General features: G+C 59.9%; 46 protein-coding genes and 1 tRNA gene (1 of these 47 only partly in view). 24 read left to right on the top strand and 23 right to left on the bottom strand.

Going from position 1 to position 46,295, the window contains the following annotated elements; translation table 11 throughout:
- Nucleotides 1–226: 226 nt before the first annotated feature.
- The 9 genes from EII23_RS00740 to cobT all read right to left on the bottom strand — a co-directional run bounded on the left by EII23_RS00740 (nt 227) and on the right by cobT (nt 9,286).
- On the bottom strand, nt 227–565 hold the full coding sequence (locus tag EII23_RS00740; RefSeq protein WP_124791155.1) for a protein MobC: 339 nt from the start codon (nt 563–565) through the stop codon (nt 227–229).
- 163 nt (nt 566–728) lie between these two features.
- Nucleotides 729–1,949, bottom strand: coding sequence for a MobV family relaxase (gene mobV, locus EII23_RS00735; protein ID WP_124791154.1), 1,221 nt, complete (start codon nt 1,947–1,949; stop codon nt 729–731).
- A gap of 196 nt (nt 1,950–2,145) precedes the next feature.
- Nucleotides 2,146–3,954 (bottom strand): AAA family ATPase, encoded by a 1,809-nt coding sequence (locus tag EII23_RS00730; RefSeq protein WP_185702254.1) that lies wholly within the window; start codon nt 3,952–3,954, stop codon nt 2,146–2,148.
- A complete protein-coding gene (locus EII23_RS00725; protein WP_124791153.1) occupies nt 3,947–4,162 on the bottom strand; it encodes an AlpA family transcriptional regulator in 216 nt (71 codons plus the stop codon). The genes EII23_RS00730 and EII23_RS00725 overlap by 8 nt, the downstream gene beginning before the upstream one ends.
- Nucleotides 4,163–4,282: 120 nt before the next feature.
- Nucleotides 4,283–5,227, bottom strand: a complete 945-nt coding sequence (locus tag EII23_RS00720; RefSeq protein ID WP_185702253.1) for a hypothetical protein — start codon at nt 5,225–5,227, stop codon at nt 4,283–4,285.
- Between the two features lie 361 nt (nt 5,228–5,588).
- A complete protein-coding gene (locus EII23_RS00710; RefSeq protein WP_311768144.1) occupies nt 5,589–6,989 on the bottom strand; it encodes a phage integrase central domain-containing protein in 1,401 nt (466 codons plus the stop codon).
- Between the two features lie 39 nt (nt 6,990–7,028).
- Nucleotides 7,029–7,105, bottom strand: a tRNA-Met gene (locus EII23_RS00705).
- 109 nt (nt 7,106–7,214) lie between these two features.
- On the bottom strand, nt 7,215–8,183 hold the full coding sequence (locus tag EII23_RS00700) for an ABC transporter ATP-binding protein (protein WP_124791150.1): 969 nt from the start codon (nt 8,181–8,183) through the stop codon (nt 7,215–7,217).
- A complete protein-coding gene (gene cobT, locus EII23_RS00695) occupies nt 8,177–9,286 on the bottom strand; it encodes a nicotinate-nucleotide--dimethylbenzimidazole phosphoribosyltransferase (protein ID WP_124791149.1) in 1,110 nt (369 codons plus the stop codon). Before cobT ends, EII23_RS00700 begins: the two co-directional genes overlap by 7 nt.
- A gap of 223 nt (nt 9,287–9,509) precedes the next feature.
- Between cobT and EII23_RS00690 the strand changes: the two genes are divergently transcribed.
- The 5 genes from EII23_RS00690 to EII23_RS00670 all read left to right on the top strand — a co-directional run bounded on the left by EII23_RS00690 (nt 9,510) and on the right by EII23_RS00670 (nt 13,151).
- Entirely contained in the window at nt 9,510–10,889 is a 1,380-nt protein-coding gene (locus EII23_RS00690; RefSeq protein ID WP_124791148.1) for a trypsin-like peptidase domain-containing protein, read from the top strand.
- A 205-nt stretch (nt 10,890–11,094) separates the two neighbouring features.
- A complete protein-coding gene (locus EII23_RS00685; protein ID WP_124791147.1) occupies nt 11,095–11,283 on the top strand; it encodes a ferredoxin in 189 nt (62 codons plus the stop codon).
- A 154-nt stretch (nt 11,284–11,437) separates the two neighbouring features.
- Entirely contained in the window at nt 11,438–12,109 is a 672-nt protein-coding gene (locus EII23_RS00680; RefSeq protein WP_124791146.1) for a YkgJ family cysteine cluster protein, read from the top strand.
- 29 nt (nt 12,110–12,138) lie between these two features.
- A complete protein-coding gene (locus EII23_RS00675; RefSeq protein WP_124791145.1) occupies nt 12,139–12,531 on the top strand; it encodes a hypothetical protein in 393 nt (130 codons plus the stop codon).
- Nucleotides 12,528–13,151: a lipopolysaccharide assembly protein LapB gene (locus tag EII23_RS00670; RefSeq protein WP_124791144.1), complete on the top strand. Its 624-nt coding sequence runs from the start codon at nt 12,528–12,530 to the stop codon at nt 13,149–13,151. The genes EII23_RS00675 and EII23_RS00670 overlap by 4 nt, the downstream gene beginning before the upstream one ends.
- A gap of 56 nt (nt 13,152–13,207) precedes the next feature.
- Here the strand turns inward: EII23_RS00670 and EII23_RS00665 are convergent, their stop codons facing one another.
- The 3 genes from EII23_RS00665 to EII23_RS00655 all read right to left on the bottom strand — a co-directional run bounded on the left by EII23_RS00665 (nt 13,208) and on the right by EII23_RS00655 (nt 16,560).
- Entirely contained in the window at nt 13,208–13,840 is a 633-nt protein-coding gene (locus EII23_RS00665) for a YigZ family protein (RefSeq protein ID WP_124791143.1), read from the bottom strand.
- Nucleotides 13,841–13,933: 93 nt separating this feature from the next.
- On the bottom strand, nt 13,934–14,929 hold the full coding sequence (locus tag EII23_RS00660; RefSeq protein WP_124791142.1) for a glycosyltransferase family 2 protein: 996 nt from the start codon (nt 14,927–14,929) through the stop codon (nt 13,934–13,936).
- Nucleotides 14,930–14,967: 38 nt separating this feature from the next.
- A complete protein-coding gene (locus tag EII23_RS00655) occupies nt 14,968–16,560 on the bottom strand; it encodes a DUF6056 family protein (protein ID WP_260424531.1) in 1,593 nt (530 codons plus the stop codon).
- A 433-nt stretch (nt 16,561–16,993) separates the two neighbouring features.
- Here EII23_RS00655 and EII23_RS00650 point away from each other — a divergent pair, with 433 nt between their 5' ends.
- The 4 genes from EII23_RS00650 to proC all read left to right on the top strand — a co-directional run bounded on the left by EII23_RS00650 (nt 16,994) and on the right by proC (nt 20,362).
- Complete coding sequence (locus EII23_RS00650) at nt 16,994–17,497, top strand: rubrerythrin family protein (RefSeq protein ID WP_124791140.1); 504 nt, start codon at nt 16,994–16,996, stop codon at nt 17,495–17,497.
- Nucleotides 17,498–17,772: 275 nt separating this feature from the next.
- A complete protein-coding gene (locus EII23_RS00645; protein WP_124791139.1) occupies nt 17,773–19,089 on the top strand; it encodes a S41 family peptidase in 1,317 nt (438 codons plus the stop codon).
- A gap of 58 nt (nt 19,090–19,147) precedes the next feature.
- Nucleotides 19,148–19,561 carry a nucleoside-diphosphate kinase gene (ndk, locus tag EII23_RS00640; RefSeq protein WP_124791138.1) on the top strand — a complete coding sequence of 138 codons (414 nt, stop codon included), beginning with the start codon at nt 19,148–19,150 and terminating at the stop codon, nt 19,559–19,561.
- A 3-nt stretch (nt 19,562–19,564) separates the two neighbouring features.
- Nucleotides 19,565–20,362: a pyrroline-5-carboxylate reductase gene (gene proC, locus EII23_RS00635; RefSeq protein ID WP_124791137.1), complete on the top strand. Its 798-nt coding sequence runs from the start codon at nt 19,565–19,567 to the stop codon at nt 20,360–20,362.
- A 111-nt stretch (nt 20,363–20,473) separates the two neighbouring features.
- On the opposite strand, the gene EII23_RS00630 is transcribed toward proC, so the two are convergent.
- Nucleotides 20,474–21,178 carry an AMIN domain-containing protein gene (locus EII23_RS00630; protein ID WP_124791136.1) on the bottom strand — a complete coding sequence of 235 codons (705 nt, stop codon included), beginning with the start codon at nt 21,176–21,178 and terminating at the stop codon, nt 20,474–20,476.
- A 35-nt stretch (nt 21,179–21,213) separates the two neighbouring features.
- The gene (locus EII23_RS00625) at nt 21,214–22,119 is read right to left on the bottom strand and encodes a tetratricopeptide repeat protein (RefSeq protein ID WP_124791135.1); all 906 of its coding nucleotides are present in this window, start codon (nt 22,117–22,119) and stop codon (nt 21,214–21,216) included.
- Between the two features lie 196 nt (nt 22,120–22,315).
- Between EII23_RS00625 and hypA the strand changes: the two genes are divergently transcribed.
- A complete protein-coding gene (gene hypA / locus EII23_RS00620) occupies nt 22,316–22,669 on the top strand; it encodes a hydrogenase maturation nickel metallochaperone HypA (protein WP_124791134.1) in 354 nt (117 codons plus the stop codon).
- A 30-nt stretch (nt 22,670–22,699) separates the two neighbouring features.
- Nucleotides 22,700–23,386: a hydrogenase nickel incorporation protein HypB gene (gene hypB, locus EII23_RS00615; protein ID WP_124791133.1), complete on the top strand. Its 687-nt coding sequence runs from the start codon at nt 22,700–22,702 to the stop codon at nt 23,384–23,386.
- Nucleotides 23,387–23,415: 29 nt separating this feature from the next.
- Here hypB and EII23_RS00610 read toward each other — a convergent pair whose 3' ends face one another.
- Nucleotides 23,416–24,423, bottom strand: coding sequence for a peptidoglycan glycosyltransferase (locus tag EII23_RS00610; protein ID WP_124791132.1), 1,008 nt, complete (start codon nt 24,421–24,423; stop codon nt 23,416–23,418).
- A 191-nt stretch (nt 24,424–24,614) separates the two neighbouring features.
- Between EII23_RS00610 and EII23_RS00605 the strand changes: the two genes are divergently transcribed.
- The 9 genes from EII23_RS00605 to EII23_RS00565 all read left to right on the top strand — a co-directional run bounded on the left by EII23_RS00605 (nt 24,615) and on the right by EII23_RS00565 (nt 33,261).
- Nucleotides 24,615–25,298: an SPOR domain-containing protein gene (locus EII23_RS00605; protein WP_124791131.1), complete on the top strand. Its 684-nt coding sequence runs from the start codon at nt 24,615–24,617 to the stop codon at nt 25,296–25,298.
- A gap of 7 nt (nt 25,299–25,305) precedes the next feature.
- Nucleotides 25,306–26,436, top strand: coding sequence for a metallophosphoesterase (locus EII23_RS00600; protein WP_124791130.1), 1,131 nt, complete (start codon nt 25,306–25,308; stop codon nt 26,434–26,436).
- A gap of 145 nt (nt 26,437–26,581) precedes the next feature.
- Nucleotides 26,582–29,824 (top strand): carbamoyl-phosphate synthase large subunit, encoded by a 3,243-nt coding sequence (carB, locus tag EII23_RS00595; protein ID WP_124791129.1) that lies wholly within the window; start codon nt 26,582–26,584, stop codon nt 29,822–29,824.
- A gap of 5 nt (nt 29,825–29,829) precedes the next feature.
- A complete protein-coding gene (carA, locus tag EII23_RS00590) occupies nt 29,830–30,963 on the top strand; it encodes a glutamine-hydrolyzing carbamoyl-phosphate synthase small subunit (protein ID WP_124791128.1) in 1,134 nt (377 codons plus the stop codon).
- 191 nt (nt 30,964–31,154) lie between these two features.
- On the top strand, nt 31,155–31,580 hold the full coding sequence (locus EII23_RS00585; RefSeq protein WP_124791127.1) for a hypothetical protein: 426 nt from the start codon (nt 31,155–31,157) through the stop codon (nt 31,578–31,580).
- A 38-nt stretch (nt 31,581–31,618) separates the two neighbouring features.
- Complete coding sequence (locus EII23_RS00580) at nt 31,619–31,861, top strand: cell envelope biogenesis protein OmpA (protein WP_124791126.1); 243 nt, start codon at nt 31,619–31,621, stop codon at nt 31,859–31,861.
- A gap of 36 nt (nt 31,862–31,897) precedes the next feature.
- Entirely contained in the window at nt 31,898–32,143 is a 246-nt protein-coding gene (locus EII23_RS00575) for a hypothetical protein (protein WP_124791125.1), read from the top strand.
- Nucleotides 32,144–32,276: 133 nt separating this feature from the next.
- Nucleotides 32,277–32,603, top strand: coding sequence for a hypothetical protein (locus EII23_RS00570; protein WP_221620345.1), 327 nt, complete (start codon nt 32,277–32,279; stop codon nt 32,601–32,603).
- Nucleotides 32,596–33,261, top strand: coding sequence for a nucleotidyl transferase AbiEii/AbiGii toxin family protein (locus EII23_RS00565; RefSeq protein ID WP_124791124.1), 666 nt, complete (start codon nt 32,596–32,598; stop codon nt 33,259–33,261). Before EII23_RS00570 ends, EII23_RS00565 begins: the two co-directional genes overlap by 8 nt.
- 113 nt (nt 33,262–33,374) lie before the next feature.
- Here the strand turns inward: EII23_RS00565 and EII23_RS00560 are convergent, their stop codons facing one another.
- The 3 genes from EII23_RS00560 to EII23_RS00550 form a co-directional block, all read right to left on the bottom strand.
- Nucleotides 33,375–34,988, bottom strand: coding sequence for an outer membrane homotrimeric porin (locus EII23_RS00560; protein WP_124791123.1), 1,614 nt, complete (start codon nt 34,986–34,988; stop codon nt 33,375–33,377).
- A 202-nt stretch (nt 34,989–35,190) separates the two neighbouring features.
- Complete coding sequence (locus EII23_RS00555; RefSeq protein WP_124791122.1) at nt 35,191–35,580, bottom strand: squalene cyclase; 390 nt, start codon at nt 35,578–35,580, stop codon at nt 35,191–35,193.
- 146 nt (nt 35,581–35,726) lie between these two features.
- Nucleotides 35,727–36,956, bottom strand: coding sequence for a glycosyltransferase family protein (locus EII23_RS00550; protein ID WP_260424530.1), 1,230 nt, complete (start codon nt 36,954–36,956; stop codon nt 35,727–35,729).
- Between the two features lie 57 nt (nt 36,957–37,013).
- Here EII23_RS00550 and EII23_RS00545 point away from each other — a divergent pair, with 57 nt between their 5' ends.
- From EII23_RS00545 to speA, 4 genes are all read left to right on the top strand, one after another.
- Nucleotides 37,014–38,051 carry a glycosyltransferase gene (locus EII23_RS00545; RefSeq protein WP_124791121.1) on the top strand — a complete coding sequence of 346 codons (1,038 nt, stop codon included), beginning with the start codon at nt 37,014–37,016 and terminating at the stop codon, nt 38,049–38,051.
- Entirely contained in the window at nt 38,029–38,664 is a 636-nt protein-coding gene (locus EII23_RS00540) for a hypothetical protein (RefSeq protein WP_124791120.1), read from the top strand. The genes EII23_RS00545 and EII23_RS00540 overlap by 23 nt, the downstream gene beginning before the upstream one ends.
- A gap of 116 nt (nt 38,665–38,780) precedes the next feature.
- Nucleotides 38,781–39,035, top strand: a complete 255-nt coding sequence (locus EII23_RS00535; protein ID WP_124791119.1) for a hypothetical protein — start codon at nt 38,781–38,783, stop codon at nt 39,033–39,035.
- Between the two features lie 130 nt (nt 39,036–39,165).
- Nucleotides 39,166–41,082 (top strand): biosynthetic arginine decarboxylase, encoded by a 1,917-nt coding sequence (gene speA / locus EII23_RS00530; protein WP_124791118.1) that lies wholly within the window; start codon nt 39,166–39,168, stop codon nt 41,080–41,082.
- A gap of 124 nt (nt 41,083–41,206) precedes the next feature.
- Here speA and EII23_RS00525 read toward each other — a convergent pair whose 3' ends face one another.
- From EII23_RS00525 to EII23_RS00505, 5 genes are all read right to left on the bottom strand, one after another.
- Nucleotides 41,207–41,749 (bottom strand): hypothetical protein, encoded by a 543-nt coding sequence (locus EII23_RS00525; RefSeq protein ID WP_124791117.1) that lies wholly within the window; start codon nt 41,747–41,749, stop codon nt 41,207–41,209.
- Between the two features lie 166 nt (nt 41,750–41,915).
- Nucleotides 41,916–42,746: an FAD/NAD(P)-binding protein gene (locus EII23_RS00520; protein ID WP_124791162.1), complete on the bottom strand. Its 831-nt coding sequence runs from the start codon at nt 42,744–42,746 to the stop codon at nt 41,916–41,918.
- 176 nt (nt 42,747–42,922) lie between these two features.
- Complete coding sequence (locus EII23_RS00515) at nt 42,923–43,996, bottom strand: 4Fe-4S dicluster domain-containing protein (RefSeq protein WP_124791116.1); 1,074 nt, start codon at nt 43,994–43,996, stop codon at nt 42,923–42,925.
- Entirely contained in the window at nt 43,993–45,441 is a 1,449-nt protein-coding gene (locus EII23_RS00510) for a hydrogenase iron-sulfur subunit (RefSeq protein ID WP_124791115.1), read from the bottom strand. The genes EII23_RS00515 and EII23_RS00510 overlap by 4 nt, the downstream gene beginning before the upstream one ends.
- Nucleotides 45,429–46,295, bottom strand: partial view of a CoB--CoM heterodisulfide reductase iron-sulfur subunit A family protein gene (locus EII23_RS00505; RefSeq protein ID WP_124791114.1) — the end only. 1,095 nt of this gene lie beyond the right edge of the window; only the last 867 of its 1,962 coding nucleotides appear in the window; its start codon lies beyond the right edge, outside the window; its stop codon occupies nt 45,429–45,431. The genes EII23_RS00510 and EII23_RS00505 overlap by 13 nt, the downstream gene beginning before the upstream one ends.

Genomic DNA, 46,295 nt, shown 5'->3' with positions numbered 1-46,295 from the left:
GTCACAAATATCGTGTCGTCGATGTGCGCGCATAGCTTCTCCTGTCATGCAGGAAGAGGTGTTATCATACTATTCATAGTTTGACGACACTATCTAAAGAAGGCCGCACATTTTTCCTGGTTTCAAAAAAGCTCCTGGTATATAAATTTCCCCGAAGTTTAGCGGGCATCTATGGCAAAAGCAATAGCATGTACAGGTTTGCGCTGCATCGGCCGGGATTCGATATTTATGCGCTGCCCTGTGCGGTTCGGTTTCTGGTCTGCGGCGGGGGTGTGTCTGTTTTGCCCTCTGCCTTCTTTCCCTTTCCGCGTCTGAACTCATTCAGGTATTTGGCCAAGGTCGGAGCCTTCACGGGAATGCCTTTTTCGTGCAGCTTCTCCACCAGTTCGGTGATGTTGAAGCCGCGCTTCTTCATGCGTTCCAGCGTCGGGGCCAGGGCAAAGACGGCCTCTTTCACGGTCATGGCGCGGTTGCCGTTGAGGGTCACTTTCTGGGGCTTCAGCGTGGCGAAGGCGGTCTTGATGTCCTTGACTTGGCTTGCAGTGATGGAATGAGTGGCGGTCATGATTTTTGCTCCTTGAATTTTGGCCGGGCGTAACGCACGGCGGATTTGGGTTTACCCGGTCAAGCGGGACGCTTGCCCACGTTTCACGAAGTGAAGCATAGTGGGCTATGCTTTGGCCTTTCGTCCCGACGCTGCAAAGACTCACGGCGGACGCAGCACGTTCTCAGCGGCCCATGCGCATCCCACGAGCGGCGGACGGTTGTTGTGGCTGACTGGCATGCTCGCGCTCCTGTGCCTGCTGACGCTCCAATGCCTCGCGCTGTGCCTGGGCTTCACGCTCTCGTTGCTCTTGCTCGGCCTTCAGGTCGACGCAATAACGGTTGTACACAAAGGCGACGCTCGGCTGTTCCAGAAATTGCCGCATGTTAGCCACCTGTTGTTGCAGAGCATGGACTTGCGCTTGCATGGCCTTGGTATTTTCCGAAGCCTGCTGCTGCCGCGAGCTACTTTCCGCCTCCAACGCCTTGACCTTGGCCCGCAGTTCCGTGACTTCGCTCTCCATCCGTCGGGCGCGCTCTGCAAGTATCTTTTTTGTGGCCAGTGCCTGCTTTTGCAGGGCAATAACCTGCTGGGCCTTTTCCAGCGCGGGCTTGAAGCTGAACATGGACGCTTCGGGAATGTCGGCATCCTCACGCAGGATTTTTTCCGCCTCATGGGCTTGTGTTTCATACGATTGCAAACGCTCTTCCAGTTCAGCCTCTTTTTTACGGCGAATCCCCATTTCGCCGATCAGGGTCAGCACTTCTTTTACCAGCCGTCTGCCCTCGTCACACACTTCGTTGAGGGCTTCCTGCTGCTGTTTGAACTCTCGCGTGTCGAGGTGCTTTTTCTTTGCTCCCGGCTCCTGCTCGACACCGCGCTGAATGTCAAAGCCCTTGCTGTGCAGATGCCTGTGGAACTCGGTTTGCAGGATTTTCAGACTTTCGCGGGTATAAATGCTGTTGGCGTTGAGGCGTCCGTCCTTGGTCACGGGAACGTGCAGAAAGTGCATGTGCGGCGTTTTTTCGTCCATATGCACCATTGCGGAAATGACATTTTCCTTGCCGACAAACTCCGTAAGAAAGGCCTTGCTTTCCTCAAAAAAGCGCCGTGTTTCCTCCGGGCCTGCCTTCCTGAAAAACTCACGGTCGGAAGACACGATGAGGCCGCACATATGCACGGCGTCACGCCGCACGGCCTTGGTCAGCAAGAGATCGTCAATGCGATTTTGTACGGCGCGGGCATAATCCGGCGATGCGCCGTCAATCAACTCGTAATTACCGGGGCTGCGGCTGTAGTCGATATCCGGGTTGGAATGGCTTTCACGCTCCCGCGTATTATGGCTCTGGATGCCCCGCACGGCTTCTTTTTTGAACTTATTCATGTGGAAGACGAGATAGGACATAGGCGGACTTCCTTATATAGCCTTGCACCCTTTGCACCTTGTCATTGCAGGCGGTACACTTTTGCATGGTATGCGGTACAAAAAGTGCGGACGTGGTTGGATGGTGCTGTACCTTATTGCATCGTAAATAGGCTGATTATTACGGGTGTACCGCTGTACCACCCATTAGGAAGCGGTACAGCGGTACACCTGAACGCTACGGGGTCATTTCTCCGTCCAGTTTGCGCTTCAGACGCTGAATGGCTCCTTTGGATTTGCCCATTTCCTCGGCGCAGTCGCGTATGCTGTACCCCTCGTTCAAAAGGCGCTTCAGTTCTTCCAGCTCTACGTCTTCCAGCTCTTTGATGAGCCATTGCAAAGAGTTGCCCTCTGTCACCAGATTGGCTTCAAACGATTTGGCGTCTTCGCCCAATATTCCCCGTGCCTTGGTCAGGTGCACTTCAAAGCGTGCGCCTTCGGCCATGCTGTATTCTCTGGGCCTGCGCAGGCTGATAACCGTGTCCATGATGTCTTCCCGTGCGCTGGCGCCGCGCTGGTCGCCGGATTTTCCGGCATGGTGGATGAGCAGCACGGTGATGCCCCGGCGGCGCAGTTCCAGCAGCCAGGCCTGCATGGTCTGCCATGATTGTGACTCGTTTTCCTTGCCGGTGCGGCACAGGGTCGAGATATTGTCCAGCACCAGCATATCCACGCCCTTCAGAAACGGTTCCAGCAGCATTTGTCCACTCATGGTGGACAAGTCCGGCATGGGGCAGGGCTGTAAATCCGGCGTGATGAGAGCCAGATTTTTCAGCGCCAGCGGCGGCACGGACATGCCGCTGACCAGCGAAGTCAAACGGTTCTGCATGGCTATGGCGGGCATTTCGCCGTCCACATACAGGGTTTTCTTGGGCATGGGTGCCCGCCAGTTGAAGACCGCCCCGCCGGACGCCACAGCCACGGCCACACTCAGGGCCGCAAAGGTTTTGCCGATGCCGCGCGGGGCGTACATGATGCCTATGCCTTGTACCGGAAGCACAGGATAGAGAAGATACCCCCGTTCAGGTATGGGCATGGAAAGAAACTCGCCCATGTCCAGCGACACCAGCGAAGGGAGGTTGCTGCCGGGGGCGTGAGCATGTTCCTGCGCTTCCAGTTGGCGGCGGACTTCGTGCAGGCCTTCGCTGTGGTGCAGGTCGTTGAAGTCTGAACCTGCCCCGGTGGTGAAGGAAGGGATGACAAGTGGCCCGTGAGCGGCCTGAGCGGCTTCCTGGGCCTTGCTGCGGCCTGCCTCGTCATTGTCTCCGCAAATGAGCAGGAGCTTATCGGGGAATTTGCGGCGCACGATGTCTGTCACCACGGACAGATTCTGTGCGGAGAACGCCACATACACCGTGCAATCGCAGGCAAGGTGGATACTGGCCCCGGTGGCGTAGCCTTCACACAGGGCAAGGGGCTTTTCCGGGTTGCCCTGGATGACAAAATGCCCACCGTGGACTTTGCCGCCCGTGAGAAAGCGCTTTTCTCCATCCGGTGCAATGCGTTGTAGGCTTTGCACCTGCCCCGCAGCATCCCTGACCGGAATAAGCAGCCTTTCCGCGTGATCCTGCCGTATGTCCGCCAGCGGGGGAACGCCTTTGCGCTGAAGGTAGAGATGCTCCGGCGAGCAGGGCGCGGCGGCATTCAACTCACTCTGGGCTTTTTGCGCCACCGCAGCCTGCCGTTGGGCAAACTCCGCGTCCCTCTGCTGGCGCATGGCCGCGTGGCGTTGGTGCAGGGCTTCTTTTTCCGCCGGGGAGAGTGTTGTCTCTTCGGCTTCGGTGAATGTGCCCTGGTCGCTGCTTTCCCAGTTGCACCACCACAGCGTTGCCGGGCTGTCCAGGTGCGCGATATACGCGCCGTTCTGCTTGTGTGGTTTTGCGGCTGTGGGGCAACGGTGCAGGGTGCCATCGGCAATAATGATTTCTGACGGTATCAGTCCTTTGTCGTGCAAAATGTGCTGAAAGGTATGCAGGGAGTTACTCATTGTGCGCCCCCGGCTTGCTGAGGCTTTCAATAAAGGCGGCGATGTCCTCGGCTCGCCATACTGTTGTGCGGGGGCCAAGTTTGACGGGTTTTGGGTAACGCCCGGTGCGGCAGCCCTCCCACCAGGAACTTCTCCCAACCGGGACGATAGCCAGTACCTGATTGATACGCAGTAGTCGCTGTGAATGAATGGGGTGTACGTCAGACATAAAAAATCTCCTTTGTAGAACGTGGGTCTACGCGGGAGACTGAATGAAGACGTTTGGCAAAAAAGTATGAAGTATGGCGCTCTGAGACTTTTTGTTCTGAGACTTTATCTCACAGGCCTTTTATTGCTCCCTCATCCTGCCGTTATGCTTGAAGTTATCTGGAACGTGCTTCCACACCTCTCGTGCTGCGTCATGGTGAGGCTTGGAGCCAAGGCGCGTTTCTACAGCACTCAGGAAAGTTTTCCAGTTGGTTTTACCATTGTCAAATATCAGGCATTGCTTCCAGTTACTTTTATCGCCTTCAAACAAGTCCTTTTCACTATGCAGCTCTTCGACTATTTTTTCACACACGCGGCGTGTCATCTTGATGCGTTCGCTATCTTTTTTGCTGCCTGTAGACCTTGGCACAGCGGGCTGTTTTTGTAATTTTGTATCTACGATCGTGTCCTGTGCTCCTTCATTCAACGAATTGAGAACATATTTCACAAAAGCATGAGAAAGACCTTTCACTTCATGAAGCAGAGGATAGTCACGCAGATGCAACACAACGGCAACTCTGTCCACAAGTATGGTGTCAAAAAAAATGTGTGAAATAAAATCATATCCCGAAGCGGGAAGACAAAGTATTTCGTCATTCATATTCTCAACATCAAACATGTCGTATTCTGGCTCGCGTTGCTCAAGCTTCTGCAATATTCTGAAGAGTTCAGCTCGCTCTTCAGAGTAAATGCCATCGAAGGTATCAAACGTTTTTACGAGAATATACTCCAAGCCCTTTTTGTGCGGGCCAGAATGAATGGTTACTGAAAGTTTCCTGAAAAACGTCATCACATCCAAGGCACAGAGGTCTGTATGGAAAATATTGCCCGGTTCCAGTATGATATCGGGTAAAGCTGGGTATTCCACCTTGTTTTTCATCGCTTCAGTTCGTACAAAATCCTGCCAGAACAGCTCATACGCTCTGCTCCATAGCTCCAGCGGGAACACGGCGTGAGGGCACAGGACCTGAATAAGGCCAGTGGCTTTATGCGGGTTGAGGCCATAGGCCCACCGCACTCTGGACATGGGGATTCTTTGCAGGTCAAACATGGATGTGAAAATACTGTAAACGATGCAGGCAGGCAATACGCAGGGGCGGCGCGGTTTTTGCGAGGGACACCACCACAGAAGTGTCGCGTTGCAAAAATCCGTGCCGCCCTGGTGGGTACCGTTGCTCACTCTGTCAGCTATACCACGCCATGACCATATCAACGCCGTCAAAGCCAGCCAGTCGCATACGCTCCTGGTCTTCCTCGCTCCAGCCGGTGTCTCTGATGGTGACTTGAGTCTCTTCTGATAAACTACCAAGGTTTGTGTAAGGTGTTCTCGTCGCGGCAGGTGGGCACTCATTTGTGGCCATATAAGTATTTGACATCTCCTTTCTCCTTCAAGCAGCATTATGTGTTATTTCAGCGCGTAATCTGTCGAGATAGTCGGCCCACTCCTGCATCATCTTGCGCCGCTCAGGCAGATACTCGGCATAGTTATACGCTGCACGCACGTCATTGCGCTCTCCGTGGGCGAGCTGGCGCTCAATCCAGTCGCGGTTGTAGCCCAGCTCGTTGAGCAGCGTGGACGCCATGGAGCGGAAGCCGTGAACGCACATTGCATCCCTGGTGTAGCCCAGGCGGCGTAAGCCAGCCAGCAGGGTTACATCGCTGATAGGGCGCGTTGCGGTTCTGACAGAAGGGAAGAGATAGCGCAGGTGGCCTGTATAGGGTTGAAGCTCACGCAGGACAGCAACAACTTGTCTGGCCAGAGGCACAATGTGCAACTCGCGCATTTTCATTCGCGCTGCCGGAATGCGCCACTCGGCATTCTCAAGATCAAACTCTGCCCATTCAGCCTGCCGCAGCTCACCGGGGCGCACAAAGACGTAAGGGGCCATGCGCAACGCACAGCATACCGGGAAATAGCCTTCATACCCATGCAGACTGCGCAGAAGCGCCCCAACGCCCCTGGTGTCGGTAATGGTCGCAAAATTTTTGCTGATTACCGGAGCAAGCGCCCCGCGCAAATCGCTGGCCGGGTCGCGTTCGGCACGTCCAGTGGCAATGGCGTAACGGAATATCTGGCTGCAATTCTGAAGGGCGCGCCGGGCGGTTTCGCCTTTGCCGCGCTCTTCGATTATTCGCAGGGCTGCAAGCAATTCCGGTGGTTTGATGTCCGTGATGGCCTTTTTGCCAACCACCGGAAAAATGTAGTTCTCCAACCGCCCCAAAATCTTTTCCGCATGGGCCGTCACCCAGCCGGACTTTTTTACATGCCACCACTCGCGTGCAATCATCTCAAAAGTATTGGCCGCGGCAGTGTGCAACGCTTCCTTGGCGGCCTTTTTCGTGCAGCCAGGGTCAATGCCCTTGGCGAGCAGCTCCTTGGCCTCATCGCGCAGTTTGCGGGCGTCTTTCAGCGCGATCTGGGGGTATGCGCCGAGAGAGAGCAGTTTTTCCGCACCCCCGAAGCGATACTTGAGCCGCCAGAGCTTTCCCCCTTTGGGGGCGATGAAGAGGAACAGACCACCGCCGTCAAAAAGCTTCTGAGCCTTGTCTGTGGCTTTTGCAGCACGGATGGCGGTATCGGTCAGGCGCATATCCTGAGGCATAAATAGCTCCTTGTCTTCCTGTGAACGCAGCGACAACAGCCTGTGTTCATGAGGAATGGCGGTTGGGGGTATCCATTTCTTTTGAGGCCAGAATACCCCAAAAAATACCCCCGCGCAAACAAGGTGTCCCTGGATTATGACGCCTTTCGCTGGACAACGAGAAAGGCCAGAACCCTTGATTTTCAAGGTATTCTGGCCTTTGCGGTCCCCTTTGGGACTAAATTCTGGTAGCAAGGGAGGGATTTGAACCCCCGACACTACGGGTATGAACCGTATGCTCTAACCAACTGAGCTACCTTGCCATTTGCTGCGCGCTACGCGGCGCGAGGCATTACATACAGAACTTCCCTGCGTCTGGCAAGCGTTTTTTGTGCAGGGAGCCTGCACGCTTTGCGCAGTGCACAGCATGCGCTATGCGTTGCAGGGCAGATGGCAGCGCACACGCCAGTCTGGAGCCATGTTCTTCCAGGGCGGGGGCTGTGTGCGGCAGACAGCATGCGCCTTGGGGCAGCGCGGATGAAAGCGGCAGCCGGGCGGAGGCGCAAGGGGGCTTGGCAGTTCGCCTTCCAGCGGCGGGGCGTTGTGGGAGCGGGTGCTGTCGCCTGCAGCGGGGCTGGCCGCCAGCAGCGCCTGACTGTAGGGATGCGCCGCATCGGCCAACAGGCGCTGCGTGGGGGCTTCTTCCACAATCTGCCCCAGATACATGACCAGTATGCGGGAGCAGAGAAAGCTCACCACTGCCAGATCGTGGGAGATGAAAAGGTAGGCCAGGCCGAATTTTTCCTGCACATCGCGCAGGAGGTTGAGTACCTGAGCCTGAACAGAGGCGTCCAGGGCAGACACCGGTTCGTCGCAGACCACCAGATCAGGGGTGGTGACAATGGCTCTGGCCACAGCAATGCGTTGGCGCTGCCCGCCCGAAAATTCGTGCGGGTAGCGGTTGCCCAGGCCTTCCAGCCCCACGGTGGTCAGCATGGCTTCCGCGCGCGCACGGCGTTGGGCAGCCGGGATCCCGGCGCGGGCAAGGGGCTCGGCCACGGATGCGCGCGCCTTGAGCCGGGGATTGAGGGAGGAGAAGGGGTCCTGAAAGATCATCTGGATGCGTCCGGCGGCCCAACTGCCCGCTCCGGCGGGAGGCAGTGGGCGTCCGTCCAGAAAAATTTCGCCCGCGGACGGGGAGAGCAGGCCGCAGGCCATGCGCCCCAGCGTGGATTTGCCGCAGCCGGATTCGCCCACCAGCCCAAGGCTTTCGCCCCGCGCAAGCTCAAGGCTCACATTGTCTGCCGCAAGGAGAACGTGCTGTCGGCCAAAAAGGCCCTGCCGCAAGGAAAATTGACGGGAAACTCCTTTCAGGCTCAGGAGGGGAGGGCTGTTCAGCATGACTTTCCCGCCACTCCGGCGGAGTCGAATGTCGCCATGCTCGTATATATGGCGGCTGCGCACCGCAGCAGGTGATAGGCCACAGCGCCGCCCGTGCCTTCGCCCAGGCGCATGTCCAGATGCAGCAGGGGGGCGTTGGCGGGCGTGCCTGCGGTCAGGCTGTGCATGGCGGGCGAGTGCCCCGGCTCGGCCGACATGTGGGCAAGCACCGCATAGTCGGCCAGAGGCGGGCAGAGGCGCAGGGCAACGGCATAGGCCGCTCCGCAGATGAAGCCGTCCACCAGAACAGGCAGCCGCTGTGAAGCCGCGCCCAGCATGATTCCGGCCATGACCGTGATTTCAAACCCTCCCAGCGCGGCCAGAATGTCCACAGGGTCGCCGGAGCGCGTCAGGGATTTGTTGATATCCAGCGCCGTGCGGACCACGCTGATCTTGTGCCGCACCATTGCCGCATCAGCCCCTGCTCCGGGGCCTGTCATGCGTTCGGGGGCCGCATCCAGCAGAGCGCAGTAGAGGGCCGCGGCAGAGGTGGAATTGGCGATGCCCATCTCGCCTGTGCCGAGGCAGCGGTAGCCCTGGCGGGCAAAATCCCGTGCCAGTTCCACGCCCGTTTGCAAGCCCTGGAGGCAGGTGGCGCGGCTCATGGCCGGGCCTTGGCTGATGTCTGCCGTGCCTTCGCCCAGCCGCCTGTCCAGCAGCATGGGATGAGGCTCATAGGGGCCTCCCGCGCAGCCCGCGTCCACCACCCGAAAATCCAGACCCGATGTCCGGCAGAGAACGTTGACCGCTGCGCCGCCGTTGAGAAAATTGTGCACCATCTGCCGCGTCACCACCTGCGGCACGGGCGAAACCCCCTGCGCGGCCACGCCATGATCGCCCGCAACGGTGAGCATGAGGGCGGGGCTGACCGCAAGCGGGGTCTGCCCCCGACTCATGGCGTACAGGCGTTGTGCCAGATCCTCCAGCCTGCCGAGGCTGCCGCGCGGTTTGGTCAGATTGTCCAGATGGGCCTGGGCTGCGTCAAGGTCTTCCCGGGCAAGGGGGTCTATGGCAAGGCCGGGAACAATGTGGTCCAGTTCGGTGGGGGAAAGGGATTGCGGCATGGAAATTCCTTGTTGTGCTGGCATGGCAGACGGCGGCCGCTGCTGGCCGCAAAAGATATGCCGAAAAAGAGGCGCGGTTTCTTGTACCGTTTCCGTGCTGCGCCCGCAAGGCCCGCAGGTTGCCCCTTTGCTTCGCTCCCGGATCATACTATCATTTTTTTGCGCTGTGGGCCTGCACATTTTTTCGGCGCGCCCGCACAATTTTGCCACAAGGATTTTGTTTATGAAAATATGCGTCTGTTCCTCCCGAAAGAACTGTTTTTCTGCATTGCGGCGGGGAGTTTGGCTGTTTCTTGCCCTGATCCTGCATGCCGGGGCCTCCTCTGCGGCGACAGCCCCGGCAGCCGACAGCCCCCGCATGACCCCTGTGGTGCGCGCCGTGCAGACATCGGCCCCCGCGGTGGTCAACATTACCAGTACCTATCAGGTGGAGAGCATGCGCTCCTCGCCTCTGGAGCTGTTTTTCGGGCCGGGGCTGCCCGGATTTGGCGCACTGGACCGCCAACCCGTCAAACAGCGGCGCACAAGCCTTGGTTCCGGCATCATTGTGGACGGCGGCAAGGGGCTGGTGCTGACCAATGCCCATGTGATTGCCGGAGGCGGAGAGATCATGGTGCGCCTGCAGGACGGGAGGGAATTCGCGGCAACGGTCAGGGGCGCAGATTCGGATTTTGACCTGGCTGTGCTGGAAATTGCGGGGGCAAAGGCGCTGCCTTCCGTGGGCATGGGAGATTCTGACGATCTCATGCCCGGCGAAACCGTCATCGCCATCGGCAACCCCTTTGGCTTCAACCATACGGTGACCACAGGCGTTGTTTCCGCCCTGGGGCGCACCATCCGCAACAAAAACGGCGCATTCACCGACCTGATCCAGACAGACGCCGCCATCAATCCCGGCAACAGCGGTGGCGCCCTGCTCAATCTCGAAGGCGTGCTCGTAGGCATCAATACGGCCGTGGACGCGCGGGCTGAGGGCATCGGCTTTGCCATCCCCGTCAACAAGGCCCGGCGGGTCATGGCGGACCTTGTGAGCCGGGGGCGTGTGGCCCCTCTCTGGCTGGGGATTGACGTGCAGAGTGTGGACGGGCGCACAGCCATGGCTCTGGGTTTGAAAGAAGCGCAGGGTGTGCTTGTGACCAGCGTTTTTCCCGGCACTCCGGCAGAGAGGGCGGGCGTGCTTGCGGGGGATATTCTGGAAAGCATCAATGCCTCGCCCGTGCGCGACCGGCGCGATTATCTGGATATTCTGCGCAACCAGGCCGGGGGCGCAGCGCTGCGCCTGACGCTTTTGCGCGACAGCGGCCTTGTGCATGTGGAGGTGGTGCCCTCTCCGTTCAGTGACGCCGATGCCCATACGCTCATGGAGCGGCTTTGGGGTTTTGGCGTGCGGCAGGGAGCGCAGGGCGTGGTCATTGCCCGCGTGCGTGGGGACGGCCCCGCCGCCTTCCTGCGCCCCGGCGACAGAATCGCCGGTGTGGGGGGCACGGAGACCCCTGAAGTGAGTGATTTTTTGCAGGCTTTCCGGCGCGAGCATGCCTCCGGTCAGGTACTCCTGCAAGTGGTGCGCAACGGGCGCGGCTACCATGCGCGTATCGTCCCGTAGCAGGGGCTGCGGGAGGCGACGTCTTTTGCCCCGCAGAAAAAATCCCGCTGGAGGCTTTTCTTGCGGCGTGACTTGACAGGTAGCATGGCTGGGGCTATCCAGAGGCAGTCGTGGGTATCGGCGTTGCGTGCGGCGCATGCCGCCGTATGCGCGGAAAAAGTACCCTTTTTGCACCGGGAACAACCAATCCAATCTGGAGGACAGTATGGGCTACAATGTGACTGTTGAAGCGGAAAAGTGTGTGGGCTGTGGCGAATGTGTGGACGTTTGCCCTGTGGAAGTCTACGAAATGAAAGAGGGCAAATCCGATCCCGTCAGCCCCGAAGAATGCCTGGGCTGTGAGTCCTGTGTGGAAGTGTGCGAAACCAGCGCCATTACCGTTGAGGAAAACTAGGCATTATAACGGCTTGAGGCACGTTGCGCCAGGCCGTTGATGCTTTTTGCCGCCGTCCGGACGCGTGCCGGACGGCGCTTTCATAGGCTGCGGACGGCAGGGCCGCGTTGCGCCGGAGCAGCGAGAGACCGCCCTTTTGCGGACAGGACACAGCATGATTCCCGACCTGACTGATCTTTTTGCCCGCTACGAAGCGTTGCGGACGGAAGTTGACTCTCTTTTTTCCCGGATACGCCAGGATTTTCCTCTCAATGTGGCCTGCAAGGAAGGATGCAGCGACTGCTGCCATGCCCTTTTTGATCTTTCCCTGATAGAGGCCATGTATCTCAACAAAACTTTTGAGGCGTCTTTCGGGCACGGCCCGCAACACTCCACCATTCTGGAACGCGCATCGGAGGCGGACCGCCGTGCCACACGCTTCAAGCGCAATCTTTTCCGGTCAGAGAAAGACGGCGAAAACCCCGATGTGCTTCTGGAGCGCGCCGCGCAGGCCAGACTGCGGTGTCCCCTGCTGGACGAAAGTGACCGCTGCCTGATGTATGACGCGCGCCCCATTACCTGCCGGGTGTACGGCGTGCCCACATCCATTGCAGGGCAGGGGCATGTTTGCGGTTTTTCGGCCTTTGAGGCGGGCAAGGCATATCCCACGGTTCATCTGGACAAGGTGCAGCAGCGCCTGGAGGCCCTGAGCAGGGAACTGGCCGAAAAGGTCAAAACCCGCTTCAGGGAGCTGCACGAGGTATATGTGCCGCTTTCCATGGCCCTGCTTACCCGTTATGATGCGGCGTACCTGGGCATCGGGCCGGCCAGGGAGGAGAAGGCCTGATTTTTTTGGGCCAGCAGCAAGGAGTCCGCATGTACGGCAATATTCCCGCCACTGTTTTTCGTGACGGCACGCCGCAGGCGCTTACCGACGAGCAGGAAGTTCTCAAGCGCGAAATTTATGAAAAAATGAATCCACGGCGGCGCAAGTTTGTGGACCGCATTGGTTATGACAACTGGGATCCATTTCAAAAACCCAATGATCCTCTTGACTTGCGCACGGATGTGAGCAAGCGCACCACGCAGCAGCTGGTCAACGAATTTCTGCGTGACATGGCCAAAAAAGGGCCATACGGCAAGGCATACAGCAAGGGCGCAATGGAGTGCGCCCTTGGAGTGGTCAACAGGGACGAAAAATACCTGGGCATTTTCGATTTTTGCCGCTGGTATCATGATCTCCTGAAAAAAGAAGGACACATCGCATGAAAGCCCGTTATGATGATATTGACGAATATATCGCGGACCTCAAGGCAGAAATCGCCCAGAACGAACAGTGCGCCAACCACTACTACAATCTGGGGCTGGCCCTGCTGACCAAGAGGGATTTTGTGGCCGCCGAGGAGGCTTTTTTGAACGCGGTGCGCAATTCGCCCCATCTGGCCGAAGCCTATGTGCAGCTGGGCGGCATCTGTCTGGAACGGGGCGACCTTGAAGGCTGCCTGCGCTATAACGAAGAAGCCGCCAACTGCCGGGCAAAATTTCCCGTGCCGTGGAGCAATATTGCCTTTGTGCACCTGCAGCGCGGCGAGCCGGACAAAGCCATCACAGCCCTGAACAAGGCCCTCAAGTGGGATCCCAAGTTTGTGCAGGCAAAAAACGCCTTGGCCACGGCCTATTACATGAAGGGCGATTTTGCCGTCAGCGAGAAAATCTGCACCGAGCTTTTGCAGGCCGAGCCGGGCTTTGCCCCTGCCTGGAACAACCTTGCCCTGGCCCGTTTTGACTTGGGCAATTACACGGGTGCCGCCGAGGCTGTGCAAAAAGCGCAGGAACTGGGCTTTGACGTGCCCCAAGGCTTTCTTGAGGAACTCAAGGCACACATCTGAGCGCGGTCACGCATGTTTTTTCCGGAAGGCGCCGCCTTCCGGAAAAAACATGCGGTTCAGTCCCTGGCGGGCATGGGGGTCGCGCGGGCACTGCCGTTGCTGGCAGCCGCCAGCGCAGCCAGAAATTCCGCAACCCGCTCCGTGGGCAGAACGATCTCCAGGTGCGCTTCTTCCTGATAGTTCTCTGCGGCGGTCGCGGCCTCGCAGGCGGGCAGCATGCGGTTCACGGCATCCAGAAAAGCATAGGACACGCTGACGCGCAGCCTGTCCTGCGGGACGCGCCGGGCCAGAGGCAGAAGCGCCAGATTTTCCCGCACACTGTCCTGATAGGCCCGCACCAGTCCGCCCGTGCCCAGCTTTACGCCGCCAAACCAGCGGCTGACCACCACGCAGATTTCCCCCACGCCGCTGTGCAGAAGAACCTGAAGCATGGGCCTGCCCGCTGTGCCGTGGGGTTCGCCGTCGTCAGACGATCCTATTCTGGCGGTGTCGCCCGGCGGTCCTGCTGCGTAGGCCCAGCAGTTGTGGGTTGCATCGGCGTGCCCACGCCGGACGGACTCCACAAATGCGCGCGCTGCGGCAGGGTCGGGAGTGTGCGCGCAGTGGGCCAGAAAGCGGCTGCGCCGGACAAGGAGTTCCGTCCGGTGCGGCTTTTGGGGAAGAGCTTCGGGAATGGGATACCGGGCCATGCTTTGTTCCTGGGCGCTTCCTTGCCGGTTTTCCTGCCAGCGGCAGTGCGGATGCCTGCGGGGCGTGCTCTCCGGGCGCGCAGCCCTGCACCCTCAATGCTCCCGGGGCGGGCTTTCGCAATTTTCGTCCGGGCGGGACAGGATTTTTTCCACAATATAGCGTGGCCTGTTTTTTACTTCACCAAAAATTTTTGCCAGATATTCGCCCAAAAGCGCGAGGCAGAGCAACTGTACCGAGCCGAGAAAGAGCACAACCAGCATCAGGGATGTCCAGCCCGGAATGGTTTCGCCCTGGGCATATTTGAACAGGGCAACCCCGCTGTAGCCCATGGCAAGAAGCATCAGGAGAAAACTCATGAGGCCCGAAAGGCGCAGCGGCGCGGCACTGCACGCGGTGATGCCCTGCCAGGCAAAGGACAGCATTTTTCGCAGGGGGTATTTGCTCTGCCCTGCCGAGCGCGAACGGCGCTCATAACAGACCTTGCCGCTCTTGAAGCCCAGCGTGGGGAAAAGGCCCCGCAAAAAAAGCCCCTGTTCGCGGATACCGTCAAGCACCTCAAGAACCGGGCGGCTCACAAGCCGATAATCCGCATGATCCGGAATGAGAGGAATCCGCAGCCAGCGCATGAAGGCATAGAACATCTGCGCGGTACGCCGCTTGAAAGGAGTGTCTGTGCTGCGGTCGTGGCGCACGCCGTACACAATCTCACATCCCTGGGCATACTGCCCAAGCATTTCCGGGATGGCGGCGATATCGTCCTGAAGGTCGGCATCCAGGCTGATAATGCAGTCCGCTCCCCCTTGGCGGGCGGTCAGCATTCCGGCCCAGACGGCATTCTGGTGCCCGGCGTTGGCCGCAAACTTGACGGCCCTGCAAAACGGATCCGCAGCATGGCGCTGTTCAAGCAGTTCCCATGTCCTGTCCGTGCTGCCGTCATCGACGTACAGGGCGTAGCTGCCTTCCTGAATAAGCCCCTGCGCCTTGCAGGCGGCCAGAACATCGGCAAGGGCGTCCATTGTGCCGGGGAGGGCCGCTTCCTCATTGCAGCAGGGAACAACCAGGGCCAGAAGGGGGGCGGGACGGGACATGGTATTGCTCCTTGCTGGGCGGTATCGCGCAGACCGACTTATCTGGGCGTCTGCAGGACAAAGCGTTGCCAGACGACGGGGCCGTCGCTTGCAATGCCCAGATACGCCACATCGTTCAGGTTTGTCATGCCCGGAATATGCAGGGCAACCCTGCCGTCCGCGGCAACGCGTGCGGATGCCTGCGCATAGCGCGCGGTCACAGCCGACGCCGGGGCAGCCTCCCGGGCGGCAAGGGGCGACAGCAGGCGCAGGGCGGCCTGTCCCGCGCTCGCAAGTGTTTGCCTGCGCGCGGCCGCAGCAACATGTACCTTGCCCTGCGGCAGGTTTTCCAGAAACAGGGTGTTGCACATGACAAGGGCGCGGAAGGGCGGCACGCCCGCAATGCTTGCGGGCAGCGCGTTTTCCCAGGGGATTTTGTGATAGTGCTTGTGAGGACGGTACGCCTTGATTTCAAAAATGTCGTGGCAGGGGAAAAAATATTTGTCTGTCTGCGGGTATGCCAGAACGCGGATGCTTTGTTCCCCCTGCGCCCGCGCCTGCATGTTGGCCGCAATGACAGGCTGCGCCCGGAGGAAAATCCGGGCTTCGGCTGTGACGCTGTACAGCAGTACGGCACAGAAAAGCATGTAGCACAGCTTTGCGCCAAAGCGGGCGGGATGCAGGGCCGCAAGAAAGGCGAAAAAGCTCAGGGCAGCATAAAAAAATGTGGCGGACATGGCCCGCTCCGGCGTGGAGGGGCTGAGCACAAAGGCGGCAAGGCTGGCCTGGGCCATGCCAAAAAGCACCAGACCCGGCAGCCAGGCTTTTGGCTTCAGCCGCCTCTGGCGGTGCAGCAGCCAGAAGCAGAAAAGGGAACCCAGAGCATAGGGCAACAGTTCCAGTTGTTGCGAACTCCAGAAAGTCAGAAACTTGTGCAGGGCCTCCCACGAAAAGACAGGGATTTTTTCCGGACCGCCTATTTTGGCCAGACGCACGGCGCTGCCGGGGGCTGTCATCATGAACAGCCATCCGGCCACAGCCCCGGCAATCCCGGCAACGGCCCATACCGGAACCCGCCTGAGCGTGACCAGGCGGTAGAGGCTTGTGCCCAGAGCCACAAGAATCGCCAGCATGCCGACATTTTCGTTGCTGCAACCGGCGATGGCCCCGGCTACAGCAAAAAGCGGACCGCCGGGGAGGTGGTAGTCCTTTTTTTCTGCCCAGAAGCGGTAGGGCACGAGAAAGGCCGTGGCAAAGGCCAGGCTGTAGCCATAGTCAGGAGTGCCGGTACGCCAGAAGTAGACCGTGCCGAACGCGGGCAGCGCAAACCACACAAGGCCCGACAAAACCACAATATGCCAGGGCCGCAGGCTCTCGCGCCAGCGTGTGCCCAGGGCCAGAAAAATTCCGGAAAAAATCAGCCCGAGAAAAACAAGAGGAGTGAGGAGGGGGTGCAGCCATGCGGGCCCGTGCAGGAGCACACGGGCCATGAAATGGCCGACAAATTTTCCGCTCCAGGTCAGATGCTCCTGCACCTGGGCCGCGAAGATGGCCGTCAGGCTTGACTCTCCGCTCCCGTAGCCAAAGTCGTCGTATGTCCACGGCGTCATGGCGCAAAAAAAGGACATGGCGCAAAAAACGAGCAGGCACACGCCGCAGATGCCGATACTTCTTGTGTCGAATTTCAGGGCATTTCTCTCCGCCTCTGTTGGCGCATGGTCTTGCGATGGGTTTGGGCTTCCGGCCTTTCGCTGCTGCCTCTGTCGGCGGCAACCGCCTGCCGGGAATACATTTATTGTTTTTGTGTCCGCACTGTCAAACAGCCCACGGCAGGTGGGAAAGCTGTGCTGTGCCCGGACATGTTGGACGGGAAAGCGCCTGGGCAAGGCAGACAATCCATCACGGTCTTTGCGTCCGTCAAAGAGGCAATGCGCGGCATGGCACTCCGCCTTCCTTGCGCAACAAGGCCGGACTGACAGCACTTGCATTCCCCAAAAAATTTTTTGAAAAAAAGCTTTACAGGCGGCACGGGATTGAGTAAATGGGAATTGTTCCTGATAATAAAACCACCAAGGAGAACGTTACATGAGCAAGACACAGGAAAATCTGATGGCCGCTTTTGCCGGTGAATCCCAGGCCAACCGCAAATACCTTGCCTTTGCCGATGTGGCTGACAAAGAAGGCCTGCCCCAGGTCGCCAAGCTGTTCCGGGCCGCCGCCGCCGCCGAAACCATCCATGCCCACGCCCACCTGAAGTATGCGGGCAAGATCGGCGACACTCTGGCCAACCTCAAGTCCGCCATTGAGGGAGAAACCTACGAGTTCACCAAGATGTACCCCGACATGATCAAGGATGCCCAGGCCGAAGGCAACACCACTGTGGCCAAATACTTCGACTTTGCCAACAAGGTGGAAGAAGTTCACGCCAATCTGTACAAAAAGGCGTTGGAAAATCCGGCTGGCCTGCCCGATACCGACTATTACGTCTGCAAGGTCTGCGGATATACCCACGAAGGCCCCTGCGACAAATGCCCCGTGTGCGGAGCCGGTGCCGCCGGATTCTTCAAGGCCGGTACCTGTTGCCAGTAGTTTTTCAGGCTTGAAGGCCGTGCGTTGCGCGCATGCGGCGGCATCCGTTTTTTTCAGGATGCTACCGCATGCGCCGCTTTTGCATTGCTTTTTTCCGAAAAAAACACCATGCTCTCGTTGCTGGCCTGTATGCGCGCATCAGGCCTTGTGTGTGGATTGTCGTGTCGTGCGGCGCACGGCACGTTTTTTCCGTCTTTCGGGAATGATCGGCAAAGCCCCCGAAAGGGTGCGTACCGTGTGCTCCAGGGCGTCTGGCCCTGCCTGGAGAATGCCTTATGCGTTTTTTTGCCCGTCTGTGCGTTTTTGCCTTGCTGGCTTCAGTGGTTCTGCCCGGAGGCGCGCTGGCCGCCGAAAAAAAGAGCCCGCCCAAGGAAGCTCCCAACAAGTTTGAGGCTCTCAAGCGTTTCAGTCAGGTTCTGGACTTGGTGGAGCGGCATTATGTGCGCGACATTTCGCAAGGGGATCTGATCAACGGCGCGGTCAAGGGGATGCTGCAGGGGCTTGATCCGCACTCCACCTTCATGAACGCTGAAGAATACAAGGAAATGCAGGAGACAACCTCCGGAGAATTCTTTGGCGTGGGCATCGAAATTTCTGTGGAAAACGGGCAGGTGACCGTGGTCACGCCCATTGAGGATACGCCTGCCTTCCGCGCCGGGCTGCAACCGGGGGACGTCATTCTGACCATCAACGGCCAGGCTGCGCAGGAACTTTCCCTGCAGGAAGTTGTTTCGCGCATCCGCGGCCCCAAGGGAAGCGAGGTGGAGCTCACCATCCTGCACAGCAATGCCAAGGCTCCGGAAACCGTGCGTATTGTCCGCGATGCCATCCCGCTGGTGAGCGTCAAGTCCAAAAAACTTGAGGACGGATACTACTGGATACGCCTGACGCGCTTTTCCGAACGCACCAATGACGAACTGAAAGAAGCCCTCAAGGCGGCAGAAAAAGAGAGCAAGGGTGGCGGCGGGCTCAAGGGCCTTGTGCTTGACCTGCGCAACAATCCCGGGGGGCTGCTGGATCAGGCCGTCAGCGTGGCCGATGATTTTCTGGACAAAGGCGTCATTGTGTCCATCAAAGGACGTCGGGAAAATACCGAGCGCGCGTACGAGGCCAGAAAACAGAGCGACGATGTGCGCGTGCCCCTTGTGGTGCTCATCAACGCCGGTTCGGCCTCTGCCTCGGAAATTGTGGCCGGAGCCCTGCGCGACCAGAAACGTGCCCTGATCCTGGGCGAGCGTTCTTTTGGCAAGGGGTCGGTGCAAAACATCATTCCCCTGCCTGACGGTTCCGGCCTCAAGCTTACCGTTGCCCTGTACTATACGCCCAACGGCAGTTCCATTCAGGCCGAGGGCATTGTGCCCGATCTGGAAGTTCCCTTTGAAGCCCCCCGCGCCGAAGACAAGGACAACCCGCGCCTCCTGCTGCGTGAGCAGGATCTCAACCGGCACCTTGAAAACGGCAAGGAAAAGAAAACATCCAGGCCCAAGCAGGGCAAAGAGGACGTGCAGGAGCAACTGGCGCGTGACAACCAGTTGCGCATGGGCCTGCAAATGGTCAAGAACCTGCCCAAAATGCAGGAAATCAAAAATTAGAACCAGAACCGCCCGGAGAATGCTTCGGGCGGTTTGTTTTTGGCACACAGGAGGACGCATGCAAACCTTTGCCATCATCAAGCCGGACGCCGTGGCCCGCAATCTGACAGGAGAAATCCTGGCTGCGATGGAAAACTCCGGCCTCAGAATCGTTGCCCTCAAACGCCTGCACCTCTCCAGAGAGCAGGCTGCCGGATTTTATGCTGTGCACCGCGAACGTCCTTTTTTTGACAGCCTCATCACCTACATGTCTTCCGGGCCTGTGGTCTGCGTTGTGCTGGCAGGAGAAAATGCGGTTCCCCGCTGGCGCGAGCTTATGGGGGCCACCGATCCCGCCCGCGCCGAACCCGGGACCTTGCGCCGCAAATACGGTCAGAGCCTTGAAGCCAACGCCGTACACGGATCCGATGCCGCAGAAACAGCAGCCTTTGAAACAGCGTATTTTTTCAGCGCGCTGGAAATCGTGGACTAGGCGATGGCTCTGCACATTGGTTGTATTGGCTGTGGCTCCATGGGCGGTGCTCTCATGGGCGGGCTGGCCCGTCAGGGTGGCTACCATCTTTCCGGCTACAACCGGACGCCCGAACGCATGCGCCCGCTGGAAGAACTGGGAGTGCGGCGTTTGCACAGCCCGTCGGCGGTGGCCGAAGTCGCCGATGTGCTGCTGATCGGGGTCAAGCCCCGGCAGGTATTGCCTCTGTTGCGCGAAGTGCGCTCTGCGCTGCGCCGGGAAACACTGCTTGTTTCCGTGGCTGCGGGCGTGAGCCGAAGACGGATCGTCCAGGCTGTGGACGCGCGCTGCCCTGTGGTTCGCTGCATGCCCAACACGCCCGCGCTGGTGGGCATGGGGGTTTTTGCCCTCTGCCTTGAGGATGATCTGCTCTCTGAAGAGGACAGGGAGGTGCTCCGGCAGATTTTTGCCAGGCTTGGCACCTGCGTAGAATTGGCGGAGAACGAGTTTCCGGCTTTTTCCGCCCTGATGGGCGCCGGCCCAGCCTATGCCTTCAGCATGATGCAGGGCCTTGTACAGGCGGGTGTGACCCTGGGCTTTGCGCACAGGGAGGCACGGCGGATGGTGGCAGCCCTTTTTTCCGGTTCTGCCATGATGGCGGAGCAGAGCGACGAGGCTCTCCAGCAGCTTCGCGACAATGTCTGTTCGCCCGGCGGGCTGACCATTGCCGGAGTCAATGTGCTGGATCGCGCGGGCCTGACGGGCATTCTGGTGGACGCTGTTGCCGCCGCCCACGCCCGCGCGCGGGAAATGGAAGACTGATCACCACATCGTGCAGCAAACGCTTTTTGGGTTCTCGCGCTGCAAGCAGCAAAACAAAAAAGGCCCTCTTTGCCAGAGGGCCGTACAGAAATCGCTGCAGACGGCAGGAACCTACTTTGTGTCCACGCGGATATCCAGCATGCGGTGATCCTTGGACAAAACATGGCGGGTACGCGCCGGTTTTCCCGCAAGGTCAATGACCACGCGCGTTTTTCCGCCCGATTTGCCGATGCGCACATTGGTCACCAGGGGATTTTTGGGTACCCCCGGAGCCTTGATCTGCCATTGGCCGTTGAGGTCGATCACCAGCCGTTCCGGGTTTTGCAGGCTTGTGTTTGTGTAGCTGATGGGGCCATTGCCCACCAGCCGCAGGGTCGCGCCCGTATCTCTGGCAAAGACCACAAAGCGGTCGATTTTTGGCTGTGCGGGAGCCTTGGCAGGTTTTTCCGGCGTTTCCGCAACAGGAGCTTTGGGTGTGCCCTGGCGTGCAGGTTCCGGGGGAGTTTTTTCCGCAGCCGGGGGATTTGCCTGCTTTTCCCCGCCCTCCGGCGGAAGCGTCAGGGCCTGGGCGGGCAGGCGGTCCGGCGTGGGCGCAGGCTGTGCAATACCCATGTCGACCGATGATGTGCCCACAGTTTCAAGGCTTGCGCCTATGGGCGGGAGGGGGGCCTGTGTTTGCGGGTGAACAGGCGCGGGGCTCTGGGGATTTTCCGTGTTGACAGGGGGGGGAGCGGTGTGCAGGCGCTCCTTGAGCATGATGAGCGTCATGCCCAGCACACAGACAGCCAGAAGAAGGCCGAGGATTGTTTTGTTCATGCCGGATGGCTCCTGCAAAATTTTGGCGGGTATGACTACCGCTTGCGCCCCGAAGGGGGCTTGCTGCTGTTGCGCAGCTTTTCCTTGCGGATGTGTACCAGCATTTTGAAGTATACGGGTTCTTCGCCCATGCTCATGGCCGTGCGCACATGGGCCGCCGCCTCATCGTGCATGCCGAGGCTGTAAAGAATCCTGGCCAGGTTGAAATGGGCATGGTCGTCTTCGGGAGAAAGCTCCACGGTCTTGCGGCTGAAGAGCAGGGCGAGATCGGGCAGGGAATTCTGCCGCAGCCGCACCCCGAAGTCGCGGAACATGTGCTTGTGGAGCGGAAGAATGTCCTCGGTGGTTTCGGCCAGTTTTTTCAGGGCAGCCAGTGCCGCTTTTCGTTCACGCGGCCGTTTGAGGCGCAGCAGCGTCTGGCGGAAGGTTTCCCGCAGGCGGGATTCTGTCACGCGGGCCTTGCGCACGGCCTCCAGGTCATAGGCCCGGCGGGGTTCCGCTGCCGGAGCCTCTGTGGCGGGGGCAGGCTCTTCTTCTGGCGCTTTTTGCGCCGCAGGAGATGCTTTGCCCAGCCGCGGCTGCTCAAAGATATTGACGCTGTCCCTGCCGTCCGGCTTGTCGGCAACACTTTGCAATGTCTGCTCGGCGGGGGGGGCTTCTTCCGGGGCGTCCGGCTCGTCAGGAGGCTGCGGGGGCTTTTCAAAGTGGGAGAGATCCGGCGTGACAATCGGCATGGCCAGAATGGAAGGCTCTTCCGTAAATGCCTGAAAAGCGGCGGCGCTGACGCGCTGTGCTTCGGATACGGCCTTGAAGGCAATACTGAGCGCCTGCACGGCAAAATCCCCGTCCGGGAGTTGCCAGACAAAATAATAGGCTTTGTTGCGCTTGCCGGAGGTTTGCGCGGTGAGGGAGTACACGCCAGAAAATTTTGAGCGACGCATGGGAAAAATGTTACACGATTTGCGCGGAATGGCAAGTTTTCCGCCTCTCTCTTTACCTGCGGGCCGCTTTGGGCTAATCTGCGCAAATGGCCTGTAGCGCGGCGTGCGCCTTTGGGGCCGGATAGTCTGCCCGGTGCGTGCAGGCGGCGCAACCATGCGCGGTCCGATGCGTTTCCCGCTTTTTTCAGGAAGAACCATGCACGAAATGTCCATTGCGCAGAGCATCTTGCAGATGGCAGAAGAACACATGGCCCGCCACGGGTGCTCCCGGCTGGAAAAGGTGAGCGTCACATACGGGGCGCTTTCCGGTATTGTTCCGGAATCATTGCAATTCTGCTTTGAGGCCATGGTTCGTGACACTGCCCACCAGGGCGCGCGGCTGGAGCTTGTGGAATTGCCTCTGCGCCTTCGTTGCCATGCCTGTGAGCATGTTTTCGGCGGCAACGGGCAGGAGGCCTTGTGGCAGGCCTGCCCGCAGTGCGGCGAGGAATTCGGGCATACGGTGGAGCAGGGCAAGGAATGTTATCTGAACAGCATCGAGGCGGGCTAGCTGCCCCTTTTGCAGACAAGGAGTTGTTGTATGGAAATTCCCGTGGTGCGCAATGTTCTGGAAGCCAATGCGAAAATGGCGGATCATGTGCGCGGGCTGCTGGGGGGACGGGGTATTTTGACCTTGAACCTCATCAGTTCTCCGGGTGCCGGAAAAACATCACTGCTGGAAAAAACCCTGACCGATCTGGGGGGGGAATTCCGCATGGCCGTTGTGGAGGGCGACCTGCAAACGGACAATGATGCGCGGCGTGTAGCCGCCACCGGAGCGCAGGCCGTGCAGATCAATACCGACGGCGGCTGCCATCTGGACAGCAATATGGTGCTCAGCGCTCTGGAAAGCCTGAAGCTTGATGACGTGGATATTCTTTTTATCGAAAATGTGGGCAATCTGGTCTGCCCGGTGGAATTTGACTGCGGCGAAGACGCCAAGGTGGCCCTGCTGAGCGTTGCCGAAGGGGACGACAAGCCGGAGAAATATCCCCTGCTTTTCAATCTCGCCAAGGTTCTTGTGCTCAACAAGACAGACCTGCTCCCCCATGTGGATTTTGACATGGGCCGGGCGCGCAGGTTTGCCACAAGGCTCAACAGGGATCTGGAAATTTTTGAGGTTTCCTGCCGCACGGGCGATGGCCTCTGCGCATGGTATGACTGGCTGCGGGGCATGCGGCGGGCCAAAAAGGAGGGGGGCAGCGCTGCGGGCTTTGCGTCAGCGTGACGGAGAGCTTCCGGCTTTTTTGCATGCCTTTATCGGCTGCCGTTGCCCTGATAGGCGGTGATGTCCACCACAAGGCCGCGTGATGCGGGCTTGAGCGTGACAGTGAACAACTGCACATCCGTTTCCGGAGAGTCCGAAAGCTCGGGCAGCACCGCTTCCGGAACCAGCATGACTGCGGCCTCTCCTTCGCCGACAGCCAGAAAATGTTCAAGCGCCCTTTGCAAAATGTCCTTCTGGCGGGCTTTGTCCTGTCCGGGCATTTCCGCGAAGTTCATGTCCAGTCCGGGAAGCTCCGCCTGCCAGGGCGCGTATCCCTGGGCGTACAGCGCGCCAAAAAGCCCTGTGAGGGTTTCGGTGTTCAGGTCGCGGCGCAGTTCCATGTGATCCAGATGTTTCGGCCCCCATGCGCCGCCGCCTTTTTCTGCGTCTTCCGTCTGACCGGGAAAGAGGCGGGCCGCCCAGACCATGCCCGCAAATCCCAGGCTGGCGATCACGGCGTCATTGTCGTCCCTGAGCAGAGAGCTTTCCAGCAGGGCGCAGACTTCGCGTATGCCCATGCCCGGCCGAAAGCGCTCCAGCGCGCAGACCGGAGTGGCCTCCGGGCCTGGCAGCAGATTTTGCACTTCGTCCGCCGTGCGGAGCGCCTCTCCCGTGGCGGTTTCCAGAAAAAGGCTGATGCCCTTGTTTCCCGCCTTGTCTTCCGCCTTGTCTGTCGCAAAGCGCAGCCCGCGTGCGGCTTTCAAAGGCACATTCCGGAAATGCCAGAAGGCCGTGCCCACATCCACACGCAGGTCCGCTGTGCCGCCGGGATTTTCCATCCGGTCCCTGCCGCCGGGCGGCATGTCCAGGCGGACGGAGTATGTCTGTTTGCCGGAGCGGATGCCGAGGCTCAGCACTTCCTGCGGGGTTTCGTTGGCAAGCTGGAGGGGCTGCGGCGAGGCTGCCCGCGCAGTGGCCGGAAAGCGGGCCGGAGGGCAAAGGGCAAACAGCAGAAAGAGCAGAAAACATATTATCCGTGTCTGCGCTGGCGCGGGCATGGCAAACCTCCTTGGCGCTGTGCAGCATAGCAGAGCAGGCAAAGCGCCTGCAAGCGGGTTCCTGTTCTTTACGTGCACGCCCGCTGCTGCTATATACAAAAACCCTCCGTGCCCGGAAGCCCGGAGCGAAAGCGCGGGGAGGGCACCGCAACGGCGGATCAGGGGCATTGCGCCCGGAAGCAGGAAAAAACATGGCAGCCGACTCCCGTTCTTCTTCTCCCCCCCAGGACAAATACTTTCGCCTGCGCCCCTCCTCCCTGCTGGCGGCCTGTTTTCTCGTCGTGGCCGCGGTGGTTCTGGCCTATCTGGGGGGGGTCATGAGCGGAAGATCACACGGAAGCTCTGTTCCCGCCTTCACAATGGGGGACGGGCAGGAGCCCGCTGCAGGTGGAAGCGGCGACAGGGCGGACAGCGAAACTCCGCCACAGAAAATCCTTGCTCCTGAAGAACTGCGTTTTGCCAGAGTCCTGCGCGGCGAAGCTCCGCCCAGTGTCCCGGCATCGCCCCCGCCAGCTTCACAGCCCGTTCCGCAGTCTGGCCCGCAGTCTGGTTCGCCTGCGGGGCAGCTTCCGCAAAATCCGCAGCCTGCGGCAGAGCAGGCCTTGGCGGCCCCGGCGGCCCCGGCTGTCCAGATGTACGACTACGAATTTCAGGTCGGGGCTTTCCGGGACGAAGAAACTGTGGACGCCCTGCGCCAGAGGCTGGAAGGCCGGGGGCTGCGCACGCGCATGCAGCGTTCGGGCAAGCTCTATGTGGTGCTGGTGCTGCTGCGTGGCGACGAAGCCCGCGCGGCGGAAGTAGTGGCCATTGCGGAGAGCATGGGGCTCGGCAAACCCATGCAGCGCGGGAAAAAGCCCGTGCTGCGGCAGCAGTGAGGCGCGCATGATCCTCATGCTCCTTTCGCTGGTGGTCTTCCTCTATATCGCGGTCAGCCTTCTTCTTTTCGCTCCCTGCGGGCCGTACCTGAAGGGTTTTTCCCTTGCGGTGCTTCTTCCTGTCAGTCTGAAATACGTCATATACGAGCAGGTGGGCGGCGCCTTTTTTGCCCCGGCGCTTCCCCGGCCTTTTCTTCTTGTGGCCGAAGCCCTGTTCGGCGCGATGATCCTCCTGTTTTTTCTGCTGCTGCTGAAAGACGTTTTTCTGCTGCTGGCATGGGGCGGCAAGCGCCTGGGGCTGCCGTGGTCTTTTCCTCTTTTTCCGGCCTGGCTCAAGGCGGGAATGGTGGTCACAGCTCTGCTGCTCGGCGTCTGGGGAACATGGCAGTCCGTTCGTGTGCCCCAGGTGCGCACTGTGGAACTGCATCTGGAAAAACTGCCTCCCGGCCTGGACGGCTTTTCCGTGGTGCAGTTGACAGACCTGCATATCGGGCCGCTCCAGAAAAAAGAATGGCTGCAACAGGTGGTGCGTGCGGTCAACGGAGAATCGCCTGATCTTGTTGTGCTTACCGGAGATTATATTGACGGCACGGCCAGTGCTCTGGAGGAAGACATTGCGCCCCTTGCCGGGCTTCGCGCGCGGCACGGCGTGTACGGCGTGACAGGCAACCACGAATACTATTGGAACGCGGCGGAGTGGAGCGCCCTTTTGCAAAGGTTGCATGTGACCATGCTGTTCAACGAGCATCGCGTACTGCATATCGGCGGGGACAAAATCGTCATTGCCGGCTTGCCTGACCATGCCGCGCGCAGCTTTGGCGGCAAAGGGCCGGACTGTGACGCGGCCCTGCGCGGCGCGCCCGATGCCCCCCGCATTCTGCTCGCGCACCAGCCCCGCGATGCCGCAAAAAACTCCCTCTGCGCAGACGTTCAGCTTTCCGGGCACACCCACGGCGGCCTGATCTTCTTTTTGCAACCCCTCATTGCCGGGTTCAACCAGGGTTTTGTGGAGGGGCTGTATGCTGTGGGTGACATGAAGCTGTATGTCAGTCCCGGCACGGGCCTTTGGAGCGCCTTTTCCTGCCGTATCGGCGTTGCCCCGGAAATCACGCGCCTTGTGTTGCGATCCGGAAAATGAGAGCAGGCGCTGTGACCGCGCTGTCTGTACGGCAAGGAATTTCTTGACTTGTCTCTGGTGTCGGGACTAAAAATATTCGTTTTATGCACGGTATCCGCATGTCTGATGCTTCTGTCAGGCAACCCAAAATCCGCAGGAATATTCCATGCCCAAACGTACGGATTTGAAGAAAATTCTTGTCATCGGCGCGGGGCCCATCATCATTGGCCAGGGCTGTGAGTTTGACTATTCCGGCTCGCAGGCGGTGAAGGCCCTCAAGGAAGAAGGTTACGAGGTGGTGCTGGTCAATTCCAACCCGGCCACCATCATGACCGATCCGCATCTTGCCGACGCCACCTATGTGGAACCCATAGAGCGGGAAACCCTGACCGCTGTCATCAAAAAAGAACGTCCTGATGCCATTTTGCCCACCCTGGGGGGGCAAACGGGGCTGAACGCTGCCCTTGACCTTGCCTCCAGCGGGGTTCTCGAGGAATACGGCGTGGAGCTTATCGGCGCGCGCGCCGATGTGATTGAAAAGGCCGAAAGCCGCGAGCTTTTTCGTGAAGCCATGGAGCGCATCGGACTCAAGATGCCTGCCAGCGGCATCGCGCGCACGCTGGAAGAAGTGCGCCACCTGGGCAATGTGCTGCCCTTTCCGCTCATTGTGCGGCCGGCCTTCACCCTGGGCGGCACCGGCGGGGGGGTGGCCTACAACCTTGCGGACCTTGAGGAGATCGCGGCCAACGGCCTTTCCGCCAGCCCCACATCCGAAGTCATGATCGAACAAAGCGTACTGGGCTGGAAAGAAATAGAAATGGAGGTCATGCGGGACAAGAACGACAACTGCGTGATCGTCTGCTCCATTGAAAATCTGGATCCCATGGGCGTGCATACCGGCGACTCCATCACCGTGGCCCCTGTGCAGACCCTTTCGGACGCCGAATACCGGCAGGTGCGCAATGCCTCCATTGCCATCATGCGCGAAATCGGCGTGGAAACCGGCGGCAGCAACGTGCAGTTCGGCATCAATCCGGAAAACGGCGACATGGTCGTTATTGAAATGAATCCGCGCGTGTCGCGTTCGTCGGCTCTGGCTTCCAAGGCCACGGGATTTCCCATTGCCAAGATTGCCGCAAAACTGGCTGTGGGCTACACGCTGGACGAACTGCGCAATGACATCACCCGCGAGACTGTGGCGAGCTTTGAACCGGCCATTGACTACTGTGTGGTCAAGATTCCGCGCTTCACCTTTGAAAAATTTCCCGGCGCCAAAGATGAACTGACCACCTCCATGAAAAGCGTGGGCGAAGCCATGAGCATCGGCCGCACGTTCAAGGAAGCCCTGCAAAAGGGGCTGCGCTCCATGGAAATCGGGGCCATTGGTCTGGGCTGTGATTTTCGCGCGGATTTGCCGGACAAAGAAAGCATCCTCGCTGCGCTGCACCAGCCCAACTCGCGGCGCATTTTCGCCCTGCGCCAGGCTGTGGCGGCGGGGCTGTCCGAAGAGGAAATTTTCGCCGCATCGTCCATTGATCCCTGGTTCACCAGACAGGTGCGGGATATTGTGGACATGGAAAACCGCATCCGCGACTTCGGGCTGGCCAACGATACGACTGCGGGCAACCCCGATCTGGTGACCATTCTGCGCGAGGCGAAGGAATACGGCTTTTCCGACCGCCAACTGGCCGAAATGTGGAAGCGCCCCGAGTCCGACATCCGGAGGCTGCGCAAGGAGGCGGGCATTCTGCCCACATACTATCTGGTGGACACCTGCGCCGCGGAATTCGAGGCGTACACGCCCTATTACTATTCCACCTACGAAACGGGCGACGAGCTTGTGGTGGAGGAAAAGCGCAAGGTCATCATTCTCGGCGGCGGCCCCAACAGGATCGGGCAGGGCATCGAGTTCGACTACTGCTGCTGCCACGCTTCCTTTGCCCTGCGGGACGCCGGGATCACGGCCATCATGGTCAACTCCAACCCCGAAACCGTTTCCACGGACTATGACACGTCCGACAGGCTGTATTTCGAGCCGCTGACCTTTGAAGATGTCATGAACATCGTGGAAAAGGAAAAGCCCGAAGGCGTCATCGTGCAGTTTGGCGGGCAGACCCCGTTGAATCTGGCGGTTCCGCTCATGCGCGCCGGAGTGCCCATCATGGGCACAAGCCCCGATGCCATTGACCGTGCCGAAGACCGGGAACGCTTCCAGGCCCTGAGCCAGAAGCTCGGCCTTCTCCAGCCGCCCAACGGAACAGCCATGAGCCTTGAGGAGGCTCTGGCCGTTGCCGAGCGCATCACCTATCCGGTGGTGGTGCGCCCCAGCTATGTGCTGGGCGGGCGCGCCATGGCTGTGGTCTATGACGCGGCGGAACTGAGCGAGTATTTTCATGCCCAGGTTCCCCAGAGGCCGGAACACCCCATCCTTGTGGACAAGTTCCTTGAGCATGCCGTGGAAGTGGATGTGGACGCCCTGTCTGACGGGACGGATGTCTATTTGGCGGGGATCATGGAGCATATCGAGGAGGCGGGCATCCATTCCGGCGATTCGGCCTGCGTTTTGCCGCCCTTTTCCCTGTCCTACGACCATGTGGCGCTCATTGCCGCCCAGGCCGAAGCTCTGGCGCGCGAACTGAAGGTCGTGGGGCTGATGAACATCCAGTTCGCCATCAAGGGGGACGATGTCTACATTCTTGAAGTGAATCCCCGCGCTTCGCGCACCGCGCCCTTTGTGTCCAAGGCCACGGGGGTTCCGCTGCCGTATCTGGCCACCCAGATCATGCTGGGGCGGACGCTGGAAGAGCTGGACCCCTGGAGCATGCGCAAGGGCGGCTTTACCTGCGTGAAAGAAGCGGTGCTGCCGTTCCAGCGCTTCCCCGGGGTGGACATTATTCTCGGGCCGGAAATGCATTCCACGGGCGAAGTGATGGGGATGGGCTCCGACTTTGGCGAGGCTTTTCTCAAAAGCCAGTTGGGCGCCGGGCAGGTGCTGCCCCAGGCCGGAAAGATTTTTCTTTCGGTGAACGACAGGGACAAGCCCTTTGTGGCCGAGGTCGCCGGCATGTTTGCCCGTCTGGGTTTTCATTTGCTGGCAACGCGCGGCACGGCCGCTGTTTTGCGCGAGCAGGGGCTGGAGGTGGAAGAGGTGCGCAAGGTCTATGAGGGGCGTCCCAATATTGTGGACCTGCTCATCAACCATGAGGTGGCTCTGGTCATCAATACCGCCTCGGGCAAGCATACGGCCAGGGACTCCAAGGCAATCCGCCATGCGGCGCTTACCTACAAGGTTCCCTACTGCACCACCATTGCTGCGGCCCGCGCCACGGCCACGGCCATCAGCTCCCGGCGTGCGGAAATTCATGTGGAAAGTTTGCAGGAATACTACGCGCGGGAAGCGCGGGGGTAAGGCATATGAAAGCATTGCTGGTGCTGGAAGACGGATTCGCGCTGGAAGGAAAGTCCTTCACCGGAGAGTTTGACACCGGGGGAGAGGTCATTTTTACAACAGGCATGGGCGGATATCAGGAAGTGCTCACGGATCCGTCCTACTGCGGGCAGATGGTCTGCATGACCTATCCGCTCATCGGCAATTACGGCATTTGCCGCGAAGATATGGAGTCCGCGCGCATCCATTGCAGCGCCCTGCTGGTCAAGGAGTGTTGCAAAACGCCTTCCAACTGGCGCTCTTTCACGAGCCTGCCCGCCTTTTTGCGGCGTCATGAAACGCCGGGCATGGAAGGGCTGGACACACGGGCGCTGACACGGCACCTCAGAATCCACGGGGCCATGCGCGGCGTCATTTCCACCACAGAAAAAGATCCTCTTGCCCTGCAGGCGCGGGCACGGCAACTGCCCCCCATGCAGGGGCGCAATCTTGTGCCCCTGGTGGCGGCCCAAAAACCCTATGCCTGGTATGACAACTCTCCCCAGGACGCTGTGCTGGAAGCCGACGGCAGCTATGCCTGGCGCGGAACGGGCATTCCCCTGCTGGTATATGATTTCGGTATAAAGTGGAATATTTTGCGGCAGTTGTGTCTGGTCGGTTTTGAACCCCTGGTTGTGCCCCCTTCGTTTGGCGTTGCCGCAGCAAGGCGCAGCGGAGCACGGGGGATTTTTCTGTCCAACGGGCCGGGCGATCCGGCCGCACTGGACAGTGAAGTGGCTCTGGTGCGCGAACTCATGGATTTTTTCCCTGTCACAGGCATTTGTCTGGGGCACCAGCTGATCGCTCTTGCCCTGGGAGGGCGTACCGAAAAGCTCAAGTTCGGGCACCACGGGTGCAACCATCCGGTCAAGGACCTTGCCACGGGGAAAATTGAAATTTCTTCGCAGAATCACGGTTTCCATGTGATTCTGGATGGGCTTGAGCATGTGGAGGCCACGCACGTCAACCTCAACGACGGCACGCTGGAAGGCCTGCGCCACAAAAGTCTGCCGGTCATGAGCATGCAGTACCATCCCGAGGCCGCGGCCGGGCCCCACGACGGGCACTATCTTTTTTCGCGCTTCCGCCAGACGGTGGAGGAGGGAGTGCCCGCGCAGTAAGCGCTTGCGGCCTTTTGTGCGGCGGGCTTGCTATTTCGTGGTGCCTGTGCGACCCTTGCGCACGATGCGGCAGAGCACAGCCCGTGTATCTTTTGCAAAAATGCGACGCGCACACGGCAATGCACGAAAAACGGGGCTGTTCCCCTGTTCTGCCGCAGCAAAGTTCGTGTGCGCAAAGCAAGGAGGCATGTGTGCGAAAATCCATCATGACTCTGGGATTGGCGCTGGCCTTGGTTTTCGCCTGCATTCCGGCGGATGCGGCGCAGCAGGCGGCATCCGGGGCCAAAAATCCTGTGGATCAGTTCACCGGCCATGTCTGGCAGCAGACTCCGGACAAGGAAAAAATGTCTTTCCTCTTCGGTGTGGAAACCGCCATCGCCGTGGAGTATTTTGTGCACGACAAGCTGGCGGAAAAAGCGGCCAAGGAAGGCAAAGCCCCTGCGCACACGCTTTCGCCCTTTGAAAAGGGATGGATGAAAGCCTTTGAAGGCATGAGCCGGGCCGATGCCGTCAAGATGGTTGACGCGTGGTATGCTGCCAATCCGCAAAGGCTCGACCGGCCCGTCATGGAGGTCATCTGGTACGAGCTTGTGGCTCCGCGTATTTCCGCAAAGTAGCCGCATGTTTTGCGGCAGTTGATTTTGGGAGAAAAATCATGAAAAAAATGGCAGGCATTGTTCTCTTGGCGGTGATTTTTGCCGGTAGTGTGGGGTGCACCAACATGAGCAGGACCCAGCAGGGAGTTGCCAGCGGCGCTGCCCTGGGGGCTTTGGGCGGCGCGGGAGTGGCTGCCCTGTCGGGCGGTTCCGCCGGTTGGGGTGCCCTTGCCGGGGCTGGCGCCGGGGCTCTGGCCGGAGGCATTCTGGGGCACAGCCAGGAGAGAAATCATTCGTACTAGGCGAAAAAGCGGCTGGCAAAGCCCGCAAAGCGGGCTTTGCCGGAGCGTTGCCTCATCGGCAAGCGCCGCCTGACGGCATGGCTGCACTGGCAGTCAGCCATTGCCACCGCCATCGGCATTGACGGCACGCAGGATGCTGGTCGTGCGCGCCAGCAAGGCGGATGCAAGCCCCGGTTGGCCCTGCACATCTTTTCGGCATGGTTTGTATGCCCTCGTTCTGCTGCCGCCGAAAAGTCCCAGCTTTCGGCGGCAAGCTCATTCAGCGCCACTGTTGAAGAATGAGAACACCGGAAGACTTGGCCAGAGCCCGGATCAGGCCACCAATCTGCTCCGGGTCCGGATCTGTGGTATATGGCGCTATGGGAATCAGCGGATCAGGTACGCGGCGCACAGCCAATAAGACTTTGAGGCCCGTATGGCCACGCAAAAAACTGACAATACTTCTGATCTGTCATACGATCTCGCTGAGCTTGCCGCGTTTGCACCGTACATATGGTGGAAGACCACAGAAGAGGCCCTGGAATTTCCAGATCGTCTTATAGCGCAAGTGATGAATCGGGGCACATACGCAGACGTTTGCCGCTTGCTGGAGCTTGTGGGGGAGGGCACCTTGCTGCATGTCCTGCAAAATGCGGAAATCGGCCAATTCACCGAACGCTCCTGGGCCTATTGGCACTACAGGCTGACCGACATCCCCCTGGGAAAAGTTCCTCCCATGCCCGAGAGAAAATACCATGACTGATTTTCAGCCGTACCTTGATATTCTGCCTGACGCACAAAAAGAAATTTGGCCCTTGCTGACGCCAGCGACAAAGCTGGGCTTTGTCCTTTATGGAGGTACGGCAATCGCGCTCCAACTCGGCCACCGGTATTCCGTAGACTTTGACTTTTTTTCCGACCGCACATTTGAAGCACACCAGATCCAGGGGGCATTTCCCTTTCTCAAGGGAGCAGAGGTGGAACAAAACTCAGAGAATACATTCACGGCCAAGACGAAAAGCGGGGTATTGCTGTCCTTTTTGGGGGGGATCAATTTCGGACGTGTGGGCACTCCGCTGACAAGCAATGACAACAATGTCCAGGTCGCATCGCTCAATGACTTGATGGCCACCAAACTGAAAGCATTGTTTGACCGTGTGGAGTGCAAAGACTACCGCGATATTTCGGCCATGCTGCAACACGGTGTGGATTTGTCCGGGGGGCTTGCTGCGGCCAGAACTCTGTATGGTGAAAATTTTCAGCCCGGCGAGGCCCTCAAGGCCATGACGTACTTCAAGGGCGGAGACTTGGTGAAACTCGATATGCAGGACAGGGAAATTTTGCTTGACGCGGCCCGCAAAGTCAGAACTTTGCCGGAGGTGAAAATCCTTGCAAAAAGCCTGGTTGCGGCACTACGGTAACGCTTTCAAGCACAGAGCAGGCGTTTGATCCGAACAGCCGCAGAGCATCATCAACAATCAGCCCCCGGACGGCACTGCCGTCCGGGGGTTGATCGTTTGAGGTTTGGGGGAAATCAGAAGCTGTACGCAAAGACGAGCTGGGCCTTCCAGGCATCCTGCTTGGAGAAGCTGCCGTTGCCGCCGCCGGTGTAGCCTCTTTTGCGCCAGGTGTCGTTGTCCATCATGTTGACAACATAGCCCAATTCCAGATTCATTTCCAGATTTTCATAGATCTGGTAGGCGTTCACCAGGTTGAATTCCAGCAGGCCGTCGTGGGTGGTCAGGTAGGGGCCGTCAGCGCCGATGCCGTCGTTCCATGCGGAGGCGCTGCTCATGTACTTGACCATGGAGGTGGAGTTGGTGCCGCCCCAGTAGGCAATGCGGAAGGTGTGGCTCAGATCTTCCACAAAGCTCATGTCGCGCAGTTGCGCGCCGATGCCCCAGGTGCCCGCGTAGCTCATGTTCCAGTCGACGTAATCGCCGTTGCCGGGACCCCAGGCCAGATTGCCGTCACCCACAAAGGAGGTGAAGTTGCCCGCGCCCGCGATGGAGGGCATGCGTTCGGAACCGTTTTTCACGTTGCCGTCGTCGCCGCTGGCATACCAGCCAAAGATGCCGGGCACGCCCCAGTCCAGCTTGTACTCGATGAGGGCCTTGGCCAGCCAGCCCTGACGCTGTGTGCTGGCGCGGTCCACGGCGGTCGGATCCATGCGCTTGACCACGTCATAGCGACCCATGGCTTCGGCGTAGCCGTAGTTGATGTCAAACTCGATGTTCAGGGGGTCAAAAGCCGTGATGGCCACGGGCAGGCCGGCCCAGAACAGAGAGCCGTAGTGTTTGCTGGTAACGGCCGCAGTGGTGGGGTTGGCGCCGGGATAGTTGTAGTAGGCGGCTGTTGTGCCAAAGATGGTGTTGCTCAGATCTCCGTCCGTAGTGTTCAGATTGCCGAAGGCGTTTTTGCCGATCATGCCGTACATGACCCAGGGCGTCACTTCCACGCCATCAAAGGTCAGGGGCAGGGTCAGGGCAAAGAGGTCAATATTGTCCAGGAAATTGTTTTTGTCTGTGCTGTTTCTGGAAGCGAGTGCGCCGCGCGTATAGTTGTCGTTGACCGGGCGCGCCCAGAAGGCGGTGAGCCCCACATTGTCGTTGAACTGGTAGCTGGCCACCACAGCGGCCACGTCGGCGTCAAGCACGGCGGATCCGCCCGCCACATTGGGCAGGGCCAGACCTTGCAGACCCATGCGGAATTTCAGGTCGGTCTGGGGCACGATCCAGTCGATATAGGCGTTTTTCACTTCCACGGCAACGCCGTCAGCGCCGAGAGCGCCACCGACACTACGACCGGCGGCAGCACCGCCATCCCGGCCCCAATTCTGGTCACCGATTTCAAAGAACACGGTGCCGGACAGGGCCTCGGAGGCCACGGCGTCCAGTTGCAGGCGCACGCGCTGGGCCGCGCCGAACACATCGTTGTTGTTGCTCTTCTGGCTGGGCTGGCCAAAACCGGGATTTCTGGTGTGCTTGGTCAGGCCGGTGTCGGCCACGCCAAAGCCCACGAGCCATTCGCCCTTGACCTTGAAGTCAATGGCGCTGGCCGGGCCGGACACGCCCAGCAGCATGCCTGCGGCCAGCAGGGCGACCATGCAGACTTTTCTGAATTTCTGCGCGCTGTTTTTTGCGTTCATGAAAAACCTCCGTTCCGTGCTTCTGGTTTTGCGGGCCATGGCCCTGTGAGAGAGGCCGGGCAGGTGGGGCCGCGGCTGACAACGCCGCCCCGAAAAACAGTTCTGCCCGGCAAAACCGGCGCGCCTTCCCGCTGAAAACGCTCCGGAAAATCATGACTGTGCCGTGCGCTTTTCGCGTGCCGCGCCACAAGGGGCAGGCGCGCTATGCCGCGCTTTTTTCGTGCCGGCAACGGCAGTTGGGGCAGTTGCCCTTGCAGGCGTGCTCTTTTTTGGGGGCGGGCACGGTGAGGATGCGGTTGCCCGTGGCCGCCATGAGAAACCCGTTCTCCCCCTTGAAGTGCACCCTCTCTCCGGCAATGCCCCCCTGCTGCAGGAAGGTTCTGATATTTTCCGCAGCATCGGGCTGCACATGCGTGATGCCGCGAACGTCAAGAAAAATGCGCTGGCAGCTCTCCTGATGGCTTTGCAAAAAACGGACCAGTTCTTCGGCCTGCGGCATTTCCAGAGGGCCCTTGAGGCGGATGTGCAGATTGTCGTGGCTGAAACGGTGGGAAAGGGAGGACGGGGAAGAAAAGGGAATCGTCGGACTCATGCATGCCTCCAGTCGGTTTTTTCTGGGGACAGTCTGGCAAAAAATTTGAACCGCGTCAAGAGATTTGAAATTTGATTTCAAAGTTTGCAAAAAAGAATTTCAATACTGAAAAAAGAAGGCGAATGCACACGTTTTTGTTTTTTCTTTCAGGATGATGGCTGTGCGCTTGGGGACAGGGGGGCGGCTTCCGGCAGTTTTTTGTTGCGCAAAAAAGCGTCCACAAGCCCGAAGACTGTTTCGTTGCCGCAAAAAACGCCTTTGCTGATGGCGGCCTTGTATGCGGGCAGACTGGCCTCGAAGCGGCGCAGCAGTTCCGGCTCCAGGGTCAGCATGTCGGCCTGCATGCCGTAGCCCAGGCGCTCGACATACAGGGCGTTGAAGCGCTGCTCCACCATGGCCTTGAGGGGCAGGGTCAGGATGGGTTTGCCCAGATGCAGGGCCTCGCTCATGAGCGTGTGCCCGCCGCCCTGGATCACATAGGAGCAGCCTTCCAGCAGGCGCAGAAAGCCCTCTTCGCTCCTGGGCAGAAAAACAACATTGTCTTCCCGCCCTCCGGTGCGGTCATAGCCGAACACATAGCAGGTTCTGCGGGTGGCCGCGCGCAGAAAATCCACCAGCCTGCGGTGTGTGGAATTGCTCTGGTACACGAGCACATGCCCGTCGTCGCGGGGGGTCAGGCGCAGCACCTGATCCCGCAGAATGGGCGGCACCACGCGGGCATTGTACCGGGGCAGCACCGGCGGCGCGTAGAAGGAGATGATCAGGTTGGCTTCGGTCGGCCGGAAAAGATGGCGCGGCGTCAGTCCCTGCACAAAGGCGTCCCACCAGAGTTGCGGCGGCAGGTCGTGGCGGCAGCAGGTGATGATGTGCTGGTGATCCAGGGTCAGGCAGGGCAGGCCCGCCTGCTCCGCGGCGCGCGGCACAAAGTATTCCAGGTCTGTCATGCAGACATCAGGCCGGAAATCGTCGATGATGCGCAAAACGCTTTCCACATGGCGGCGTCTGTGGAGCAGCAGGGGCACTGCACGGCGGACTGTGGCCCACACGTCCACACGGTAGTTTTTGAAGACCGTGCCCAGATTGGGCATGCGGCGCACAGGAAATTCCGGTTCCAGAACACCGGGGGCGTCGTCATCGGCCACAAACAGGAACTGGTGCTCCGACAGGCGGCGGGCAATGGTCAGGCCACGCATGGCGTGGCCGTGGCCTGTGCCGTGTATGCCGTAGAGTACGCGCGCCATGTTTCTCCCCTGTCCCTCCCTGTGCCGTCCGCAGCGCCTGCGCCGTCCTGCAAGGGCAGCTCCCGCGCGGGCCGGGCAAAACGCGCGGGCATGGCGCGAAAAGTAGCAACGCGCGGGCACGGCGTCAATCGTCATTCTTGACGCCCGGGCGCGCGCTGCCTATAGTGCGGGCCAAAGGAACGGGAGGGGCGGATGCGCGTTTTGGCTCCGGCGGGTGTGGTCTGCAATGTCACCATTCCGGTGTTCAACCGGCCCCGGTGTACGCTGGAGGCCATCCAGGCCCTGCACGCCACGTCGCGGGAAGTGCCTTTTTGCATCACCGTGGTGGACAACGGCAGCGATGCGGAACTGGTCCGCTCTCTCTCCCGCCTGCATGCCGACGGCATCATTGACCATCTCTTTCTTCTGCCGCGCAACATGGGCGTGGCCTGCGCCGCCAATGTGGGCTGGGAACTGGTGCCCGCCCCCCTGTACATGAAGCTGGACAACGATACGGCTCTGGTGCGGCGGCACTGGCTGCGCGACCTCCTTGCGCTCTGGGAGCACGGGCAGGAGCTTTCCTGCCTGGGCGGGGCCTTTGACCGCTCCATGCTGCGCCGGGCACCGGGCGCTCTTGCCACGCCCCACGGCGAGTTGGGCGTGTGCCTGGGCAATCTGCCCGGTCAGGCCGTGCTCATTCCGCGCGCGGTTTTTGACAGGCTTGGCTTCTGGAACGAGGAATACGGCCTCTACGGGGGCGAGGACGGCGACTACGGCCTGCGCATGCAGGCGGCGGGTTTTGTGCAATACTATTACCACGGCCCCGACTACTTTGAGAATCTTGAGGAGCCTGACGACAACCAATCCACCTATGCCGCGCGGGGGCTGGACAAACGCCGGATGCACCGTGAACTGGTCATCCGCGACAATCTGTGCATGGGCAGGCTCTTTCTGAACAAGCTGCTCTATCTTTCCGGCCTGCGCTCCCTGCGCCCCATGCGCCGTTATCTGGTGGAGGATGTGGACAGTCAGGGCCGTGTTGTCCTGAAAGAGTCAAAAGAATACAAGGAATTCCAGCGGGAGCTCGCGCGCGTTGCCGCGAGCCTGAACAAGCGCTTTCGCGAACATATCATGGCCTACCGGCTGGACGACGAAACAGCCGGTGCCCTGCGCGCCGTTCTGGGGCGGCACGGGCAGGCCGCAGAACGCCAATGCGGCGGGAGTGGACATGAATACACGCAAAATCCGTGAAGATTTGGGCCGCGTCAAGGCCAGTTGCATGCGCCGGGACTTTGAGCGCGCCCTGTTTTTGACCATTTCCGCCCTCAAGGAGTTGGGAGGGCAGGCCGCTCCTTCGGATCTGCGCGGCGATTTTCGCACTGCCATGTCGTACCTTGTGGCAGACCCGGAGTACAAGGCGCGGATAGGCGAGGCGGGCGGCGCGTCCGGGGGCGGGCAGGCCGCTCTTCTGGCCCAGGGCGGTCAGGGCGGTTATCAGCCGGGGGCTGAAAGCGAACTGCTTGCCACGCTGAACAAAATGTACCGCGCCATCAAGGGGCAGGAAAATGAAGAGGAATATCAGGCCGCCCTGCAGCGCAAACTCGCCATGGACCACCACTTGCGCGACGGCAGGAAAAAACTGGCGGAAGGCAAACCCTCGGAGGCCGATGCCTTTTTTGCCGAGGCTCTTGCCCTGTACCGTGACGAAACGTCCATTTTCGGCATGATGGCCAAGGCCATGATGGACGCAGGAGAATATGTGCGCGCTCTGGGGCATGTGCGCGCAGGCCTCAAGGTGATGCCGCAGAATCCGGATTTGCTGCGCATGGCCGAAGAATGCGCGCAACTGCGTCAGAAAACATAAGCCCGTATCGTGCCGTCAGGCCGCTGTGCGGCCTGGGCGGCGTCCACCGAGGGCACGGTTTTTGCTTTTCCATGTCAGATTTCCGGCGGCGGCAGCAGCCCCGCAAAGGAGCAGACATGGTGGAGCAAAACCGGAAATATTTTCCCTATCTGTTGCTGGGGGCGGTGCTGACGGCCTGTACCCTGTTCTGGAGCGTCACGCTCTGGCAGGCAGCCGCCGGGTACGACGGAGGCCGTCTGGTCTACGCCCCCGGATTCGTGGTCAGGGCCGATGCCGTGCAGGCGGTCAGGCTTGTGCCCCTGGCCGGGGCCGTTCTGCGCAATCCCGCAGTCAATCCCCATACGGATCGCAGTATTTCTCTGGCGTGGTGAGGCGCGCTGCATCCCTTGCCCCGGCAAAGGCTTGCGCTCCTGCCAGTTGACTTTTTGGGGGCGGCAAGCATACTTGCAGTTTCTGCCGGAGCGAATTTTTTCGTCCGGAAAAAAAGCAAAGGAGCGCACGTTGGCACGAAACCGGGCATTGCAACAGTGGAGGGTGGAGGATTCTGTCGAGCTTTACGGCATCAACAGTTGGGGTGCCGGGTATTTTGACGTTTCCGACAAGGGCGATGTGGTCATCTGCCCCCACGGCCCGCGCGGGCCGCAGGTTTCCATACCGGAGATCATTGCCGGCCTGCACGAGCGGGGCTATGACATGCCTGTGCTTTTGCGTGTGGAGAATATTCTGGACGCGCGCATTGCCAATATCCACGATTCTTTCCGCAAGGCCATAAAAAACCTCAATTATACCGGATCCTACCGTGGCGTTTTTCCTGTCAAGGTAAACCAGCAGCAGCAGGTGGTGGAAAAGATCACCCAGTTCGGGGCCAAATACCACCATGGGCTGGAAGTCGGCTCCAAGGCCGAGCTTATCGCCGCCATTTCCCTCATGACCGACCGCAAGGCCTGTGTCATCTGCAACGGGTACAAGGATGAGGAATTTATTGACCTTGGCCTTCAGGCCCTGCGCCTGGGCTTCAACGTCTTCTTTGTGCTGGAGATGCCCAGCGAGCTTGAGGTGGTGCTGGAGCGCAGCAAGGCCCTCGGCGTCCGGCCCAATATCGGCGTCCGGGCCAAGCTCTCGTCCAAGGTCGGCGGCCACTGGACGGACTCGGGCGGCGACCGCTCGACATTCGGCCTGTCGCCCGCGCAGATTGTGGACGTGGTGGACACCCTCAAGGCCAGCGACATGCTGGATTGCTTCCAGCTTCTGCACTACCATCTGGGCTCGCAGGTTTCCAATATCCGCGATATCCGCACCGGCGTCATGGAGGGCGCGCGTCTGTATGTGGGGCTGGTGCAGGAAGGCGCCCCCATGGGCTATCTGGATCTTGGCGGCGGTCTGGCTGTGGACTATGACGGCACGCACACCAACTATATTTCCTCGCGCAACTACAGCCTTGACGAATACTGCACCGACGTGGTGGAGGCCGTCATGAGCATTCTGGACGAGCAGGGCGTGCCGCACCCGCACATTATCACCGAGTCGGGGCGCGCCACCGTGGCCTACTACTCCGTACTCCTTTTCAATATTCTGGATGTCAGCGTGGTGGAGGAGGTGCACCTGCCCGAAAGTCTGCCCGAGGATTCTCCGGAGCCTGTGCGCAATTTGCGCGAAACCCTTGCGGGCATCAGCCTGCGCAATTTGCAGGAATGCTATAACGACGCCATCTACTACCGTGACGAAATGCGGCAGATGTTTTTTGCCGGGCGGGTGACCCTGCGCCAGCGCACCCTGGCAGAGCGTTTTTTCTGGGCCATCATCATGCGCATCGCACAGGAGAAGACGCGCCTCAAAAACGTGCCCCGCGATCTGGCCGACATTGATGTGAGCCTGGCCGACATTTACTACGGCAATTTCAGCGTGTTCCAGTCCCTGCCGGATTCCTGGGCCATTGACCAGATATTCCCCATCATGCCCGTGCACCGTCTCAAGGAGTTTCCGTCACGTCAGGCCATCATTTCAGACATTACCTGCGATTCCGACGGTCGCATCGACCACTTTATCGATCCGCAGGGCGTCAAGCCCACGCTGGACCTGCATCCCCTGCGGGACGGAGAGGAATATTATCTGGGAGTTTTTCTGGTGGGCGCGTATCAGGAAACACTGGGCGATCTGCACAATCTCATGGGGGACACCAATGTTGTCTCCATCCGTGTGGCCGAAGACGGAACGTATGAGTATACCCGCGAAATACGGGGGGACTCTGTGGCGGATATTCTGAGCTATGTGGAGTATGAACCGCGCCGTATCCTGGAGGATTTGCGCAGTACGGCAGAACAGGCAGTGCGGCAGGGCCGCATTTCGCCCAGCGAGCGTTTTGCCATCATGCAGGCCTTTGAAGACGGCCTGCGCGGCTATACCTATTTTGAACGCTGAGTTGCGGAAAACCGCGCTTCGCGGGCGTGCGCCGTCCAATTTCGCGGGTGTGCCCGCCTGACGCCAAAAGCCCCGCAGGCCGAAAAGACCTGCGGGGCTTGTTGTACGCGCGGTATTCTGTGTTCTATTTGACGCTTTCCGCCATCACGTCCAGCATGAGGGCTTCGGGCTTTTGGGAGCAGGCTTCCAGATAGGCCGTGAGGCTTTCGTTGCTCTCCAGCACCGAGGCGGGCTTGCCGCTCTTGCCGCGATGGTAGCCGTCAAGCCAGATCACAAAACCGCTGCCGTCATCAGGATTGTCGCCATAGTCCTTGCAGGTGGTCTTGTCTGCCTTCCACGGGCCGTCAGCGGGTGCGGGCAGTCTTTTGCGGACTTCTTTCCACAAAACAGCCGCCTTTTCGGTGGGCTTTGCCTGGCAGGCGGCAAAGACCTCGCCCAGCACCGCGGGCATGGTTGCCGGGTCGGCAACGGGCATGTTCAGGGATGCGCCCACAAAACCGTCAAGCTGAAGCCCGGTGAAAATGGGCGGTTCGCCCGCGGTGGTGATGGGCTGGGTTATGAGCTCCGCGCAGATATAGGTGGCGGGGTCGATTTTTGTTTCAGGGGCAGCCTGGGCTGCCAGGGGCAGGGAGAGCAGCAGGCAGCAGGGCAGCAGTATTTTTTTCATCAAAAAATCCTCAAATTTCCGGGTTGTTTTTTTTGTCGCGGAAACCGGCCAGCAGGCACAGTTGCCAGAATTTTCTGCAACGCACGGTGCCATGCCTGCCGGGGCGCGATGCCCGGCGGCCCGGACAGCACACCAGACCGGCCAGGAAAATCTCGGCGGAGGTTGCTTACAGTTCCGGCGGGAGGTTTTGCAACTCCTGCCAGGTGAACACAGGCCCGTCCACACAGACGTAGCGCCCGCCGATATTGCAGCGGCCGCAGATGCCGATGCCGCACTTCATGCGCTTTTCCAGCGTGGTGACAATATTTTCCGGTGCGAACCGGAGTTTTTCCAAAGCCTGCACCGTGAATTTGATCATCACCGGCGGCCCGCAGAGCACGGCCACGCAATTTTCGGGGCTGGGATTCAGTTCCAGCAGAACATGGGGAATCAGGCCCACCTTGTGCTCCCAGCCCTCAAAGGGAGCGTCGATGCACAGGGTACAGTCCAGATCTTCACGGCGCAGCCAGTCTTCCGTTTCATAGCTGTAGGCCATGTCGCGCGGGGTGCGCGCGCCGTAGAGCAGGCTGACCTTCCCGTAATCGGCGCGGTTTTCCAGCACATGCAGCAGAATGGTGCGGATGGGAGCCATGCCGATGCCGCCGCCCACAAAAAAGATGTCCTTGCCCTTCCAGTCGGCATAGGGAAAGAAATTTCCCAGCGGCGCGCGCACGCCCACCTTGTCGCCCGGCGACAGGCGATGGATGGCGGCGGTCACCTCACCGGCCTGCATGACGGAGAACTGGAGGTACTCCTTTTGCGAGGGCGGGGAATTGATGACAAAGGTGGATTCGCCCGCGCCGAAAACCGAAAGTTGTCCCACCTGTCCCGGCTCATAGTGGAAGGAGCGCATGGCTTCGGCATCGTCCAGCACCACGCGCAGGGTTTTTATGTTGCCCGTTTCCTGAATGACTTCGGCCACGGTTGCCGGCATGGGCAGATAGGGATTTCCCGGCATCAGGGGGCGGGGTGTGATTGCGCCCCGGCGCGGCGCGGGAGCGGCAGGAGCAGAAGCCTTTGACGCGGGAGCTTTTGCCGGAGCAACGGGCGTGGCCCTGACCGTGTCCTTGACCGTGTCCTGTTTGACCGCGGCTTTGGATTTTGCGGGAGTTTTTTTGCTTGCCATGGTCGCTCCTACTTTTCAGTGGTCTTTCCGTCTGCCATCGCGGCCAGCACAATGGAACGGATGTCCAGACAAACGGGGCAGTTGCTGATGCAGCGGCCACAGCCGTTGCAGGAGAAGGCTCCCCAGTTTTCGGGATAGGTGGAAAATTTGTGCGAAACGCGGTTGCGCATGCGCAGGGCCTTGGAAACGCGCGGATTGTGCCCGCTGGCTTCGCGCGTGAACAGCGAGGACATGCAGGTGTCCCAACTGCGCAAACGGCGTCCGCCCTTTTCACTCAGGCCTTCGCCCTCATCGGTGATGGTGAAGCAGTAGCATGTGGGGCAGAAATAGGTGCAGGCCCCGCAGGAGAGGCAGCTGTTGGTCTGCTCCTGCCAGAATTCTTCGTCAGTAAAGCGCTCCGCCACCTTTTGCGCGGCGCTTTTGAGATTGGGGGCCGGTTGCAGGCTGGCCCAGGCCGCCTTGCGGGCTTCCTCGGCCCTGGCAAAGAGTGCGGCCCCGTCTTCCAGGGGAGCGGCCGCGAGTATCTCCGCGCCCTTGGGGGTAATGGCCTGCAATACATATCCGGTGTCGATCTCTGTCATGAGTACATCGGAACCTTCGGGCGATGTGGGCCCGCCGCCCACCCAATGACAGAAGCAGGTATTGCAGCCGCGCGGGCAGGTCAGGGTGAAGACCGTGAGCTGTTCGCGCCGGGCCTTGTAGTAGGGGTCGGCAAACGGCCCCTGAAGATAGGGGCGATCCAGAACCGTGTAGCCGCGCGCATCGCACGGGCGGGCGGCAAAAACCACGGTCGGACAGGCCTGCGGGGTGTCGTCCAGGCTCAGGGCAAGGCGGCCGGGATTTTCCGCATCTCTGGTTTTTTTGAAGCGCAGCAAAACTTCGCATTGGGGCAGCACGGCCTCCTTGGCGGGCACAGTGGCCTTGTCCAGCGTGAAGGGCTTGCCCGGCTGCCAGGGTTCAAAAACAACAGACCTCTTGGCCGCAGGTTTTTCCGCCGGAGCCAGGACGCGCCGCCCGTCCTGGGCAAGAAAGGCGAGAAGGGCGGGCAGGCCGTCGGGGGCGACAAAACGGATCGTGCTCATTTCCAGTCCCTCTCATGGATGTTCTTTTCCACCACTTCATAGCCCAGCAGGGGCGGAACATGGGCGGGGTTGAGGCCCGGCTTGTAGTCGTCAAAAAGCTGGCCCACGGCACGGGCGATCTGCTGGCGCAGGGCCAGAATGGGAATGCCCACGGGGCAGGCCCTCTGGCATTCGCCGCAGCCGGTGCAGCGCCCGGCCAGATGCAGGGCGTGGATGGTCTGGAAAAAGAGTTTTTCCCTGGCACTGTCCTCCTGCGTCATCCAGTGCGGATCGCGGCTGTCAGACACGCAGTAGTCGCGGCAGACGCACATGGGGCAGGCGTTGCGGCAGGCATAGCAGCGCAGGCAGCGCTCCATCTGTCCGCGCCAGAAAGCCAGCCTCTCGTCAAGGCTCATGGAGTCCAGCAGGGCCAGTTCCGGCGGGGTAAAGGGGCCGGGCTGCACGGGGGCGGGCAGCCCCAGGCGCGTATCGGCCAGCACGGCCGATGGCGTGGTGCAGCCGTAGCATTTGCCCTGGGCATGATCCACCATGCAGAAGCGTTCTTCGCGGCCATCGGCCACAATGGTCACGCCAGCCTCGTCATACCGCACGTCATCAATGCTGGTGTAGCGGCCGAGCTTCTGCTCGACGCGGGCCATGTCCAGTGTGCCTTCACAGGGCAGGGCAAAAATGGTCACGTCCTCGCGACGGATGAGGTCTTCCTGCAAAAGTTCCACCACAGAGCGCGAATCACAGCCCTTGACCACAATGCCCACCTTTTTGCCCTTGAACGAAGGCAGGTAGACGGCGGGGTTGTTGACGTTCAGAGGGCCCCATACCAGCTTGTCCACATCTTCCGGTTTTTTCATGAACAAAGGCACGGTATGGGCCGCATCGTGGCCCTGCTGCCAGCCGATAACACAGTCCAGTTCCGGCAGTTTGGCCTTGATGGCGGCCTTGAGTTCGTCCAGGGCCGCAGTCTGGCCCGTGCCCAGGGGGCGCAGGGCGCTCAGCGCCATGTCCGCCACCTTGAGCAGAGGCTCGTGGTCTTCCAGTCTGGGCGCGGGCCCGAGTTTGTGGATGCGGTCGGTGAAAACCGTGACCACCTGTTGCCAGCGCTGGCCTTCGGAGGCCGAAACCCAGGTATATTCGAAGCGTCTGTCGTCAATGCCCAGCACCGGCAGAAAGTGCTTGAGGATTTCCAGGCGGCGGCGCGCATAGAAATTGCCTGCGGCATAGTGGCAGTCGCGGGGGTGACAGCCCGAAACCAGCACGCCGTCCGCACCGTTGAGCAGGGCCTTGACGATAAAGAGCGGGTCAATGCGGCCCGAGCAGGGCACGCGGATGATGCGCAGGTCCGTGGGCTGGGTGGCGCGCGCCACCCCGGCTGTGTCCGCACCACCGTAGGAGCACCAGTTGCAGAGAAAGCCCACGATCCTCAGTTCTTTGCCCTTCAGCACTGACATAAGGCGTTTACCTCCGCAAGAATCTGGTTGTCGGTGGAGTGGGAGAGCTGAATGGCGCCCTGCGGACAGGTGGCCGTGCACAGGCCGCATCCCTGACAGACGGTTTCAATGACCTGGGCCTTGCCTTCGCCGCGAATTTCCACTTCCTTGATGGCCCCGAAGGGGCAGCAGCGGATGCACTTGCCGCAGTTGACGCAACGTTGAATGTCCACCTGGGCGATCTGCGGGTCACTCTCCAGCTTGTCCTTGGCAAAAAGGGCCAGCACCTTGGCGGCAGCGGCGGAGCCTTGTGCCACGGAGGCGGGAATGTCCTTGACGCCCTGGCAGACCCCGGCCAGAAACACGCCGGCGGTGTTGGTTTCCACAGGCTTGAGCTTGACGTGGCTTTCCATGAAAAAGCCGTAGCTGTCATAGGAAATGCGCAGTTTCTCGGCAAGTTGGGGGGAACCTTTGCTGGCTTCCGCCCCTACGGCCAGAACCACCAGATCGGCCTTGATTTCCAGGGGGCTGCCCAGCAGAGTGTCCACACCCATGACCGAAAGCTGCCCGTTGCCGTCGGGGTATATCTGCGAAACGCGGCCCCGTATGTATTCGGTTCCGTATTCCTCCTGTGCGCGGCGGGTGAACTCGTCGTACATTTTGCCCGGAGCGCGGATGTCCATGTAAAAAACATAGGACTGGGAATCGGGAATATGGTCCTTGGTCAGGATGGCCTGCTTGGCCGTGTACATGCAGCAGAAACCGGAGCAGTAGGGGCGTCCCACGGATTTGTCGCGGGAGCCGACGCACTGCACAAAGACGATGCTTTTGGGCTCCCGTCCGTCGGAGGGGCGCTTGATGTGCCCGCCCGTGGG

This window comes from Desulfovibrio sp. OH1186_COT-070, from assembly GCF_003860215.1.
GTDB lineage: Bacteria > Desulfobacterota > Desulfovibrionia > Desulfovibrionales > Desulfovibrionaceae > Desulfovibrio.
The sequence above is the reverse complement of the archived record's forward strand: the minus strand, read 5'-3'. Positions and strand labels throughout refer to the sequence as shown.

What these genes read in the sequence shown, in the direction of transcription:
- EII23_RS00545 (WP_124791121.1), top strand. Translation starts at nt 37,014, where the DNA reads ATGCGCGTTTTGGCTCCGGCGGGTGTGGTCTGCAATGTCACCATTCCG.
- EII23_RS00690 (WP_124791148.1), top strand. Translation starts at nt 9,510, where the DNA reads ATGAAAATATGCGTCTGTTCCTCCCGAAAGAACTGTTTTTCTGCATTG.
- EII23_RS00565 (WP_124791124.1), top strand. Translation starts at nt 32,596, where the DNA reads ATGACTGATTTTCAGCCGTACCTTGATATTCTGCCTGACGCACAAAAA.
- EII23_RS00580 (WP_124791126.1), top strand. Translation starts at nt 31,619, where the DNA reads ATGAAAAAAATGGCAGGCATTGTTCTCTTGGCGGTGATTTTTGCCGGT.
- EII23_RS00510 (WP_124791115.1), bottom strand. Translation starts at nt 45,441, where the DNA reads ATGTCAGTGCTGAAGGGCAAAGAACTGAGGATCGTGGGCTTTCTCTGC.
- EII23_RS00525 (WP_124791117.1), bottom strand. Translation starts at nt 41,749, where the DNA reads ATGAAAAAAATACTGCTGCCCTGCTGCCTGCTGCTCTCCCTGCCCCTG.
- carB (WP_124791129.1), top strand. Translation starts at nt 26,582, where the DNA reads ATGCCCAAACGTACGGATTTGAAGAAAATTCTTGTCATCGGCGCGGGG.
- EII23_RS00680 (WP_124791146.1), top strand. Translation starts at nt 11,438, where the DNA reads ATGATTCCCGACCTGACTGATCTTTTTGCCCGCTACGAAGCGTTGCGG.
- EII23_RS00740 (WP_124791155.1), bottom strand. Translation starts at nt 565, where the DNA reads ATGACCGCCACTCATTCCATCACTGCAAGCCAAGTCAAGGACATCAAG.
- EII23_RS00625 (WP_124791135.1), bottom strand. Translation starts at nt 22,119, where the DNA reads ATGCGTCGCTCAAAATTTTCTGGCGTGTACTCCCTCACCGCGCAAACC.
- mobV (WP_124791154.1), bottom strand. Translation starts at nt 1,949, where the DNA reads ATGTCCTATCTCGTCTTCCACATGAATAAGTTCAAAAAAGAAGCCGTG.
- EII23_RS00645 (WP_124791139.1), top strand. Translation starts at nt 17,773, where the DNA reads ATGCGTTTTTTTGCCCGTCTGTGCGTTTTTGCCTTGCTGGCTTCAGTG.
- EII23_RS00560 (WP_124791123.1), bottom strand. Translation starts at nt 34,988, where the DNA reads ATGAACGCAAAAAACAGCGCGCAGAAATTCAGAAAAGTCTGCATGGTC.
- EII23_RS00670 (WP_124791144.1), top strand. Translation starts at nt 12,528, where the DNA reads ATGAAAGCCCGTTATGATGATATTGACGAATATATCGCGGACCTCAAG.
- EII23_RS00550 (WP_260424530.1), bottom strand. Translation starts at nt 36,956, where the DNA reads ATGACGATTGACGCCGTGCCCGCGCGTTGCTACTTTTCGCGCCATGCC.
- EII23_RS00600 (WP_124791130.1), top strand. Translation starts at nt 25,306, where the DNA reads ATGATCCTCATGCTCCTTTCGCTGGTGGTCTTCCTCTATATCGCGGTC.
- ndk (WP_124791138.1), top strand. Translation starts at nt 19,148, where the DNA reads ATGCAAACCTTTGCCATCATCAAGCCGGACGCCGTGGCCCGCAATCTG.
- EII23_RS00650 (WP_124791140.1), top strand. Translation starts at nt 16,994, where the DNA reads ATGAGCAAGACACAGGAAAATCTGATGGCCGCTTTTGCCGGTGAATCC.
- EII23_RS00630 (WP_124791136.1), bottom strand. Translation starts at nt 21,178, where the DNA reads ATGAACAAAACAATCCTCGGCCTTCTTCTGGCTGTCTGTGTGCTGGGC.
- EII23_RS00555 (WP_124791122.1), bottom strand. Translation starts at nt 35,580, where the DNA reads ATGAGTCCGACGATTCCCTTTTCTTCCCCGTCCTCCCTTTCCCACCGT.
- EII23_RS00660 (WP_124791142.1), bottom strand. Translation starts at nt 14,929, where the DNA reads ATGTCCCGTCCCGCCCCCCTTCTGGCCCTGGTTGTTCCCTGCTGCAAT.
- EII23_RS00685 (WP_124791147.1), top strand. Translation starts at nt 11,095, where the DNA reads ATGGGCTACAATGTGACTGTTGAAGCGGAAAAGTGTGTGGGCTGTGGC.
- proC (WP_124791137.1), top strand. Translation starts at nt 19,565, where the DNA reads ATGGCTCTGCACATTGGTTGTATTGGCTGTGGCTCCATGGGCGGTGCT.
- carA (WP_124791128.1), top strand. Translation starts at nt 29,830, where the DNA reads ATGAAAGCATTGCTGGTGCTGGAAGACGGATTCGCGCTGGAAGGAAAG.
- EII23_RS00535 (WP_124791119.1), top strand. Translation starts at nt 38,781, where the DNA reads ATGGTGGAGCAAAACCGGAAATATTTTCCCTATCTGTTGCTGGGGGCG.
- EII23_RS00730 (WP_185702254.1), bottom strand. Translation starts at nt 3,954, where the DNA reads ATGAGTAACTCCCTGCATACCTTTCAGCACATTTTGCACGACAAAGGA.
- cobT (WP_124791149.1), bottom strand. Translation starts at nt 9,286, where the DNA reads ATGCCGCAATCCCTTTCCCCCACCGAACTGGACCACATTGTTCCCGGC.
- EII23_RS00725 (WP_124791153.1), bottom strand. Translation starts at nt 4,162, where the DNA reads ATGTCTGACGTACACCCCATTCATTCACAGCGACTACTGCGTATCAAT.
- EII23_RS00700 (WP_124791150.1), bottom strand. Translation starts at nt 8,183, where the DNA reads ATGCTGAACAGCCCTCCCCTCCTGAGCCTGAAAGGAGTTTCCCGTCAA.
- EII23_RS00605 (WP_124791131.1), top strand. Translation starts at nt 24,615, where the DNA reads ATGGCAGCCGACTCCCGTTCTTCTTCTCCCCCCCAGGACAAATACTTT.
- EII23_RS00675 (WP_124791145.1), top strand. Translation starts at nt 12,139, where the DNA reads ATGTACGGCAATATTCCCGCCACTGTTTTTCGTGACGGCACGCCGCAG.
- EII23_RS00520 (WP_124791162.1), bottom strand. Translation starts at nt 42,746, where the DNA reads ATGCCGGGAAATCCCTATCTGCCCATGCCGGCAACCGTGGCCGAAGTC.
- EII23_RS00540 (WP_124791120.1), top strand. Translation starts at nt 38,029, where the DNA reads ATGAATACACGCAAAATCCGTGAAGATTTGGGCCGCGTCAAGGCCAGT.
- hypB (WP_124791133.1), top strand. Translation starts at nt 22,700, where the DNA reads ATGGAAATTCCCGTGGTGCGCAATGTTCTGGAAGCCAATGCGAAAATG.
- EII23_RS00665 (WP_124791143.1), bottom strand. Translation starts at nt 13,840, where the DNA reads ATGGCCCGGTATCCCATTCCCGAAGCTCTTCCCCAAAAGCCGCACCGG.
- EII23_RS00720 (WP_185702253.1), bottom strand. Translation starts at nt 5,227, where the DNA reads ATGTCCAGAGTGCGGTGGGCCTATGGCCTCAACCCGCATAAAGCCACT.
- EII23_RS00610 (WP_124791132.1), bottom strand. Translation starts at nt 24,423, where the DNA reads ATGCCCGCGCCAGCGCAGACACGGATAATATGTTTTCTGCTCTTTCTG.
- EII23_RS00515 (WP_124791116.1), bottom strand. Translation starts at nt 43,996, where the DNA reads ATGAGCACGATCCGTTTTGTCGCCCCCGACGGCCTGCCCGCCCTTCTC.
- hypA (WP_124791134.1), top strand. Translation starts at nt 22,316, where the DNA reads ATGCACGAAATGTCCATTGCGCAGAGCATCTTGCAGATGGCAGAAGAA.
- EII23_RS00570 (WP_221620345.1), top strand. Translation starts at nt 32,277, where the DNA reads ATGGCCACGCAAAAAACTGACAATACTTCTGATCTGTCATACGATCTC.